We start from the raw sequence: 57115 nt of genomic DNA on the forward strand, positions 1-57115 counted from the left end.
CAGATCGCCTGAGGGCGAACGGAGGGTCGGGTCGTCCGCTCCGCCTAGAATTGCAGGGTTATGGATCCTGCAGCCCTCTCCGCCGCCCTTCTCGCCGTCATCGCTCCGCTCGCCGAGGCGCGACGCGAGGGCTCGTCGGCGGGGCTGACCGCCGCCGATCTGCCGCTGGAGCGGCCGAAGAACCGCGACCACGGCGACTGGGCGTCCAACGCCGCCCTGAAGCTGTCGAAGGTCGTCGGGGCGAACCCGCGCGAGTTCGCGGCCGAGATCGCCGCGGGCCTCGAGGCCGTCGACGGCATCGCGAGCGTCGAGGTGGCCGGCCCCGGCTTCATCAACATCCGCCTCGACGCCGCTGCGGCGGGCGCGCTGGCGAAGCTCATCGTCGAGCAGGGAGCGGCGTTCGGCACGAACGACACCCAGCGCGGCAACACGATCAACCTCGAGTTCGTCAGCGCCAACCCCACCGGGCCGCTGCACATCGGCCACACCCGCTGGGCGGCCCTGGGTGACGCGATCGCCCGCGTGCTGCTGGCCAGCGGCGCGACCCTGGTGCGCGAGTTCTACATCAACGACGCCGGCGCCCAGATGGAGCGCTTCGGTCGCTCCGTCGTCGCGGCCATCGCGGGCGAGCCGACTCCCGAGGACGGGTACGGCGGAGCGTACATCGCGGCTCTCGCGGAGCGCGTGCAGGCCGCCCGCACCGACATCCTCGACCTCGATCGCGCCGAGCAGATCTCCGTCGCCACCGAGCTGGCCTACGGATTCCAGCTCGGCGAGATCCAGGCCTCGCTCGCGCGCTTCAACGTGCACTTCGACGTCTGGTTCTCGGAGCGCGACCTGCACGCGCGGATCGAGGGCCAGCCGAGCCTGGTCGACGAGGCCGTCGACCGCCTGCGCGAGCAGGGGCACGTCTTCGACGAGGACGACGCCGTGTGGGTGCGCACGACCGACTTCGGCGACGACAAGAACCGCGTCATCCGGCGCTCGAACGGCGAGTACACCTACTTCGCCGCCGATGCCGCGTACTACCTCAACAAGGGCGACCGCGGTTTCGCGCACAAGATCTACCTGCTCGGCGCCGACCACCACGGCTACGTCCACCGCCTCAAGGCCCTCGCGGGTGCGGCGGGAGACGACCCCGACAAGGACATCGAGGTGCTCATCGGTCAGCTCGTGTCGATCAACGGCGCGCGCCTGTCGAAGCGAGCGGGGAACATCGTCGAGCTCGACGACCTGCAGGCCTGGCTCGGCACCGACGCCCTGCGGTACTCGCTCGCGCGTTACCCGGCCGATTCGCCGCTGACGCTCGACCCCGAGATCCTGCAGAAGCGCACGAACGACAACCCCGTCTTCTACGTGCAGTACGCGCACGCCCGCACGTACAACGTTGCCCGCAACGCCGCGGATTCGGGTGTCGACCGCTCGGAGTTCGCCCCCGAGCTCCTCGCCCACGAGACCGAATCGGCTCTGCTGGGCGCGCTGCAGGAGTACCCGCGCATCGTCGCCTACGCCGCCGAGGTGCGCGAGCCGCACCGCGTCGCGCGCTACCTCGAGGAGCTCGCGGGTCTCTACCACCGCTGGTACGACAACTGCCGCGTCATCCCGCTCGGCGACGCCCCGGTCGAACCCGTGCACCGCACGCGCCTGTGGCTGAACGACGCCACCGGTCAGGTGCTGCGCAACGGCCTCGACCTGCTCGGCGTCAGCGCTCCGGAGCGGATGTAACGATGACCGACGCCGCGGCCCCCGACCGAGCGCCCCGCCGCCGTCGTGGGCGATGGATCGCGGTGCTCGTCGTGGTCGTGGTGCTGCTGGTCGCCGCGGTCGTGGCGGCGGAGTTCATCGCGCGCTCGGTCGTGACCGGCACGGTCCGCACGCTCGTGGTCGAGCACGTCGGCCTCCCCGCCGATCAGGACGTCGACGTGCAGGTGAGCGGCCTCGTGCTGCCGCAGGTCATCACGGGGCGGCTCGACGACGTCACGGTGTCGTCCGACGACGTCACCCTCGGCCCGATCACCGGGGACGTGCGCGTGGAGCTGCGCGGAGTCCCCGTGTCGGGTGCGTCGGCGGCCGACGGGGGAGTCGCCTCGGTGAGGTTGGACCAGGACCAGTTGCGGTCGCTGCTCGCGCAGATCCCCGACTTCCCCTCGGGCACCGTCACCGTGGCCGCCCCCGACGTGACGTTCGAGACCTCGCTGTCGCTGTTCGGCATCGCCATCCCCATCGGGGCCACGGTGTCTCCCGGTGCGGCCGAGGGCGACCTGACGCTCACGCCCTCCGCCTTCTCGGTGGGCGGCAACGCGATCGATGCCGACACCCTCCGCGGTCAGTTCGGCGGCATCGCCGACCCGCTCGTGCAGACGCAGAGCCTGTGCATCGCCGATCGCCTTCCGGCCGGGCTCACCCTCACCTCGGCGACCGTGCAGGGGCAGGACCTCGTCGCGACCTTCGACGTCGCCGGCGGCATCCTCGACGACCCCGCGCTGCAGGCCGACGGCAGCTGCGGCTGAGACGCTCTCGCGCGCCGCGGGCGCGTCAGGCCTCGACGTGCAGCAGTTCGGCCTCGACGAGCTGATCCAGGATGCCGCGCACCGCGGAACCCGCCGTCTCGTCGCCGAGACCGTGCATCACCGCGTCCTCAAGGGCGTCCAGCGTCGCGCCGTCGGCGGCCTTCCACAGCGAAGGAGCCAGCCCGGCCAGCACGCGCAGGGTGCCCGCCCCCGCGGAGGTGGCGGTGAGCACGGCGAGGCGCCCGTCGTCGAACGACAGGGAGTCCACGGCATCCGCCAGTCGATATCGCGGACCTCCCGTCGCCTCTGCGACCCGCAACGGAACGTCGTTGAGCGGGGGCCGCTCGATCGGCGCGGCCGCGAGGTCGAGGTCGTCGCACAGCGCGAGCAGCTGCTCCGCCTCGGTGTACTCCGCCCGGAGTGCGCCCCCGGTGGCGTCGAGGTGACGCGTGATCGCGTGCAGCGGACGCGGCAGAGAGGTGATGGCGCTCGAGTGCGGGGCGCAGGCGGTGAGGGCCTCGGCCGGTGACACGGGCACCAGTCGGGCTCGCCGCAGGTCGGCGCGGCGGTCGAGCAGCACGATGCGGCCCACCCGCAGACGGGTCGACTCGAGCCCGCGCAGGTCGAGGTCGCCGGGGGCGCGCTGCACTTTGACCTCGTGGCCGTCGGTGATGATCGACAGCGGCTTGCGGTAGGGATGCACGGTGCCGTCGAGGTCGATACCGACCGTCTCGTCCGAGACGTACCCCCACCGACGGGCGAGGGTGCGCGTCGCGGTGGTCTTGCCCGCACCCGAGGCGCCGACCAGCACGATCACGCGTCCGTCGGAGGCCTCAAGGCCCGCCGCGTGCAGCATCCAGCGCTTTCCGCGCCCGGCGACGATCGCGGCCTGCGTGACGGCGCTCGACAGGTCGGAGAGCATGCGTGCGCGGGAGACCGATGGGTCGGCGACGACCGTGGCGTCGGCAGTGACGACGTCACGGCTGCGGGCGTCGCGCCACGCGCTCTCGACCGCGGCCCGGGCGTCGGGGTCGAGCCCTGAATGGTCGATCGCCACGCGTGATCCGACGGCGTCGACGAGGAGCGGGGGCACGGTGGGGCAGGACGACACCGGGCCACCCTAGGTCGCGGTCCACACGCGGTCGTCGCCCGCCCGCAGGGGGGTGCCCGCGCATCGCCCGCGGCCTCACCCGCGGGTGGTGTCGCCTTGGTCCGCGATCGCTGCAGCGTTCCGCGGCGGCGCCGAAGGCGACCGCGGGGCGCGCGGCCGTATGCTGCCCCGCGCCCACCGGACCTCCCGCGACGGGCCGACCCCGATCCGGAGGCCGATCGATGAGCATCCCCCTCACCCGCCGCAGCGTGCTCGCCGCCGGCGCCTGGGCCGTCCCCGCGGTGGCCGCCGTCGCGGCCGCGCCCGCGTCGACCTCGAGCGCCGTGCGCGGCTGGACGGTGACGACCTCTCCCGCGTGGGCCTATCCCGACGAGGTGGTCGCGGTGCGCGTCACGAGCCCCGACGACGACGGCGCGCCGCTCGGGGGACGGCCCGTCGTGCTCGCGCTGGGCGACCCCGGCCAGGGGGTCATCGACCAGCCCACGGGTCTGACCGACGCGACCGGGGTGTACGAAACGACCCTGCGCGTCCGCGGCGACGCCGCGGCGGGCGGGGGCACCCTCTCTGTGGCCGCCGCCTCGGGAACCGCGAGCTGCGCGTTCGAGGTGCGGGCGCCGCGGGCCTCGACGCACGACTCCTCGGGCGCGACCACGCGTGTGATCGCGCTCGCGCACGGGAGCCAAGACGCCGTCGCCGCGGTCGAGAACCGCCAGTTCGCCCACAGCGACCTGCAGCCGACCGGGCGGTACGTCTTCGCAGGCGACGCGCTCGACGTCGTCGTCGCAGCCGACGCGCCCGCCGGCATGTCGCTCGTGATCGGGGTGCGAGGGCCGTGGCGCGCCTTCAACGCGGGACAGCAGCAGGACCTCAGCGTGATCGCCCTGTCGCCGGGTGCCCAGAGCATCACCGCACCCCAGGACGGCCTCGTCTTCGTCCGCAACGGCTCCACCGAACGCTCCGGAGCGCTGACGATCTCCGGTGGAGCCCCGCACCCGGTGTGGGTGAAGGATCAGACCAAGCCCGACGAGTTCGCCGCCCAGCTCGCCGCGTGGGCGGCCGCGCCGGCCGTGACGCTGGTGGGGGAGCGGGCCTTCGCCGACGTGCAGCGACGGGTGATCGACGACCTCGCCTCGCGTGGCGTGGCGTGGGATTCGGCCGACGTCGTCCTGCGCCTGGACCGGGTCGTGGCGTACACCTGCGACGTCTACGGGCTCTCGCGCGCCGCGGTCGGGGTCGCGCGCAAGTACCCGGGTCGCGTGTACTTCGGCGGGCCCGACTCCGGCGGCGGATGGGCGTTCGCCACCAGCCAGTGGGTGTGCTTCCAGGTCGACACCGGGGCCAGCGAGACCCTGCTGACCGACACCGATAGCTGGGGGATCTGGCACGAGGTCGGTCACACCTTCCAGGCGCCCGCGTACCGGTGGAGCGGGCTGATGGAGGTCACTGTCAACATCTCGGCCCTCGCCCTGCAGAACCGGCTGACCGGGCAGAACCGCCTCGACGACGAGGCCGACCGCAAGGACCGCGCCGCGCAGTACCTCGCCCGCCCGCTCGACGAGCGCGACCACGCGCAGCTGACCGCCGACGATCCGTTCCTCGGCCTCTACCTGTTCGAGCAGCTCCGCCGATCCTTCGGCGACGCCTTCTATCCCGCGCTGAACGAGGAGTATCGCGTTCGGCGAATCCGCGGGCTGTCGATGCCCGAGCCCGACCAGGACAAGAAAGACCTCTTCGCCGAGATCGCGTCGCGGGTCGCCGACCGCGACCTGGGTCCGTTCTTCACCGAGTGGGGCGTGCCCCTGTCGGCATCCGTGCTGTCGTCCCTCTCGGCGTACCCCGCGCTGCAGAACCCGATCTGGGCGGCCGTCGACTCCCACGACGCGGTCGTGGAGCGCTCCGTCGGCTACGACCTGCCCGTCGGATCGCTCTCGCTCGTCGACGGGACGATCGACCTGGGCGAGCACGACGGCTCGTCCGGTCGCGTGACCGGCCTGTCCACGCTCGGCGGGGCGACGAGCGCGGTCGTCGCCGCCGAGTCGACGGCGAAGGACGTCGGAACCGACGGCCGCGTCACGGTGGTGCTGCAGAGCGCCGACGGCACGCTCGAGGCGCTGTGGCGTCCCGCACCCGTCAGCGTCACCTCGGGACTGCAGTTCGTCGGCATCATGGACTGGCTCGCCGGGTGGGTCGGGATCAGTCGCGACGGAACCCACCTGACCGCGACCTCCACCGGCATCCGCCCGCACGACTACTACTTCCAGGGGCGGCTCTACTACGAGCTCACCCTGACGGATGCCGACGGCGCCGAGCTCGTGAGCGTGTCGGTGAACGGCGACGAGACGCACGACAAGGTCGTGACCGCCCTCGACGGCTTCCCCGTGGCCGACGGCTTCGTCCTCGTCGTGAACGCCGCGGAGGTCGACCGCGTGCGCGTGTACCGCGACAGCGTCCGGGTCGACGCGGTGACCACGCGGCCGCAGACCCTCGCGATCCGGGGTGGGCGTTTCGTGGTGTGACCGTCGCCCCGGCGTGGGAAAGGTGCGGCATACGACGTGCCCTAGACTGCAAGGACTGCCCGCCGCGTGACTCTCCGCGCGGGTGGGAGCCGTGATCCGCGGCCGCCGCGTCGCCGCAAAACCCGATTGGTCCCCCTGTGTCCGCCTCGCACTCCGCGCTCGTGCCCGCCTGGCTCACCGCCCCGGCCGAAGCGAACGAGCTCGTCGCCTCCGTTTGGCCCTCGTCCGCGCATCGCGTCGCCGACGGCTCCGTCGAGGTCGGCGGGGTGTCGGTGTTCGACCTCCGCGACCGATTCGGCACCCCCCTCTACGTGCTCGACGAGAACGAGGTGCGCGCCCACGCGCGTCGCGCTCGCGCCGCCTTCGACGCCGCGGCTGCGCGCCACGGCATCCGGGCCCGCGTGTACTACGCCGGCAAGGCGTTCCTCTCGACCGAGGTCGTGCGCTGGGTCGTCGACGAAGGACTCGCGGTCGACGTCTGCACGCGCGGTGAGCTCGAAGTCGCGCTCGCCGCCGGTGCCGACCCGGCACGCCTGGGCTTCCACGGCAACAACAAGAGCGTGTCCGAGCTCGAACGCGCCGTCGAAGTGGGGATCGGCTCGGTCGTCGTCGACAGCCCGATCGAGATCGAACGTCTCGCCGCGATCGCCGAGCGTCGTGGCGCCGTGCAGTCGGTGCTCGTGCGCGTGCGCACGGGCGTGCACGCCGAGACCCACGCGTTCCTCGCCACCGCCCACGAAGACCAGAAGTTCGGCTTCTCGCTCGAGGGGGCGGCCGAAGCCGTGGCCCGCATCCGCGAGCTGTCGAGCCTGCGCTTCGTCGGTCTGCACGCCCACATCGGCTCGCAGATCTTCGACTCCTCGGGCTTCCGCGAGTCGGCCGCACGCCTGGTCGACCTGCACGCCGACCTGCTGGCCGGGGGAGAGATCCCCCTGCTCAACGTCGGCGGCGGCTTCGGCATCTCGTACACCTCGGTCGACGACCCGAAGCCCATCGAAGAGATCGCCGACGGCATCGTCGACGCCATCGCCGACGAGTGCGCGGTGCGCGGCATCCCCATGCCCGACGTCGCCACCGAGCCCGGTCGCGTCATCGTCGGTCAGGCCGGCATCACCCTCTACGAGGTCGGCACGGTCAAGACCGTAACGGCGGGTGAGAACCTCGACCGCACCTACGTCAGCGTCGACGGCGGCATGAGCGACAACGCCCGGCCCGCCCTGTACGGCGCCGACTTCTCGGCGCGGCTGGTCTCGCGCACGAGCGGCGCGACCCCGGCGCTCTCGCGCGTCGTCGGCCACCACTGCGAGTCGGGCGACATCGTGGTGGATGCCGAGTACCTCCCCTCCGACGTCACCCCGGGCGACCTGCTGGCCGTGCCCGCCACCGGTGCCTACTGCTTCTCGCTCGCGAGCAACTACAACTACACCCCGCGTCCGCCGGTCGTCGCCGTGCGCGACGGTCGGGCCCGCGTGATCGTCCACGGCGAGAGCATCGACGACCTGCTCGCGCGCGACGCCGGGATCCCGGCATCCGCCCCCACGAAAACACCCCACGGAGACACCGAATGACCGACTACCGCACGCTCCGCGTGGCGCTCCTCGGCGCCGGCGCCGTCGGCTCGCAGGTCGCCGACCTGCTTCTCAGGCACGGCGACGAGCTCGCCGACCGCGCGGGCGCGAAGCTCGAACTCGCCGGTATCGCCGTGCGCGACCTCGACGCCAAGCGCGACGTCGACCTGCCGCGCGAGCTGTTCACCACCGACGCCGACACCCTGATCGTCGGCAGCGACATCGTCATCGAGCTCATGGGCGGCATCGAGCCCGCCCGCACGCAGGTGCTGCACGCGATCGCGTCGGGCGCCGACGTCGTCACCGCCAACAAGGCGCTGCTGGCCACCCACGGCTCCGAGGTGTTCGAGGCCGCCGACCAGGTGGGCGCCGAGGTCTACTACGAAGCCGCCGCCGCGGGTGCCATCCCCATCATCCGACCGCTGCGCGACTCGCTCGCCGGCGACCGGGTCGTGCGCATCATGGGCATCGTCAACGGCACGACGAACTACATCCTCGACCGCATGGACACCGAGGGCGCCGACTTCGGCGACGTGCTCGCCCAGGCGCAGGCCCTCGGGTACGCCGAGGCCGACCCCACCGCCGACGTCGAGGGCTACGACGCCGCGCAGAAGGCCGCGATCCTCGCGAGCCTCGCCTTCCACACCACCGTCCCGCTCGACGCCGTGCACCGCGAGGGCATCACCACGGTCGACGCCGCGATGATCGAGTCGGCCCGGCACGCGGGTTATGTCATCAAGCTCCTCGCCGTGTGCGAGCGCCTGGCCGGCGAGAACGGCCGCGGTGAGTCGATCTCGGTGCGCGTGTACCCCGCGCTCGTCGAGCGCACGCACCCGCTGGCGAGCGTCCACGGTGCGAACAACGCCGTCTTCGTGCAGGCCGAGGCCGCGGGCGACCTGATGTTCTACGGCGCCGGCGCCGGCGGCGTGCAGACCGCCTCGGCCGTGCTCGGCGACGTGGTCTCGGCCGCGCGCCGCCACATCGCCGGCGGCATCGGCGTGGGTGAGTCGACCCGTGCCAACCTGCCCGCCGTGCCGATCGGGCACGTCATCACGCGCTACCAGATCACGCTCGAGGTCGACGACCAGCCGGGCGTGCTGGCCACCGTCGCGGGCATCCTCAGCGAGGGTCGCGTGTCGATCGCGACCGTCGAGCAGACCGTCATCGAGGCATCTTCGGGTGCCGTCGCTTCGACGGGCTCAGCGAACGAAGCGCAAGGCTCAGCGACCGGCGCGGGATCGGCCCGCCTGGTCATCGGAACACACAAGGCCCGCGAGCAGGATTTGAGCGAGACCGTCGAGCGTCTCGCCGCGAGCGGCGTCGTCGAGCGCGTGGTCTCCGTGCTGCGTGTGGAAGGGAACTGACATGGCACACCTCTGGGGCGGAGTCCTCCGCGAATACGCCGACCGTCTGGGTGTCACCGACGCCTCCACCGTCGTCACCCTGGGCGAGGGCGGCACTCCGTTGCTGCCCGCACCCGCGCTGTCGCGTCGCACCGGCGCCGACGTGTGGGTGAAGTACGAGGGCATGAACCCGACGGGCTCCTTCAAGGATCGCGGCATGACCGTGGCCCTCTCGCGCGCCGTCGAGCACGGCGCCAAGGCCGTCATCTGCGCCTCGACCGGCAACACCTCGGCCTCGGCCGCGGCCTACGCCGCCCACGCCGGCATCACCGCCGCGGTGCTCGTGCCCGAGGGCAAGATCGCCATGGGCAAGCTCAGCCAGGCGGTGGCGCACAACGGCCGGCTCATCCAGATCCGCGGCAACTTCGACGACTGCCTCGAGATCGCGCGAGAGCTCGCCGACCACTACCCGGTGCACCTGGTCAACTCGGTGAACCCCGACCGCATCGAGGGGCAGAAGACCGCCGCCTACGAGGTCGTCGAGGTTCTGGGCGACGCCCCCGACTTCCACTTCATCCCCGTCGGCAACGCCGGCAACTACACCGCGTACTCGCGCGGCTACCGCGAAGAGGCCGCCCGCGGCGTCGCCACGCGCGTGCCCCGCATGTTCGGCTTCCAGGCCGAGGGTTCTGCCCCGCTCGTGCGCGGCGAGGTCGTCAGGCAGCCCGAGACGATCGCCAGCGCCATCCGCATCGGCAACCCCGCGTCGTGGGATCTCGCCCTCGAAGCCCGCGAGGCCACCGACGGCTACTTCGGCGCGATCGACGACGCGCGCATCCTCGAAGCGCAGAAGATCCTCGCCGGCGAGGTGGGCATCTTCGTCGAGCCCGCTTCGGCCATCAGCGTCGCGGGTCTGCTCGAGCGCGCCGAGGCCGGCATCGTGCCCGCCGGCGCGAAGGTCGTGCTCACCGTCACCGGCCACGGCTTGAAGGACCCCCAGTGGGCCCTGCGCAAGTCCGACGGCACCGACGTGCAGCCGACCGTCGTCGACGCCGCCACCTCGGAGGTCGCCTCCGTGCTCGACCTGCAGCCGGTGACCGCGTGAGTTCAGGCCCCGGCCGTCGGGTCGCCGTCCGGGTTCCCGCCACCAGCGCGAACCTCGGGCCCGGCTTCGACACCCTCGGCCTCGCACTGAGCGTCTACGACGAACTCGTCGTCGAGCAGCTCGAGGGCGACCGCCTCGAGATCGAGGTCGAGGGCGAAGGGGTCGCCGAGGTGCCGCGCGATGCGTCGCACCTCGTCGTGCGCGCGATGGCGCACACGTACGCCTCGGTCGGCCGCACCCTGCCGGGGCTCCGCCTCACCGCGCACAACGTCATCCCGCACGGGCGGGGCATGGGCTCGTCCGGTGCGGCCGTGGTCGCCGGCATCCTGGCCGCGAAGGGTCTGCTCGAGGGCGAGGTCGCATTCAGCGACGTCGACCTGCTGCGCCTCGCGACCGAGATGGAGGGCCACCCCGACAACGTGGCCCCCGGGCTGTTCGGCGGTCTCACGATCGCGTGGATGGATGCCGCCGGCCCCCAGCACAAGCAGCTGATCGTGCACCGCGGTGTGTCGCCCCTCGTGCTCGTGCCGAGCTTCACGATGTCGACGGCGGTCGCGCGCAGCCTCCAGCCGCTGCAGGTGCCGCGGGAAGACGCGGTGTTCAACGTCTCGCGCTCGGCGCTGCTGATCGCGGCGATGACGCAGAGCCCCGAGCTGCTCATGGCGGCCACCGAAGACAAGCTGCACCAGAACTACCGCGCGCAGGCCATGCCCGAGACCGACCGGCTCGTGCGCGCCCTCCGCGCGGAGGGGTACGCCGCGGTCGTGTCCGGTGCCGGACCGAGCGTGCTCGTCCTCGCCGACGGGCCGGGACAGCGACTCGCGGCCGCGGATCTTATGGCATCCGTCGTCGACACCCCGTGGCAGGCGCTCATGCTCGCCGTCGACGTCAAGGGTGGTACAGTGAAAAACGCAGAGGGTTCCGCGTAAATTCGCGAATCTGAGCCTCTGCACCACCTGCGAAATCCGCAACACATCGCGAACCCGGTATCGGCTGCAGTCTCCCGAACCGCTGGTGTCCGTCGTCTGCGATCTGCACGACGACGCGCGATCTGATCACGTTTCATCCTGAGGAGCACTCGTGGAGTCCATCTCCGAGACCCAGCCCGTCGACGCGCCCGAGGGCGCCGAGACCCCCACCGAAGAGCAGCCCACGGCTGCGGTGGAGGGCACCGACACCGAACAGACCGACGCGCCCGCTGCGGCCGAGGGCGAAGCGGCCCCGGAGGCCGACGAGGCCCCGGCCGACGCCGCCCCCGAGGCACTGTTCACCGATGACGCTCTCGCCGCCGAGGCCCCGGCCGAGACGGTCGCCGACGCGCCCGCCGCTGCGGAGGCGCCCGCCGCCGAGGCCGCCGCAGAGCCCGCCGCAGAAGAGGCAGCGCCGGTCGAGAAGCCCGCGCGCGCCCCGCGCAAGCGTGCTCCGCGTCGTGCCAAGAGCGCGACCGCCGAAGAGACGGCCGCCGCCGAGGCCGCCGCCGCTGAAGAAAAGGCCGCCGCTGAGGCCGCCGCCGCCGAGGCGCCCGCCGCCGAGACCGCTGCCGCCGACGCCGTGACCGACGAGCCCGCGACCACCCCGGTCACCACGGCCGCCGACGTGGCCGCCGACGCCGACGCCAGCACCGAGACCCCCGCGGTCGACGAGGCTGCCACCACCGAGGCTCCCGCGGCCGACGCCGCGACCGCTGACGGCGACGCCGAGCAGGTCGACGCCGAGCAGGCAGACGCCGCGCCCGCCGACGGTGCCGAGCAGGCCGACGAGACCCCGGCCCGTGGCCGTGGCCGCAGCCGCTCGCGCAACCGCAACCGCAACAAGACCGACGCCGACAAGGCCGACGCCGCTCAGCCCGCCGCCGACGAGGCCGAGGCCCCGCAGCAGCAGCAGCAGCAGCAGGGCGGCCAGCGCGAGGGCGGTCGCGACAACGGCGCGCAGCGCGACGGCGGCCAGCGCGACGGCGGCCAGCGCGACGGTGCCCAGCGCGACGGTGCCCAGCGCGACAACGCGCAGAACGGCCAGCAGGCGCAGCAGCAGCAGGGCGGCGCAGCCAACAGCCGCAACCGTCAGCGCAACAAGCGCCGCGGCCAGACCACCACGGGCGACGAGTTCGAGACCGAGATCGGCGAAGACGACGTGCTCGTCCCCATCGCCGGCGTGCTCGACGTGCTCGACAACTACGCGTTCGTGCGCACCACCGGCTACCTGCCCGGCCCGAGCGACGTCTACGTCTCGCTCGGTCAGGTCAAGAAGTACAACCTCCGGAAGGGCGACGCCGTCGTCGGCGCCATCAAGCAGCCCCGCGAGGGCGAGCAGCAGGGCCGTCAGAAGTACAACGCGCTCGTGCAGGTCGACTCGATCAACGGTCTGTCGGTCGACGACGCCGCCACCCGCGTCGAGTTCAACAACCTCACGCCCCTGTACCCCCAGGAGCGCCTGCGCCTCGAGACCGGCCCCGAGAAGCTCACGCAGCGCATCATCGACCTGGTCGCCCCGGTCGGCAAGGGCCAGCGCGGCCTGATCGTCGCGCCCCCCAAGGCCGGTAAGACGATCGTGCTGCAGCAGATCGCCAACGCGATCGCGACGAACAACCCCGAGGTCCACCTCATGGTCGTACTCGTCGACGAGCGTCCCGAAGAGGTCACCGACATGCAGCGCACCGTGCGCGGCGAGGTCATCGCCTCGACGTTCGACCGTCCGGCCGAAGACCACACCACGGTCGCCGAGCTGGCCATCGAGCGCGCGAAGCGTCTCGTCGAGCTCGGCCGCGACGTCGTCGTGCTGCTCGACTCGATCACCCGCCTCGGCCGCGCGTACAACCTCGCCGCCCCCACCTCGGGCCGCGTGCTCTCCGGCGGTGTCGACGCCTCGGCGCTGTACCCACCCAAGCGCTTCTTCGGCGCCGCGCGCAACATCGAGAACGGCGGATCGCTCACGATCCTGGCCACGGCGCTCGTGGAGACCGGGTCCAAGATGGACGACGTGATCTTCGAGGAGTTCAAGGGCACCGGCAACAGCGAACTGCGCCTGAGCCGCCAGCTCGCCGACAAGCGCATCTTCCCGGCGGTCGACGTCAACGCGTCGAGCACCCGTCGCGAAGAGATGCTGCTGTCGAGCGACGAGGTCAAGATCACCTGGAAGCTCCGTCGCGCGCTGGCCGGTCTCGACCCCCAGCAGGCCCTCGAGGTCGTGCTCGGAAAGCTCAAGGAGACGCAGTCCAACGTCGAGTTCCTCGTGCAGATGCAGAAGTCGATCCCGGCGCCCTCGCGCGGCGGTGACGACAACAGCATCCGCTGATCGGGGCGGGAGGCGCGATGTCGGAACCCGCCATGTTCGAGTCGGTCCGCGGACTGCTCGACGAGCACAAGGCCGTCCAGGAGGAACTCTCCGACCCGGCCGTGCACGCGGACGCCGCGCGCGCCAAGCGCGTCAACCGACGCTACGCCGAGCTGTCGCGGATCGTCGCGGCCCACGAAGCGTGGACCGCGGCGTCCGACGACCTCGAGGCGGCTCGCGAGCTCGCCCGTGAGGACTCCGCCTTTGCAGAAGAGGTTCCGGCGCTCGAGGAGCGCGTGGCCGAGACGCAGGAGCGCCTGCGGCGCCTGCTCATCCCGCGCGACCCCGACGACGCCCGTGACGTGATCATGGAGATCAAGGGCGGCGAGGGTGGGGCCGAGAGCGCCCTCTTCGCGGCCGACCTGCTGCGCATGTACCTGCAGTACGCGGCATCCATGGGCTGGAAGACGGAGCTGCTCGAACGCACCGAATCCGATCTCGGCGGCTACAAAGACGTCCAGGTCGCGATCAAGGGATCGTCGAGCGACCCCGCTCAGGGTGTCTGGGCGCACCTGAAATACGAGGGCGGAGTGCACCGCGTGCAGCGCGTGCCCGCCACCGAGTCGCAGGGTCGCATCCACACCTCCACCACGGGCGTGCTGGTCTTCCCCGAGGTCGACGAGCCCGAAGAGGTCGGCATCGACCCGAACGACCTGAAGATCGACGTCTTCCGCTCCTCGGGCCCCGGTGGTCAGTCCGTGAACACGACCGACTCCGCGGTGCGCATCACCCACGTTCCCACCGGAATCGTCGTGTCGATGCAGAACGAGAAGTCGCAGCTGCAGAACCGCGAGGCCGGTATGCGCGTGCTGCGCGCCCGCCTGCTCGCCAAGCAGCAGGAGGAGCGCGACGCGGTCGCCGCCGATGCGCGCAAGTCGCAGATCCGCGGCATGGATCGCTCCGAGCGCATCCGCACCTACAATTTCCCCGAGAACCGCATCGCCGATCACCGCACCGGATACAAGGCGTACAACCTCGATCAGGTCATGGACGGCGCCCTCGGCCCGATCATCGAGTCGGCGATCACGGCCGACGAAGAAGCGCGCCTCGCGGCCCTCGCCGACTCCTAAGCTCGGGTGGTGCTCACCGCCGCTCAGATCGTGTCGTTCGACGACACCCCGCCCCGGCCTGGACTCTCGCCATGGGTCGGCGCCGTGGAGCAGGTGCGGCACATCGAGATCGTGGATCCGGATGCCGCCTGGCCCGAGCTCTTCGAGACGCTCCGCGCGGGCATCGTCGCGGCGCTCGGCGAGCGCGCGTTGCGGATCGACCACGTGGGGTCGACGTCGGTCCCCGGGCTGGCCGCCAAGCCCGTCATCGACATCGACCTGACGGTCGCCGACACCGACGACGAGGATGCCTACGTGCCGGCACTCGAAGCACTCGGCTTCGTGTTGCGCGTGCGCGAGCCGTGGTGGCTCGGCCATCGCTGCCTGGTCTCGGCCGAGCCGGCCGCCAACCTTCACGTGTGGCCGCCCGACAGCCCCGAGGCCGCACGGCACCGCATCTTCCGCGACTGGCTGCGCGCCGACGAGGCCGATCGCGAGCGGTACGCCGCGGTCAAGCGCGCTGTCGCGGCCGACGGCCTGATGAGCGAGTACAACGCCCGCAAAGAGGGTGTGATCCGCGAGATCTACGCCCGAGCCTTCGCCGCGGCCGGCCTGTTGCCCTGACACCATCCCGAGACCACAACGCAGGATCCAGGGACGTCACCCCGTCTACATGCCGAGGCCGGCGCGGGGATGAAGTCGGATCTCCTGCGCTGTGTCGCAGGGAGCGTCACACGTCCCAGGCGGGCGGATGGGGGAGCGGGCCCCGGCGGGCCTCGAGCTGAGCGGCGAGCGACAGCAGCGTCGCCTCACCCCCCGGGCGGCCGACGAGCTGCACCGACACGGGGTGGCCCGCGGCATCCGTCGTCACCGGCACAGTGATCGCGGGCAACCCGGCGACGTTGACGAAGCTGGAGTACGGCGCGTACTCGACCTGCATCGCGAACGTGCGCTCGGGGCCGTGCTCCGCGTACGAGCCGACCGGCTGGGGCGGCTGCGCGAGAGCCGGGGTGAGCACGGCGTCGAAGGCCGAGAAGTCGGTGATGGTGCGACGCTCGAACGCCCGGGCGGCCGCGAGTCCGCCGAGCAGGTCGAGGGCCGACAGGCGACGCCCCTCCTGCACGAGCCAGGCCGTGAGCGGCTCGACGAGCTCGGCATCGGCGTCGCTCAGCGGAATGCGTGCGGCACTCGCCCGCCAGAGCACGTGGAAGAGCTCCGCATAGCCGAACGGATGCCAGTCGGCATCCGCCACCGCGTGCCCAGAGTCGTCGAGCCAGGCGGTGGCCGTGTCGAGGGCCGTGCGAGCGTCGGCGTCGAGGATGATGTCTTCGTCGTCATCCCACGGTGAGACGGTGGTGACGCCGAGGCGCAGGTGGCCGGGGTCGCGTCGGGCGGCGTCGGCGAAGGGCCCGGCTCCGGGGGCGGCCGTCGCGTACGAGAAGGGGGCGAGGCCGACGAGGGCGTCGAGCAGGAGGCCCGCGTCTTCCGCCGTGCGTGCGATCGGTCCCGTGACCGACAGTCCGTCGGGGGAGTCGAAGCCCGAGCCGATTGGAAGCCGCCCGCGCGAGGGTTTCAGGCCCACGACCCCCACGGTCGCCGAGGGGATGCGGATCGAGCCGCCGCCGTCCGAGCCGACGGCCGCAGGGAGGAGTCCCGCGGCGACGGCCACCGCCGCCCCACCGCTCGAGCCGCCCGCGCCCGCGGTGGGGCGCCAGGGATCGCGCGCCGGGTCGTGGATCAGCGGTTCGGTGAACCCGGTGAGACCGAACTCCGAGGTGCTGGTCTTACCGACGTTGATCGCTCCGGCGGCGTCGAGTGCCGCGGCGAGGGGATCGGATGCCGTGGGCACGTGGTCGACCCGCGCGCGCGATCCGTACCGCGTGGGCACGCCGGCGCGGGCGACGAGGTCTTTGTCCGCCAGCGGAATGCCCCACAGCGGTCCGTCGGCCGGTCGGGGGAGGTCGGCCGCCCGTCGGAGCGCGGCATCCGGAGTGACCTCGGCGAAGGCGCCGAGACCGCGGTGGCGGTCGATGCGATCGAGGTAGTGGGTCGTCAGCTCGGCGGGTGAGAGGTCACCGCTGCGGAGTCCGTCGACCTGGGCCACGAGCGAGAGGTCGTGCAGACGGGGCATTGTCCGAGCCTACGGCGATGCCGGCGCAGGCGGTCGCGATCAGATCCAGTACTCGGGCGTGGTCAGCAGCGCGCGGGTGTCTTCGCCCCCGCGGCGCGTGCGGGCCGTGGCCGGCACCCCCACCAGCACGCTGTCGGCCGGTGCATCCCGCGTCACCACGGCGTTCGCTCCGACCACGGAACGCGCGCCCAGAGTGATCGGGCCGAGGATCTTCGCCCCCGCGCCCACGGCGACCCCGTCGTGCAGCGTGGGGTGGCGCTTGCCGCCCTCGCGCTGACGACCGCCGAGAGTGACGCCGTGGTACAGCATGACGTCGTCGCCGACCTCGGCCGTCTCGCCCACGACGACACCCATGCCGTGATCGATGAAGAACCGGCGCCCGATGGTGGCTCCGGGGTGGATCTCGATGCCCGTGAGCCACCGGGTCACCTGCGACAGGGCCCGCGCCGGGAAGCGCAGACCCCGCCGCCACAGGCGGTTCGCGATGCGGTACGACCACACGGCGTGAAGACCCGGGTAGAGCACGGCGATCTCGAGAGCGCCGCGCGCCGCGGGGTCGCGGAGCTTGGCGGAGGAGACGTCTTCGCGGATTCGGGAGAGGACCCCCACGTCAGTCTTCGCGCAGGTGCTCGTACAGAGCGGTCGAGAGGTAGCGCTCGCCGTACGAGGGGATGATGACGACGATGTTCTTGCCCGCGGCCTCGGGGCGACGTGCGACCTCGAGCGCGGCCCAGATGGCGGCACCCGACGACATGCCGACGAGGATGCCGTCTTTCGCCGCGGTCTCGCGGGCCAGGCGGATCGCGTCGTCGAACTCGACGTCGATGACCTCGTCGATGATGTCGCGGTCGAGGATCGCGGGCACGAAGTTGGGGCCGATGCCCTGGATCTTGTGCGGGCCGGGGTGGCCCTTGGTGAGGACGGGGGAGTCGGCGGGCTCGACGGCGACGATCTTGACCCCGGGTACGCGCTCCTTGAGCACCTGACCGACGCCCGTGATGGTGCCGCCCGTGCCGATGCCGGCGACGAAGTAGTCGACCTTGCCCTCGGTGTCGCGCAGGATCTCTTCGGCCGTCGTCTTGCGGTGGATCGCGGGGTTGGCCTCGTTCTCGAACTGACGGGCCCAGACGGCGCCGGGGGTCTCGGCGACGATGCGCTTGGCTTCGTCGACGGCGTGCGACATGCCCTTGGTGGGGTCGGTGAGCACGAGCTCGGCGCCGAACGCCTTCAGCAGGATGCGGCGCTCCTTCGACATCGACGCGGGCATCGTGAGGATGACCTTGTAGCCGCGGGCGGCGCCGACCATGGCCAGCGCGATGCCGGTGTTGCCGCTGGTGGACTCGACCAGGGTGCCGCCGGGCTTGAGCTCGCCCGAGGCCTCGGCCGCATCGACGATCGCGATGCCCAGGCGGTCCTTGACGCTCGAGGCGGGGTTGTAGAACTCCAGCTTCGCCAGGATCTGCGCGTCGGTGCCTTCGGCGACGCGGTTCAGGCGCACCAGCGGAGTGTCGCCGAAAGCTGTCGTGATGTCGGGGTGGATGCCGGGCATGGCTCGCCTTTCGCCGTCGTTCGGGTCGCGATCATCCTAGGTGAGCCCTCCGACACCGACGCCTGTGTGACGCCGTGCGGCAGGATGCGCGCAGGCGCCCCGGCGGGGGCGGGACCCGCACGACTAAACTCGACTCCCGTCATGCCTGAGACAGCTTCCGCGCCCGCGCCCGCCCCCGCCGCCACGAGCGTCGTCGAGACGGTGCGCGCGACCGCCGCCCGACTGGCCGCCGCCGGGATCCCCGACGCGCAGGTCGACGCCGAACTGCTCGTCGGCCACGTGCTCGAGACCTCGCGCGGGGGAGTGCAGGCGGCGGCCATCCGCGGCGACCGGATGCCGGAGTCCGCCGTTCGCGCTCTCGCGCCCCTCGTCGACCGACGCTGCGCCCGCGAGCCGCTGCAGCACCTCACCGGACTCGCGCCCTTCCGCGCCCTGGAGCTCGCCGTCGGGCCGGGGGTGTTCGTTCCGCGCCCCGAGACCGAGATGGTGGCGCAGCTGGCGATCGACGCGCTGCGCGTCGCGGCATCCGATGCCCCCATCGCCGTCGACCTCGGCACCGGGAGCGGAGCGATCGCCCTCGCCCTCGCCACCGAGGTCCCGCACGCCCGGGTCTTCGCCGCCGAGAACTCCGTCGACGCCTTCGTCTGGACCAAGCTCAACCTCGCCCGCATCGGCGCGCAGAATCTGCAGCTCGCCTTCATCGACCTCGCCGAGGCGTTCCCCGAGCTCGACGGCACGGTCTCGGTCGTGGCATCCAACCCCCCGTATGTTCCGGACGACGCCATCCCGCGCGACCCCGAGGTGCGGCTGTACGACCCTCCCGCGGCGCTCTACGGCGGACCGGACGGGCTGGATGCCGTGCGTACTCTCAGTCGTGTGGGTCTGCGCCTCGCGCACCCCGGCGGCACGATCGTCATCGAGCACGGCGAGTGGCAGGGCGAGGCGATCCGCGCGATCCTCTCGGCCGACGGCTGGAGATCGGCCGCGACGCACCCCGACCTGACCACCCGCGACCGCGCGACGACGGCCGTCCGTCCCTGATCGCGGCCGATCACGTCTCCCACGCGGCCCGACTAGACTGTGGCCCGACATGTCTCCCGTCTACGACTGCCGTGACGAGTCGCAACTGCTGTCCGGGATGCGCCATGCGCGTCAGGCGATCGGCAGAGGCGAACTCGTCGTGCTCCCCACCGATACGGTCTACGGAATCGCCGCGGACGCGTTCAACGCGCGCGCCGTCGCGGGTCTGCTCGAGGCGAAGGGCCGCGGTCGCCAGCAGCCGCCGCCCGTGCTCGTTCCGGGCGTCGCCACCCTGCGCGCGCTCGTCGCCGAGATCCCGCCCGCGGTCGACGACCTCGTGCGCGAGTTCTGGCCCGGCGGGCTCACCATCGTCCTGCCCGCGCAGCCCTCGCTGTCGTGGGACCTCGGTGACACGCACGGCACCGTCGCGGTGCGCATGCCCGCCCAGAAGCTCACGCTCGAGCTGCTCGAGGAGACCGGCCCCCTCGCCGTCTCGAGCGCCAATCTGACGGGTCGTCCGGCGGCCGTCGACATCGACTCCGCGCGCGACATGCTGCGCGACAGCGTCGCGGCGTACCTCGACGCTGGTCCCAGCGAGACCGGCGTCGCCTCCACCATCATCGACGCCACGACGCTCGTGGGCGGCGCCGAGCCGCAGGTGCGCGTGCTGCGCGAGGGCGCGATCTCGCGCGATCGCCTGCGTGCCGTGCTGGGCGACCTGCTCGAGCCCGACCCGGTCGACGAGGGCCCGACCCCGTCCGCATCCGCCGCCGCGTCGTCCGACGCTACGCCGATCGCCGACGCGACCCCGGATGCCGAGGCGCCGGGTCCGTGACCCAATACCTCCTCACCATCCTCTTCACGGCCGCGGTGACGCTCGCGCTGTCGTGGGTGGTGTGGAAGCTCGCTCTGCGGTTCAAGCTCTATCCCGGCATCCGGGATCGCGATGTGCACAAGACGCCGACGCCGCGCCTGGGCGGGGTGGCGATGTTCCTCGGTGTCGTCGCGGCGTTCGCGCTGTCGAGCCGCAACCCCTACTTCGCGATCTTCTGGACCGATCCGGTCCCCGTGCTCTCTCTGCTCGGAGCCGTGCTGCTCATCGTGCTGGTCGGAGTGGCCGATGACCTGTGGGACCTCGACTGGATGATCAAGCTCGGCGCGCAGTTCATCGCCGCCGGCGTCATCGCCTGGTTCGGGCAACTGCAGATCCTGTCGTTGCCCATCGGAGCTCTGACGGTGGGCTCGAGCTGGGTGAGCTTCCTGCTGACGGTCTTCGCCCTCGTCGTGGTCATGAACGCCGTCAACTTCATCGACGGGTTGAACGGCCTCGTCGCGGGGGTGTGCCTCATCGCCAACGGGGTGTTCTTCGCCTACTCCTACCTGCTCGTGCGCGACACCGGCGCCAGCACCTACTTCAACCTCGCCTCCTTCATCGCGGCCGTGCTGGTGGGGGCGTGCCTCGGCTTCCTGCCGATGAACTGGACGCCCGCCAAGCTCTTCATGGGCGACGCCGGGGCTCTCATGCTCGGCCTGCTGATGGCCAGCTCCGCCGTCGCCATCACCGGTCAGCTCGACCCCGCGGTGCTCGACCCCGAGAAGATCGGCCGTTCGCAGCTCCTCGGTGCGTTCATCCCGATCCTGCTCCCGGTCGTGATCGTGCTGCTGCCGCTGCTCGACTTCGGCCTGGCCGTCGCCCGCCGCCAATGGGCCGGGCGCTCGCCCTTCTCACCCGACCGCAAGCACCTGCACCACCGCATGCTCGACATGGGTCACTCCGACCGCGACGCCGTGCTGATCTTCTACAGCTGGACCGCCGTGGTGAGCCTGGCGTTCCTGCTGATGTACATCGGCACGCAGCAGAGCTGGCCCGGCGACTACGCGTTCGGCATCGCCTTCGGAGTCGTCGGCGTCGCCGCGTGCGCGGTGCTCACCCTCCTGCCCTCACAGCATCGTCTGCGCCGCCTCGCGCGGCGCCCCCGACCCACCCGACCGGAGTCCCCCTCATGAGCAGCACCGCCCCCGCCCATCGTCGTCCCCTCTCGAGCACTCCCGTGCTGCGCACGGCGCTCGTCTGGGGAGGGTTCGTTACCCTCGCGCTCCTCGTGATCGGCGGTGTCGTCGGCTTCCTGGTCGGGGGAGCGGGCGGCCTCGGCAGCGCGCTCGCCGGCGTCGCGGTCAGCGCGATCTTCCTCGCGGTCACGGCCACCAGCATCCTGATCGCCAACCGCTGGTTCGGCGACCCCCTCTACGTGCCGATCTTCTTCGGCATCGTGCTGGGCGGGTGGCTGCTGAAGCTCGTGCTGTTCATCGTCGCGATCGTCGTGCTGCGCGGACAGGACTGGGTCGACCCGGTCGTCTTCTACGTCGCCCTCGTGGTCAGCGTGATCGCCTCACTGGCCGTCGACGTCGTGGTCCTGCTGCGCATGCGCATCCCGAGCGCGAGCGATGTGACGCTTCCGACCGACCCCGATGCGGGCGACCGACGGGACTGAATCGCCCATAACCCACCTCTTGCCGCAGCCGTGCACGTTAGTCCGGCGGCGAGACGATCGGATGCCCGGACTCATGGATCCGCCGGGAGTTTGATAGGGTTGCATAAGTACCCACCCGCGATGGGAAATCTTCTCCAGGTTCGCACTTCGGGTACTCTCACCGACCATCGTCGCAACGGTTCACACCGATGCCCCGAAGCTGGAGCCAGCGCTGTCCACTCAAGCTGCGACCCTGATCACGAACTTCGCGTCTGCGGGTGCGGAATTCCACCCGCCGTCCATTTCGGAGTTCTTCCCTGACGCGGTCATCACCTTCCCGGGGCTGTTCATCTTCGGTGCGCCGTTCGAGATCACGCGCATCAACCTGGTCCAGTTCCTCGCGACCGCCGTCCTGGTGATCTTCCTCGTGGTCGGCACGCGCCGCATGAAGATCGTCCCCGGCCGCTTCCAGAGCATCGTCGAGATGGGCCTGGACTTCGTCCGCGTCAACATCGCCGAAGACATCCTGGGCCGGAAAGACGGCAAGCGGTTCCTGCCGATCCTCACCACGATCTTCTTCATGGTGCTGTTCATGAACATCACGGGCGTCATCCCAGGTCTGAACATCGCCGGTACCAGCGTCATCGCGGTGCCGATGCTGCTCGCGATCGTCGCCTACGTGACCTTCATCTACGCCGGCATCAAGAAGAGCCCCGGCGGCTTCTTCAAGAACGCGCTGCTGCCCTCGGGCGTGCCGTGGCCGCTGTACATCATCATCGTCCCGCTCGAGTTCCTCTCGACCTTCATCATCCGCCCCGTCACTCTGACGCTGCGACTGCTGATGAACATGGTCGTCGGCCACCTCATGCTGGTGCTGTTCTTCTCGGCCACGCAGTTCTTCGTGTTCGGCCTCAGCGGCGGATGGATCGCGCTCGGCGCCGGCTCCCTCGCCTTCGGTCTCGCTTTCACCCTGTTCGAAATCTTCGTCGCCTTCCTCCAGGCGTACGTCTTCGCGATCCTCACCGCGGTCTACATCCAGCTCGCGGTCGCAGAAGAGCACTGAGCGGCCCGGCGCACGCCGAGCCACCCAACGAAAGGAAAAAACCCGTGGACGCAACTACGGTTCTCGCCCAGGTCACCGGTAACGTCGCCACGATCGGCTACGGCCTCGCCGCCATCGGCCCCGCCATCGGCGTGGGCATCGTCGTCGGCAAGACGATCGAGGGTGTCGCCCGTCAGCCCGAGCTCGCGGGCCGCCTGCAGGTCCTGATGTTCATCGGTATCGCCTTCACCGAGGCGCTCGCCTTCATCGGTATCGCGACCGGCTTCATCTTCACCTGATCCGGCCGCTCTCGACTCACTGTAAGGAGACAGGATGCTGAACGCTCTTGTCACTCTCGCCGCGGAACCCGCGGGCGAGGCGCCGCCGAACCCGCTGATCCCGGCGGTGTACGACATCGTCTGGTCGCTGGTGTGCTTCATCATCATCGTCGTCGTGGTGTGGCGCGTCGCCCTGCCCCGCATGGCGAAGCTGCTCGACGAGCGCAGTGCCGCCATCGAGGGCAACATCGCGAAGGCCGACGAGGCCCAGCGCCAGGCCGAGGCCGCGCTCGAGGAGTACACCGCTCAGCTCGCCGAGGCGCGCAAGCAGGCCGGTGAGATCCGCGAGGGCGCGACTCAGGACGGTCGCAAGATCGTCGCCGAGGCGAAGGAGACCGCCGCCGCAGAGGCTGCGCGCATCACCGCCTCCGCCCACGCGCAGATCGAGGCCGAGCGTCAGTCGACCCTCGTCCAGCTGCGCTCCGAGGTCGGGACCCTCGCGGTCGACCTCGCGGGCAACGTCATCGGTGAGACCCTGACGGACGACGCGCGCGCCAACGCCGTGGTCGACCGCTTCCTCGCCGAGCTCGAGGCTTCCGAAACCCTTCGACAGGCTCAGGGACCGGTGGGTAACTGATGGGCAGCGCGACCACTCAGGCGCGGACCGCGACCGCGGAGGCCCTGGCCTCCACCTCGGGCGTCGATCTCGACGTCGCGCGCGAACTGTTCGCGGCCGTCGGTGCCGTGAGCGGTTCGGCGCAGTTGAGCGGCGCGCTGTCCGACTCGTCGGTGCCGCCCGCGGCGCGTGCAGGGCTCGTCTCGGCGGTCTTCGGACCGTCGTACCGGCCCCAGACCGTGTCGCTGCTCAGCAGTGCCGCGCAGCAGCGCTGGTCGAACGCCGGCGAGTTCATCGAAGGACTCGAGGAGCTCGCCGTCCAGGCGACCTCCGTCGCCGAGTCGGCCGACATCGAGTCCGAGCTGTTCGCGTTCTCGCGCACGGTCGCCTCGAACGGTGAGCTCGAACTCGCCCTCGGCGGTCGCCTCGGCGACGCGTCGGCGAAGAGCGCACTGGTGTCGACGCTGCTCGGCGGACGCACGAGCGCGGGCACCGAGCTCATCGTGTCGTCGCTGGTCGGGCTGGCACGCGGTCGTCGCGTACGCGCCCTGCTGCGCCGTGCCGAACGCATCGTCGCCGACCAGCGTTCGCGCATCGTCGCGACCGTCTACACGGCCGTGGCGCTGAACGCCGACCAGCAGACGCGCCTGCAGAACGCTCTCAGCGCGCGTTACGGTTCGGCGATCACGCTGAACACCGTGATCGACACCTCGGTCCTCGGCGGACTGCGCGTGCAGGTCGCCGACGACGTCATCGACGCGAGCGTGTCCGCACGTCTCGCCGACCTCCGCCAGCGGATCGCAGGCTAAGACTTTCCGCCCGAGTGGGCGTGGATCTGGGGGCCCAGTGCCCCACGAACGAAGGAAGACAATGGCAGATCTCTCTATCAGCCCCGACGTCATTCGTGACGCGCTGAAGGACTTCGTCACCGCCTACGAGCCCACCGGCGCTGCGGCGACCGAGGTCGGCGCCGTCGTCGACGCGGCCGACGGCATCGCTCACGTCGAGGGCCTCCCGGGCGTGATGGCCAACGAGCTCATCCGCTTCGCGAACGGCACGCTGGGCCTCGCCCAGAACCTCGACGAGAACGAGATCGGTGTCGTCGTGCTCGGCGAGTTCTCCGGCATCGAAGAGGGCCAGAGCGTCACCCGTACCGGCGAGGTGCTCTCGGTCGGCGTCGGCGACGGCTTCCTCGGCCGTGTCGTCGACCCGCTCGGCAACCCGATCGACGGTCTCGGCGAGATCGCGATCGAGGGTCGTCGTGCCCTCGAGCTCCAGGCTCCCGGCGTCATGCAGCGCAAGAGCGTGCACGAGCCCCTCCAGACCGGCATCAAGGCCATCGACGCCATGATCCCCGTCGGCCGCGGCCAGCGTCAGCTCATCATCGGCGACCGCCAGACCGGTAAGACGGCCATCGCGATCGACACGATCATCAACCAGAAGGCCAACTGGGAGTCGGGCGACGTCGACAAGCAGGTGCGCTGCATCTACGTCGCCATCGGCCAGAAGGGCTCGACCATCGCTTCGGTGAAGGGCGCGCTCGAGGACGCCGGCGCGATGGAGTACACCACCATCGTCGCGGCCCCCGCCTCCGACCCCGCCGGCTTCAAGTACCTCGCCCCCTACACCGGTTCGGCCATCGGCCAGCACTGGATGTACGGCGGCAAGCACGTCCTCATCATCTTCGACGACCTGTCGAAGCAGGCCGAGGCCTACCGTGCCGTTTCGCTTCTGCTGCGCCGCCCGCCGGGCCGCGAGGCGTACCCCGGCGACGTCTTCTACCTGCACTCGCGTCTGCTCGAGCGTTGCGCGAAGCTGTCCGACGAGCTCGGTGCCGGTTCGATGACGGGCCTGCCCATCATCGAGACCAAGGCCAACGACGTCTCGGCGTACATCCCGACCAACGTGATCTCGATCACCGACGGCCAGATCTTCCTGCAGTCCGACCTCTTCAACGCCAACCAGCGTCCCGCGGTCGACGTGGGTATCTCGGTGTCGCGCGTGGGTGGTGACGCTCAGGTCAAGTCGATCAAGAAGGTCTCCGGAACCCTGAAGCTCGAGCTCGCGCAGTACCGCTCGCTCGAGGCCTTCGCGATGTTCGCGAGCGACCTCGACGCGGCTTCGCGTCGTCAGCTGGCTCGTGGTGCGCGCCTGACGGAGCTGCTCAAGCAGCCCCAGTACTCGCCGTACCCCGTCGAGGAGCAGGTCGTCTCGATCTGGGCCGGAACCAACGGCAAGCTCGACACCGTCGAGGTCTCCGACGTGCTCCGCTTCGAGCGCGAGCTGCTCGACTACCTCCGTCGCAACTCGACCGTGCTCGACACCCTGCGCGAGACCAACGTGCTCGGTGACGACACGCTCGCCGAGCTCGAGAAGCACGTCGATGCCTTCTCGAAGGAGTTCCAGCCGGGTCAGGACACCAGCGTCGTCGGTGCCGAGAAGGTCGACGCCGCCGAGGCCGAAGACGTCAATCAGGAGCGAATCGTCAAGGGCCGTCGCTGAATAGCGACGACACGAGGACGTAAATCATGGGCGCACAACTGCGGGTCTACAAGCAGAAGATCTCTTCTGCTCAGACGACCAAGAAGATCACGAAGGCGATGGAGCTCATCGCGGCGTCGCGCATCCAGAAGGCGATGGCGCGTGTGCGTGCGGCATCTCCCTTCGCGCGAGCCGTCACGAGCGCCGTCTCCGCGGTGGCCACGCACTCCTCGGTCGATCACCCGCTGACGACCGAGCGCGAGAACATCCGCCGTTCGGCCCTCGTGGTCTTCACCTCCGATCGCGGCCTCGCCGGCGCGTTCAACTCGCAGATCCTCCGTGAGGCTCTCGAGCTGGCCGAGCTGCTGCGGTCGCAGGGCAAAGAGGTCGTCTTCTACCTGGTCGGTCGCAAGGCCGTCGGGTACTTCCAGTTCCGTCGCATGCCGAGCATCGAGCAGTGGGTCGGCGACACCGACACGCCGCAGTTCTCGACGGCGGAGGAGATCTCGGATGCCGTGCTGAAGGCCTACCGGGCCGGCGGCGACAACGACGGTGTCGACGAGATCCACCTCGTGTACAACCGCTTCGTGAGCATGATGACGCAGTCGCCCGAATCGGTGCGCCTGCTCCCGCTCGAGGTCCTCGAGGCGGACGAGGCTCCGGCTCAGGCCGAGGTCTACCCGCTCTACGAGTTCGAGCCGGATGCCGAGACCGTGCTCGATGCGCTCCTGCCGGTGTACGTGCAGAGCCGTATCTTCAACGCCCTCCTGCAGTCGTCGGCGGCCAAGCACGCCGCGACGCAGAAGGCGATGAAGTCGGCCAGCGACAACGCCGACAAGCTCATCACCGACTACACCCGCCTGCGCAACAACGCGCGTCAGGCGGAGATCACGCAGCAGATCGCCGAGATCGTCGGCGGCGCCGATGCCCTGGCATCCGGCAAGTAAGTTCCCAAGGAGAGAAGAAGCCATGAGCCTCACCGCCGAGAAGACCGACGCGGCCGTCGTCGGACGCGTCGCGCGCGTCACCGGCCCGGTCGTCGACATCGAGTTCCCGCATGACGCGATCCCCGAGATCTACAACGCGCTGAAGACCACGATCACCATCGGTGACCAGTCGACCGAGATCACCCTCGAGGTCGCACAGCACCTCGGTGACGACCTCGTCCGCGCCATCTCGCTCAAGCCCACCGACGGCATGGTCCGCGGTCAGGAAGTGCGCGACACCGGCGGCCCCATCTCGGTGCCCGTCGGCGACGTCACCAAGGGCAAGGTCTTCGACGTGACCGGCGAGGTGCTCAACGGCGCCCCCGGCGAGACGATCGAGGTCACCGAGCGCTGGGGTATCCACCGCAAGGCGCCGAGCTTCGACCAGCTCGAGTCGAAGACCGAGATGTTCGAGACCGGCATCAAGTCGATCGACCTCCTGACCCCCTACGTGCAGGGTGGAAAGATCGGTCTGTTCGGTGGCGCCGGTGTCGGCAAGACCGTCCTCATCCAGGAGATGATCCAGCGCGTCGCGCAGGACCACGGTGGTGTGTCGGTGTTCGCCGGTGTCGGCGAGCGCACCCGTGAGGGCAACGACCTCATCGGCGAGATGGAAGAGGCGGGTGTCTTCGACAAGACGGCCCTCGTGTTCGGCCAGATGGACGAGCCGCCGGGAACGCGTCTGCGCGTGGCCCTCTCGGCCCTGACGATGGCGGAGTACTTCCGCGACGTGCAGAAGCAGGACGTGCTGTTGTTCATCGACAACATCTTCCGCTTCACGCAGGCCGGTTCCGAGGTCTCGACGCTGCTCGGCCGCATGCCGTCCGCCGTGGGTTACCAGCCGAACCTCGCCGACGAGATGGGTGTGCTCCAGGAGCGCATCACCTCGACGCGTGGCCACTCCATCACCTCGCTGCAGGCGATCTACGTGCCCGCCGACGACTACACCGACCCGGCCCCCGCGACCACGTTCGCGCACCTCGACGCCACCACCGAGCTCTCGCGTGAGATCGCTTCGAAGGGTCTGTACCCGGCCATCGACCCGCTGACCTCGACGAGCCGCATCCTCGACCCGCGTTACATCGGTGCCGACCACTACCGCGTCGCCACCGACGTGAAGCAGATCCTGCAGAAGAACAAGGAACTGCAGGAGATCATCGCGATCCTCGGTGTCGACGAGCTCTCGGAAGAGGACAAGATCGTCGTGTCGCGCGCACGTCGCATCCAGCAGTTCCTCTCGCAGAACACCTACATGGCCAAGAAGTTCACCGGCGTCGAGGGCTCCACCGTCCCGATCAAGGAGACCATCGAGTCGTTCGACGCGATCGTCAAGGGCGACTTCGACCACGTCGCCGAGCAGGCGTTCTTCAACGTCGGCGGTATCAACGACGTCGAGGCCAAGTGGGCGCAGATCCAGAAGGAGAACGGCTGACATGTCGTTGCGCGTGAGCCTGGTGTCGGCAGACGCCGAGGTGTGGACGGGGGAGGCGACGCTGGTCGTCGCCAAGACCGTCGAGGGTGAGATCGGCTTCATGCAGGGGCATGAGCCGGTGCTGGCGATCCTCGCCCAGGGCGAGGTGCGCATCACCCGCACCGACGGCACGAAGATCCTGGCCAACGCCGAGGACGGCTTCCTGTCGATGGCCGACGACGAACTCACCATCGTCGCCGGAAACGCCGCTCTCGTCTCCTGACGCCGCTTCATCGCTGACGCGCGTCGCCCGGTTCTCCGGGCGGCGCGCGTCGCTGTTTCTCCGGAGTACCCATGCTCGTCCTGCTTCCCCCGTCCGAGACGAAGCGCCCCGGCGGTGAGGGCCCGCCTCTCGACCTCGAGGGGCTGGCGCTGACCCTGCTGCGCGAGCCTCGCGACGCGGTGGTCGACGCGCTCGTGGCCCTGGCGGCCGACGAGGACCTCGCCGCGCGCGTGCTGAAGCTCAGCGAGAAGCGTCGGCACGAGATCGCCGACAACGCAGCGCTGCGGACCGCCGCGACCATGCCGGCGATCGATCGGTACACGGGCGTGCTCTTCGACGCCCTGGATGCCGCCGGCCTCGACGCCGACGCCCGCGCGTGGCTGGGGGAGCACATCATGATCCACTCGGCGCCGTTCGGTCCGGTGGGTGCGCTCGATGGGATCCCGGCGTATCGACTGGCCGCCGGAACGTCGATCCCGGGGCTCCCCGCGCTGCGGCGGGTATGGGCGCATGCGGTGACCGACGCCCTCGCGGAGCTGCGGCCCGGCTTCGTGCTCGACCTGCGGTCGGAGGCCTATGCCGCCCTCGGGCCAGTGCCGACCGGGGTCTCCTCGGTGTACGTGCGCGTGGTCACCCCCGGCGAGGGTGGCGCCGTGCGAGCGCTCAACCACTTCAACAAGCACGCGAAGGGCGACCTCGTGCGGTCCCTGGCGCTGACGCGGCCCCGGATCGAGAGTCTGGGGGAGTTCCGGGAGTGGGCTCGAGCGGCAGGGTGGGCGCTGCAGGACGCGAATGCCGGAGAGATCGCGCTGATTGTATGACATCGCCCGGCCCCTGTCAGGAAAGTCACAGCTTCGCTACCATGTGAGTCGCGGGAGAGCCCCGCCGGTGCCGCGCGACGCGCACGACTCCGTACGAGAGGAACCTCGTGAACACTTCTTATCTCGCCTACAGCGACTACGGGACGACGAGTGGAGCCGAAGCCGCTCTGGTCGGCATCGTCTACCTGTTCATCTTCTTGTTCTCCATCGCCGGGTACGTCATCAGCGCATTCCTTCTGATGCGCATCTTCGACAAGGCCGGCGTCCAGGGCAAGTGGCGCGCCTGGGTCCCGATCTACAACTACATGGTCTTCGCCAAGCTGGGCGACCTCTCGCCGTGGGTCATCCTGGCCCTGGTCGTGGCGACCGCGATTCCGATCCTCAACTTCCTGGCCGGCATCGCGATCGTGGTCGCGCTGATCATGGTGTCGTACCGCGTCAACGCGAAGTTCGGTCGGGAGTGGCCGATCCTGTTGCTGTTCATCCTCGGCCCCCTGGGGCAGTGGATCTTCCTCGCGATCCTCGCGTTCGGCAACAACCCGTGGAACCCCGCCATTCGCCCCGCCCCGTGGGCCAACTCCTTCCTCGCCGACAAGACGGTGTGGAACGGCATCCCCGTGCAGCCCTCCCAGCAGGTTTCCGGCAACGGCGGCCCGGGTGTCGGCGGCTCCGGCTACGGCGCTCCCGGTTACGGCAGCACGCCCCCGCCCCCGGCCCCGCAGTCGTACAACCCGCCGGCCACCGGCACGACTCCGCCGCCGCCGGCGACGGGCACCACGCCCCCGCCGCCGCCGGCCGGACCCGTGGTCTGACACACGGACTGGTTCACGAAGGGCTCCTCGCACTCGCGGGGAGCCCTTCGCCGTTCCCGCCGCTAGCGTGGAGGGATGACCCCCGCAGACCTGCCTCTCCGTCCCGTCGGCCGCTCCGGACTCCGCGTCTCGGCGATCGGACTCGGGTGCAACAACTTCGGGCGAGCGGGAACCGCCACCGAAACGCTCGACGGAACGCGCGCGGTGCTCGACGCGGCGATCGAGGCGGGAGTCACCTTCCTCGACACGGCCGACATGTACGGCCGCGAGTTCGGGTTGTCGGAGACGTTGATGGGGGAGGCGCTCGAGGGGCGCCGTGACGAGGTCGTCCTCGCGACGAAGTTCGGCCACGCGGACTTCGCCCCGCCCGTCCGCGGCGGCGCGAAGGGCTCGCGCACGCACGTCCGCCGGGCGGTGGAGGACTCCCTGCGGCGGCTGCGCACAGACTGGATCGACCTGTACCAGCTGCACACGCCCGATCCCTCCACGCCCGTCGACGAGACGCTCGACGCCCTGGCGGATCTCGTCCGCGAGGGGAAGGTGCGCTACGTCGGTCACTCGAACTTCGCGGGATGGCAGATCGCCGAGGCCGAGTACGCGGCATCCGGAGTGCGCTTCGTCTCGGCGCAGAACCAGTACAGCCTGCTGGCGCGCGCGGCGGAGCGCGAGGTGCTCCCGGCCGCCGAGCGATGGGGGCTCGGGTTCTTCCCCTTCTTCCCCCTGCACAACGGTCTGCTGACCGGAAAGTTCACGCGCGAGGGCGGACCCGAGGGCAGCCGCATCATGCGTCAGCGCCCGCACCTGTGGCGCGACGCCCCGTGGGACGCGCTCGAGCGATACCAGGCGTTCTGCGACGCGCGCGAGATCAGCATGCTCGAGGCCACGTTCGGATGGTTCCTCGCGCACCCGGTCGTCTCGAGCGTCATCGCGGGCGCGACGAGCCCCGAGCAGGTCCGCGCGAACGCCGCCGCAGCGACCGCGTGGACCCCGAGCGCGGCCGACATCGCCGAGCTCGACGGGATCCTGCCCCTGCGCGCCGACCCCGCAGCCGGGTGAACCTCGACGGTGGATGCCGCATCCGTCATGCAACGCGCCCGCGTATCCGCGGTTCGCGTGCCCTCGTCGACTAAGATGACAGGGCCGTGCGTTTCCGCCGGCGAAGCTGTCGGCCAACCGGAGGATCGTTCGTGCCCGAGGTGACCACCCACACGCGTACCGTCGCTCTCGACGACGCGACGCTCGATCTGTCGTGGGCGGCCAGCACCGACACCGGCCGTCGCCGCGAAGTCAATCAGGACGCGGTCCTCGCGGAGTACCCCCTGTTCGTCGTCGCCGACGGCATGGGCGGGCATCTCGGCGGCGAGATCGCCAGCGCCAGCACGGTCGACCGCCTCCGCGCCGTCGTCGACAATCAGACCGTCTCGACGAAGAACATCGAGAAGGCCCTCTCGCGCGCCGTCAAAGACATCATCGCCCACCCCGAGACCACCGACGAGGGCACCGGCACGACCCTCACCGGTCTCTATCTCGAGACGCACACCGACGAGCCGCACTGGGTCACGCTGAACATCGGCGACTCCCGGGTGTACCTGCTCCGCGACGGCGAGATCGTGCAGGTCACGACGGATCACTCGGTCGTGCAGGAGCTGATCGCCGCCGGGCGTCTGAGCCCCGAAGAGGCCGAGAACCACCCGTACGGCAACGTCATCACGCGCGCGGTGGGCCCGAGCGACAGCGTCAAGCCCGACTACCTCCGCCTCGACGTGCTCGACGGCGACCGCTTCGTCATCTGCTCCGACGGGCTGACGAAAGAGCTCACCGACTTCGGCATCCGCCACTTCCTCGACAACAACGCCGACCCCGCCGCGGCCGTCGAAGCGATGATGGCCGCCGCGCTCGAGAACGGCGGCCGCGACAACATCACCATCGTCGTGCTCGACGTCGCGCGCCGCTCTTCCTGAGAATCCGCTCTTGACCGCGGCTGGCCGCGGATTCTACGTTCGGCATATGACCTCCGCACCCGAACGGACGGCCGGCAAGGGCCTGGCCACCGGCACCCTGGGCCTGTGGGGCTCGACCGTGATCGGTCTGGCATCCACCGCCCCCGTGTATTCGCTCGTCGCCACCCTCGGATTCGTCGTGCTGGCCGTGGGCGCTCAAGCGCCGATCGCCTTCGTCGTCGCCTTCGTGCCGATGTTGTTCATCGCCTTCGCCTATCGCGAGCTGAACAACGAGATCCCCGACTGCGGCACCACGTTCACGTGGGGGACCAAGGCGTTCGGTCCGTGGGTCGGCTGGATGGGCGGCTGGGGCGTCGCCGTGGCCGGCATGGTCGTGCTCGCCAACCTCTCGCAGATCGCCGGCATCTACCTCTGGTCGCTGATCGGCGACGGCTCGCTCGCCGAGAACGTGCCGCTGGTGACCGCCACCGGAGTCGCCTTCATCGCGGCGATGACCTACGTCAGCTACCGCGGCGTCGAGATCGGCGAAAAGCTGCAGAACGTGCTGCTCGCGGTGCAGTACCTCGTGCTCGCCCTGTTCGTGGTGCTGGCGCTGTGGAAGTTCTTCGACGGCACGGCTCCGAACCCCACCCCCTTCGACCTGGCCTGGTTCAACCCGCTCGGGTTCACCGATTGGAGCGGCTTCACCGAGGCCGTGCTGCTCGCGCTGTTCATCTACTGGGGCTGGGACACGTGCCTGGCGCTGAACGAAGAGACCAAAGACCCCAAGCGCATCCCCGGTCGGGCGGCCCTCCTGACGACGGTGATCCTGCTCGGCACCTACGTCACCGTCACCGTCGCCGCGATGATGTACGCCGGGGTCGGCGAGGACGGGGCGGGCCTGGCCAACCCCGACAACGCCGACGACGTCTTTCTCGCCCTCAAGGACGGACTCTTCGGCCCGTTCGGGTGGCTGCTGATCGTCGCCGTGCTCATCTCGGCCGTCTCGTCGACGCAGACCACGATCCTCCCCACCGCACGCGGCACCCTCGCGATGGCGGCGTACAAGGCGCTGCCCGAGCGGTTCAAGACGGTGCACCCGCAGTACAAGACGCCGTCGTTCTCGACGCTCGTGATGGGCATCGTGGCGAGCCTGTACTACATCGGCATGACGCTCATCAGCGACAACATCCTGCAGGACTCGATCCTGTCGCTCGGGCTCGCGATCGCGTTCTATTACGCGATGACCGGGTACGCGTGCGTCTGGTACTACCGCCGCGAGCTGTTCTCGTCGGCGAAGAGCCTGTTCTACCGCGGCATCCTGCCGCTGCTGGGTGCGCTCATGCTGACCTACGCGTTCATCCAGTCGGCGATCGACATGTACGACCCCGAGTACGGCAACACCGTGCTGCTCGGAATCGGCGGCACGTTCGTGGTGGGCATCGGCGCCCTCGCGATCGGCGTGGTGCTCATGCTCGTGTGGTTCGCGTTCCCCGGGTCGAAGCCCTTCTTCCGCGGCGAGAGCCTGAACCGCGAGACCGAGGTGCTCGTGCCCGACGAGCCGATCGCCTACCCGCGGTCGGTCGACGGCGGAATCTGAGGCGTCACGGCATCCGCTCTCGAAGAGGGCGGGCGGATGCCGTGCGGTGGACGTGCGTGTGTTCGCGGTCGTGCCGCGAAGCGCGGTGCGGCAGGGCTCAGACGACGGCGCGGATCGAGCCGACCACGCCTCCGCCGCCCGACACCGTCAGGGGCAGCAGCGCGAGGGTGTCGGAGACCGCCTCGGGGGTGAGAGAACCGGCGCGCTCGAGGAGGCGGAGCGCCACGGCGTGCGCGGCGCGGTTGGAGCCGTCGAACATCTTCAACGCGACGGTCGTGCCGTCGGGCGCGGTCATGACCTGAACGCCTTCGGCGCCCATCTTCGAGAACACCCCGAGGCGCTCGATGACGATCGTGTCGGGGCGGCCCGGACCGTCGATGGTCCACGGGTGCTCCTTGACCGCGCGCACGAGAGCGCCGGCGCTGCGGTGCAGGGCGAAGGGCGAGCGCTCCGACGAGGTCGCGATGCGCTGGATCGCCCGGGCGAGGCCGACCATGCTCATCGCGTAGACGGGGGCGCCGCAGCCGTCGATCGCGGTGGTCGTCATGCGCTCGCCCACGAGACGCTCGAGCACCTCGCGGATGTGCACCTGCAGCGGGTGCTGCGGGTCGAGGTAGTCGGTCGTCGACCAGCCGTTGGCGACGCACGTGAGCAGCATCGCGGCGTGCTTACCCGAGCAGTTCATGCGCAGGGGGGAGGGGGCGCCGTGATCGCGCACGAGCTCGTCGCGCGAGGCGGTGTCGGTGGGCCACGCCGCGGGGCAGCCGAGGTCGTCTTCGGTGAGACCGGCCGACTGCAGGATGTCGCGGGCGAGCTCGGCGTGGCGGTCGGTGCCGCAGTGGCTCGCCATCGAGATCGCGAGCCGCTCGTCGGCGAGATCGGCTCCGGCCGACAGGCACGCCAGCGCTTGCAGGGGCTTCATGCTCGATCGCGGGAGGAACGGCGCCGACGCGTCGCCGAGGGTGATCTTCTCGGTGCCGTCGGGAGCGAGCACGACGGCGACGCCGAAGTGGCGTGATTCGACGAATCCGTTGCGATCGACGACGGCGAGTTCGACGGAGGCGGGGGGCGTGGCGGGCATCCGTTCATCGTATCGCGCAGGGTCGCTCCGCCCCCGGGTGGACCCCGGCGCGCGTCTCGCGGATCCGTCGCTCCCGGTGCCTTTGAGGCGAAGGATTCCGGCGACACACGCGACGGAGAGGGGCAGACTGGAGGCATGAACGGAGAGCACCACTACCGCCTGCGCTCGACCTGGACCGGCGACCGGGGCACCGGCACGAGCGGATACCGCGAGTACGACCGCGCCGTGTCCCTCGAGGTCGACGGCAAGCCCGCCATCTCGGCATCCGCCGACAAACCCTTCCGCGGCGACCCCGCCAAGTGGAACCCCGAGGAGCTGCTGCTGGGCGCCCTCAGCGAATGCCACCTGCTGTCGTACCTGCACGCGTGCGTGACCACGGGGGTCGTCGTGACCGGGTACGAGGACGACGCCTCGGGGACCCTGCAGGAGGACGGCAACAGCGGGGGAGCCTTCACCGAGGTGACGCTGCGCCCGCGCGTGCGCGTCGCCGACGAGTCGATGGTCGAGGCGGCTCTCGCCGCACACAAGCAGGCGCGGGAGTGGTGCTTCATCGCCAACTCCGTCAACTTCCCGGTGCACCACGAGCCCGAGGTCACCGTCGGCTGATCGTAGAGTGAGCGGATGCAGCTCGAACCGACCCTGCGCCGACTCGACCGCCTGGCCGGCGGGCGGCAGGCCGACCACCGCGTCGACGTCTCGGACGACCCGAAGGTGCGCCGTGCGTTCCGAGCCATCACGCTGCTGCTGGCCGCGGGATCCGTGCTCGGCGTCGCGACGGTCGTCATCGCGCTGGTGATGACGCTGAACGGCGACGATGTCGGCTTCGCGGTGTGGATGCGGTGCCTGGTGGTGCTGGCGATCACGACGACGCTGTTCTACTTCCTCTGGCGCGCTCATGCCGGGTGGTACTGGGCGTTCCGGCGCCTGCAGCTGTTCAGTCGCATCTTCCCGATCGTCGCCCTCGTGCTCGCCGCGATCCCGGGGCTGTATCCCTTCTGGGTCGTGACCGAGCAGATTCTGTTCGCGATCCTGCTCATCGGCGTCTCGGACTACCTGCAGTCGGATCCCGTGCGTGCGGCGTTCCCCAAGCCGCAGCGCTGAGGGCGCGGCATCCGCCCTTCGACAGGCTCAGGGACCCCCTTCGACAGGCTCAGGGACCCCCTTCGACAGGCTCAGGGACCCCCTTCGACAGGCTCAGGGACCCCCTTCGACGGGCTCAGGGACCCCCTTCGGCGGGCTCAGCCCCCCACGAAGAACGACGGAACCCCGCCGGCGCGATGCCGACGGGGTTCCGTGTCGTTCGGTGGCGCTTACTGCACGTCGTCGTCGACCCAGTCCATCGACTTGGTGACGGCCTTCTTCCACAGGCGTAGCTCGCGGTCGCGCTCGCCGCCGTCCATGTTCGGCTCCCAGCGCTTGTCTTCCTGCCAGTTGGCACGCAGGTCGTCGAGGTTGTCCCAGAAGCCGACCGCGAGGCCCGCGGCGTACGCGGCGCCCAGGGCGGTGGTCTCGGCGACGACCGGACGCACGACCGGCACGCCCAGGATGTCGGCCTGGAACTGCATCAGCGCGTCGTTGGCGGTCATGCCGCCGTCGACCTTGAGCTCGGCCAGGTCGACACCGGAGTCGGCGTTGACGGCGTCGAGCACCTCGCGCGTCTGGAAGGCCGTCGCTTCGAGCGCAGCGCGCGCGATGTGGCCCTTGTTGACGTAGCGGGTCATGCCGACGATCGCGCCGCGGGCGTCGGGACGCCAGTACGGGGCGAACAGGCCCGAGAACGCCGGCACGAAGTACACGCCGCCGTTGTCGTCGACCGAGCTGGCCAGCGCCTCGACCTCGGGGGCCGAGGAGATGATGCCGAGCTGGTCGCGCAGCCACTGGATCAGCGAACCGGTCACCGCGATCGAGCCCTCGAGCGCGTACCGGGCGGGCTGGTCGCCGAGCTTGTAGCCGAGGGTGGTGAGCAGACCGTTCTTCGAGTGGACGATCTCTTCGCCCGTCTGGAAGATGAGGAAGTTACCCGTGCCGTAGGTGTTCTTGCTCTCGCCCGGATCGAAGGCGGCCTGGCCGAAGGTCGCGGCCTGCTGGTCGCCCAGGATGCCGGCGATCGGCGTCTCGCGAAGCAGCGACGACGACTCGACCGTGCCGTACACCTCGGAGGAGGAGCGGATCTCGGGCATCATCGAGCGCGGAACACCGAAGTCGGCGAGGATGTCGTCGCGCCACTCGAGGGTCTCGAGGTCCATGAACAGCGTGCGGCTGGCGTTGGTGACGTCGGTGGCGTGCACGCCGCCGTCGATGCCGCCGGTGAGGTTCCACAGCACCCAGGAGTCGGTGGTGCCGAAGATGAGGTCGCCGGCCTCGGCCTTCTCGCGGGCTCCCTCGACGTTTTCGAGGATCCACACGATCTTGGTGCCCGAGAAGTAGGTCGCCAGCGGCAGGCCGACGATGCTCTTGTAACGCTCGGGGTCGCCATCGGCGAGACGGTCGACGATCGACTGCGTGCGCGTGTCCTGCCAGACGATGGCGTTGTACGCGGGCTTACCGGTGTTCTTGTCCCAGACCACCGCGGTCTCGCGCTGGTTGGTGATGCCGACGGCGGCGATGTCGTGACGGGTGATGTCGGCGCGGCTGAGGGCCAGGCCGATCACCTCCTGGGTGTTGCGCCAGATCTCGGCGGGGTCGTGCTCGACCCATCCCGCGCGCGGGAAGATCTGCTCGTGCTCCTTCTGCCCGACGGAGACGACGCTCCCGGACTTGTCGAAGATCATCGCGCGCGTCGAGGTCGTGCCCTGGTCGATGGCGAGGACGTAGTCAGCCATGGATGGACTCCTTTGTCTGAATCAGTGAGAGGTGAAGAGGTGGAGAAGGGAGGCGGGGGCGCCGCGTGACGCCCCCGCGGAGGTATTACTTGCCGAGGCCGAGCAGCACGGGGGCCAGCAGACCCGCGAGCAGACCACCGACGAGGGGGCCAGCGACCGGGACCCAGGCGTAGCCCCAGTCGCTGGAGCCCTTGCCCTTGATCGGGAGGATGGCGTGGGCGATACGCGGGCCGAGGTCACGGGCCGGGTTGATCGCGTAGCCGGTGGGGCCACCGAGGCTCGCACCGATACCGACCACGAGCAGGGCGACGGGCACGGCCGCGAGGCCGCCGATTCCGCCCGGGACGCCGATGTCGGCCACGCCGTAGTCGCCGAAGCCGAAGATCACGAAGACCAGCACGAAGGTGGCGATGACCTCGGTGAGGAAGTTGAAGCCGTACGAACGGATCGCGGGGCCCGTCGAGAACACGCCCAGCTTGGCGGCGGGGTCGGGCTCGTCGTCGAAGTGCTGCTTGTACGAGGCCCAGGCGAGTACGGCACCGATGATGGCACCGACCATCTGCGCGGCCACGGCCACGAAGAACTGCGCGATGCCGATCTTGCCGGCCACCAGCAGACCGATCGACACGGCGGGGTTCAGCTGTGCTCCGGAGTACGCGGAGACGATGACACCGGCGAACACCGCCAGGCCCCAGCCCCAGTTGACCATCAGGGTTCCGCCGCCGTTGCCCTTGGTCTTGGCGAGGGCCACGTTGGCCACCACACCACAGCCCAAGAGGATGAGCATCGCGGTTCCGACCACCTCCGAGAGGAAGTACAGCCCCAGGTTCACATCTTGCATGTCGTCATCGACCTTTCTCCTACTGCTCGGCCTCCATCGGCTCGAGCGTGATGTGGCTCGGTGATCCGAACCTATGGGTCACGTGCGGGCGCGCAATAGTCGGCGCGCCCGCACGTTCTCTCAGATTCGAGCGACCCCGGCCTGTGCCAGATCCACGCGGTGCGCGGAGCGCAGGATCTCCGTCGAGCGGGCGACCTCGTCGTCGACGCGGGCGGAGTCCCATCCGAGCGGCTCGGCGACGGCCTCGGCGACCTCGCGGAGGGTCCGCTCGGTCATGCCGCCGACGAAGGCGAGGTGCGTACGGCGCAGCAGCACGTCGATGAGGTGCACGACCTGCTCGTTCGCGGCGATCCAGGCGAGCTCCTCGCGGTAGTAGCCGGGCGCGTCGGGGACGGGCGTCGGCTCCGTGGGGAGGGCGGCGAGGATGGCGTCGGCGCGCGTGCCGTAGCGCTCGAGCATGGCCTCGACGATCTCGCCGGAGTGCGCATTCGTGCGTGCGGACACCCAGCGGCGTCGCTGCTCGGGCGTGGCGGGGAAGCCGGCGCCGCCGCCGATCGCGAGACCCTGGGTGCTCACACGGTGCGGGCGACGCAGCTTCTGCAGCGTCTTCATGCTGAGGTGCTCGGCGAGGGCGCGGAAGGTGGTCCACTTGCCGCCGACCAGGCTCATCGCGGGAACGCCGGCGACCTCGTCCTCGACGATGCGGTAGTCGCGCGAGACGAAGCCGGGCGCGGTGTCGTCGTGGCGGGGGAGGGGGCGGATGCCGCTGAACGTGTAGACGATCTGCGAGCGGTCGACGCCCACCTTCGGGAAGACGTGTCCGATGAGGTCGAAGAAGTACTCGATCTCGTCGTCGGTGCACACCACGGGCTTCGAGGGGTCGGCGTCGATGTCGGTGGTGCCGACGAGGACGCGGTCCTTGAGCGGGTAGATGAGCACGATACGGCCGTCGGAGTGCTCGAAGAAGATCTCGCGCCCGCCGGTGGCGGCCAGCAGCTCGGGGTTGTCGAGCACGATGTGCGAGCCCTTGGTGCCGCCCATGAACTTCGTGTCGAGGCCCATCGCGGAGTTGGCCAGGTCGGTCCAGGGCCCGGCCGTGTTGAGCACGACCTTCGCTTTCACGCTGAACTCCTCGCCGGAGACCTCGTCGCGCACGCGGACGCCGTTCGCGTCGGCGCCGACGGCCGAGACGTAGTTGACGGCCTGAGTACGGCCGCCGCCGGCCTCGATGCCGTCGCGCAGCACGTCGAGGGCGATGCGCTCGGGGTCGTGCATCGACGCGTCGAAGTAGGTCGCGGTGTAGCGCAGGTCGTGGTTGAGCTGCGGGAGGGCCTGCAGCGACTTCTTCTTGCCGAGGAACGTGTGGCGGGGAACCGAGCCACCGTCGCGCGAGAAGGTGTCGTACATGATCAGGCCGACCTTGATCAGCAGGGCGCCGCGCTCGTTGGGCTTGCCGCGGCCGTGTGTGACGAGCAGGCGGAAGGGCGCCGAGAGGATGCCCGAGAACGTCTTGTAGATCGGGATGGTCGTCTCGAGCGGCTTGACGTAGTGCGGGGCCGTCTTGAGCAGGTCGTTGCGCTCGGTGACCGCCTCTTTCACGAGACGGAACTCGCCGTTCTCGAGGTAGCGGATGCCGCCGTGCACCATGTGGCTGGAGGCCGAGGAGGCGCCCGACACGAAGTCGCCGCGCTCCACGAGGGCGACGCTGACGCCCTGGAGCGCGAGGTCGCGGAGGGTGGCGAGGCCGTTGATGCCCCCACCGATGATCAGGACGTCGAGGTCTTCGGCGTCACGGAGCGCCTGGACGTCGGCGCGGAGCGAAGAAGTAGGGGACGACATGTCGACTGCGACCTTTCGTAGTTGGTACGTCGACCACATTGCGCTCGTCTGCACGTTGTTGCAAGCCCCTTGAACAAACGTGCACAATGGTGTTCATGCGGGTGAGAAGACCATGACCACACAGGCCGAAGAGCGCTCCCGCGACGCGCTGCGCGCGGCGCAGCTCTACTACATGCAAGACCTCACGATGGACGCCATCGCGCACGAGATGCGGGTGTCGCGTTCCTCGGTGTCGCGGTTGCTGCAGCACGCGCGCGACGTGGGGCTGGTGACCATTTCGATCAGCCCGCCCGACGACGCGCGCGGACAGATGGCGCAGCGCATCGCCGACCGGTTCGGCATCACGGCGCACATCGTGCCCACGCCCGCGCGCACCTCCGAGGCCGAGCGCCTGGAGCGAACCGCTCTGACGGCAGCGCGCATCCTCGCCGAGCGGGTGGAATCGTCGATGACGGTCGGCGTCGCGTGGGGCTCGACCCTGTCGGCGATGGCGCGCCACGTGCCGCAGAAAGACGTGCACGACACGCACATCGTGCAGATGAACGGCGCCGCCAACGTGCGCACCTCCGGCATCCCCTACGCGGGCGAGATCCTGTCGAAGTTCGGTGCGGCGTGGTCGTCGTCGGTGCACCAATTCCCGGTGCCGGCCCTCTTCGACGATCCCCGCACGAAGCAGGCCATGTGGCGCGAACGGTCGGTGCGCTCGGTGCTCGAGATCCAGCAGCGCGTCGGTCTGTTCGTGTTCGGACTCGGCTCGCCCCACGCCGACGTCCCCTCGCACGTCTACAGCGGCGACTACTTCGACGAGCGCGACCGCGCGGTCATCGAGCGCGAAGGCGTGGTCGGCGACTGCGCGACGGTGTTCTACCGCGCCGACGGGTCGAGCGACATCCCCGAGTTGAACGCGCGTTCCAGCGGACCCGACCTCGACACGGTGCGGCGCATCCCGCGACGCTTCTGCGTCGTGTCGAGCCTGTCGAAGCTCGACGGGCTGCGCGGGGCGCTCGCCGCGGGACTGATCACCGAGCTCGTCGTCGAGGAGTCCCTCGCGCGCCGACTCCTCGCCGTCACGCGCTGACGAGCGGGCGTCCGGGGAGCCGGAACGCCCGGATCAGCGCTCGCCGAAGCCGTCGTCGATCAGCGCCCGCAGCTCGTCGAGCGCCTGCTGCGCCTGCGGCCCCGAGGCGCTGACGCGCACGCGCGAACCCTGACGCACCCCGAGGGCCATGAGCGCGAGCAGGCTGTGCCCCGACACCTCGGCGCTCCCCGTGTCGAGGTCGGCGATGCGCACCTCCGCGCCGAAGCGCGACGCGGCTTTGACGAACGTCGCGGCCGGCCGGGCGTGTAGCCCCGAGGGGTTCGACACGACCGCCTCGAACGACAGCGAGTCGCCGGCGGTGCTATCGGCGGATGCCGGGGGCGCGGCATCCGGAACCGTCGACGCCCCGTCGCCGAGCTGACGGCGCTTCGCCTCGCCCGCGGTGGCGCACTCCGCCGCCACCGCGGCGAGATCGGCCCCACCCGCGGCCGTGACCACTGCGGCGACGAGGCCCTCCACGAACGGCGCGGGACTCAGCCGAACCCGCTCCGGCGCCGTGACGAACTCCACCGCCGTCTCGGCGCTGAGGATCGCCGAGCCGAGGTCCATCAGCACGAGCACCCCGTCTCCGGAGTCGGCCTCGTCGATGGCCGCGGCGATCGCCACGGCATCCGTGCCCAGATCGTCGTCGGGCCCGCCCGCGGCCACGCGCACCGCGGGCGGCTGCTCCCCGCCCATCTGCAGGGCCAGATGCACGGCGGCCTCCGCGAGCGCGAGCGAGTGCGAGACCGCGACGATGCCGATCACTCCGCGCCCGCCAGTGTGTCGCGCAATGCCTCGAGCAGCAGGGTCGCCGAGGTCGCGCCCGGGTCGATGTGTCCGGCGCTGCGCTCGCCGAGGTAGCTCGCGCGGCCCTTGCGCGCCACGAGCGGTTCGGTGGCGTCGCGCCCGCGCGCTGCGGCGTCGGCGGCGGCGCGCGCGGCGGCGGCCGGTCCGTCGGCGACGGCGGCGTCCCACGCGTCGAGCGCGGGGGAGAGGGCGTCGATCATGGTCTTGTCGCCGAGCTCGGCCTTGCCGCGGGCGACGACGCCCTCGACGCCCGCGCGCAGTGCGGCGCCGAGCGCGGCGGCATCCGCCTCTCCGTCACCCGCGAGGGGCGGACCCATGCGCAGGAAGAGCGTGCCGTAGAGGGGCCCGCTCGCCCCGCCCACCGACGAGACGAGCGTCATCCCGACCGTCTTGAACAGGTCGGACGCGGTGGCCGGCACGGGGTCGAGCTTGGCGACGACCGCGTCGAGACCGCGCGCCATGTTCGAGCCGTGGTCGGCGTCGCCGATCTCGGAGTCGAGCTGCGTCAGCTCGTCTTTGTGCGCGTGCACGGCGTCGCGGAACGCGCGGATCCACGCGACGAGGTCGTCGGTCGAGACGGCGTCGCTCATGCGCCCCACCGCAGGCCGGGGGTGACGACCGGCGCGTCCCACAGGCGGATCATCTCGTCGTCGGCCTTCACCACGGTGAGCGAGGCGCCCGCCATGTCGAGGCTCGTGATGTAGTCGCCGATCAGCACGCGCTGCACGTCGACGCCCGCCTCGGCCAGCAGCGGGGCGATCTCGCCGTAGAGCAGGTACTGCTCGATGAGCGGGGTGCCGCCCAGACCCGACAGCAGAACGATCGCCGGGCCCACGGCCTCGCCGAAGTCGTGCACGATCGGATCGACCATGAGCTTCGCGATCTCGTGAGCGGATGCCAACTTCACCCGCGAACGGCCGGGCTCGCCGTGGATGCCGACGCCGACCTCCATCTCGTCGTCGGGCAGTTCGAAGGTGGGCCGCCCCGCGGCGGGGACCGTGCAGCTGGTGAGCGCGACGCCCATCGACCGACCGGCCTCGGACACGCGGCGCGCGAGGGCGGCGACGGCGGCGAGGTCGGCGCCCTCTTCGGCGAGGGCTCCGACGACCTTCTCGAGGATGACGGTGGTGCCGGTGCCGCGGCGACCCGCGGTCCAGGTGGAGTCGGTGACCGCGACGTCGTCGGCCACGACGACGGATTCGACCTGCACGCCCTCACCGGCGGCGAGTTCGGCGGCCATCTCGAAGTTCAGCACGTCGCCGGTGTAATTCTTCACGATGTGGAGCACGCCCGCACCCGAGTCGACGGCCTGCGTCGCCGCGAGCACCTGGTCGGGAGTGGGGGAGGTGAACACCTCTCCGGCGGCGGCGGCGTCGAGCATGCCGCGACCGACGAACCCGCCGTGCATCGGCTCGTGGCCGGAGCCTCCGCCCGAAACGAGGGCGACCTTGCCGGCGCGGGTCGGTTCGGCCCGCAGGATGACCCGATTCTCGGCATCCACCCGCAGATCCGGGTGCGCTGCCTCGATGCCGCGCAGGGCCTCTGCCAGCACGTTCGCGGGGTCGTTGACGAACTTCTTCACGCTGCCTCCTCGTTGTGGCGTCGACGGTTCGGGCCGTCAGTCACGACCCTGGTCGCCGCGCGGCGTCACGTCAAGGGTCGGTGCGCGAGAGGAGCGGGTTCGTCAGAGACGCTCGTGCGGGAGCACCTGCTTGATGCGCTCGAGAGGGTTCTGCGCGGGGGCCTCGTTGTACGCGTTCGCGAGTTCCTGCCCGCTGAGGGCGTGGATGGCCGCCATGATCTCGTCGGTGGCGCCGCGGCGCGCGCGCCCCGAGGTGGCGGGGCCGTGCGGTGAGAGATCGAGCGGCTTGCCGAAGCGCACCGTGATGCGCTCGGAGGTGCTCGGGAACTTCGCCCCCACGGGCATGGCCTTGTCGGTGCCGATCAGCCCGACCGGCACGACCGGGGCTCCCGTCTGCAGGGCGAGGAAGGCGACGCCGGTGCGGCCCTTGTAGAGGCGGCCATCGAGCGAGCGCGTGCCCTCGGGATAGAGCGCCACGGCGCGCCCGTCATCGAGGAACGCACGCTGCTGATCGAGGGCGTCGAGCGCCTTCTGGCCGGCGCCGCGCTCGACAGGGATCGCCCCGATGGCGGTGAAGAACTGCCGCGAGGCCCACTTCTCGAAGTACGCCGACTTCGCCATGAAGTGCACCGGGCGGGGAGCGGCCACGGGAATGGCGATCGAGTCGATGAACGACAGGTGGTTGCTCGCGAAGATCACCGGCCCCGTGCGGGGGACGTTCTCGCGCCCCTCGATGCGGGGCCGATAGACGGCGCGGGCAAGGGGGGCGATGAAGAACCGCCCCAGGCCGTAGGCCGCGCCCATCTGCTGCGGCGGTGCGGCGGGGGTCTCGGCGGGCACGTCGGAACTCACTCGACGAGGCTACTCGCCGCAGCATGCCACCACGTGCATGGGGGCGATCGGCACCGCTCTCTCAGCCCCGCCAAAGCCGGATACGCGAGGATGGGGCTTCCCCGTCTTCTTCGAGAGGTCACCTGTGCGCTTCCGCCCGATCGCTTCCCTGTCCGTCGCCGCCGCTGCGGCGTTGCTACTGGCCGGGTGCGCCGGCTCGCCCGACGCCGCGGAGACTCCGGATGCCACGGCCTCCGCCGACGCCGGCCAGTGCCAGAGCGCTCTGACGGACGCTCCTGCGCCCGACGGCCTCGTCGTCTCCGGCGACTTCCAGGGCAAGGTGAACGTGACCCTCCCCTCGGGGTACGCCCCCACCGAGCTGCAGCGCACGACCCTCGTCGAGGGCTCCGGCCAGCAGGTCAAGGCCGGCGACGTCCTGAAGGCGAACTACACGCTCATCGACGCGGCTTCCGGCCAGGTGCAGCTGCAGTCGCTCGACACCGCGCCCGCCGGCATGGACACGCTGATCAACTCGCAGCAGATCTTCGGAGCCGCCCTCGAGTGCGAGAACATCGGCGCGCGCACGGTCTCGTCGTTCCCCGCCGGAACGCTCGGCGAGGGCTCGCCCGCCTTCGTGCTGGTCGCCGACGCGATCTCGGAGTTGCCCACCCGCGCCGACGGTGCCGAGGTCGCCCCCGTCGACGGCATGCCCACCGTCACCTTCGACGACTCGGGCGCCCCCACCATCACCATGCCCGACGCTCCGGCCCCCACCGACGTGCGCATCGAGAACCTCCGCCAGGGCACCGGCGACGTCGTCAACCCCGGCGACCAGGTCATCGTGCAGTACACCGGTGCGCTGTACGACGGCGGCACCGTGTTCGACTCGAGCTGGCAGCGCGGCGAGCCCGCCCAGTTCGTCACCAACCAGGTGGTCGACGGCTTCCGCCAGGCGCTCGAGGGACAGACCGTCGGCTCGCAGGTCGTCGTCGTGATCCCGCCCGCTTCGGGCTACGGCGATCAGGCGCAGGGCGAGATCCCCGCGAACTCGACGCTCGTCTTCGTCGTCGACATCCTCGGCGTCCAGCACGCGACCGCCGCCGGATAAGGAGGCCGCGTCCGGCGCCCGGCACCCGACGGGCACCGGCTCGGTAGGCTGACGGGATGCGCCGCGTCCTCATCCTCGGGTCCACCGGTTCGATCGGCACGCAGGCGCTCGACGTCATCCGGGCCAACCCCGAACGCTTCGAGGTCGTGGGCCTCGCCGCCGGCAGCGACCGTGCCGGCGTCGAGGCGCAGGCGCGCGAGTTCGGCGTCGAGCACCTCGCCCTCGGCGCGGTCGAGGCCGAGCAGCTGGTCCGCGACGTCGAGGCCGACGTGGTGCTCAACGGGATCACCGGCTCGGTCGGGCTCGGCCCCACCATCGCCGCGCTCGAAGAAGGGCGCACTCTCGCCCTCGCCAACAAGGAGTCGTTGATCGTCGGCGGCGACCTCGTCACCGCGCTCGCTGCCCCGGGACAGATCGTCCCCGTCGACTCCGAGCACTCAGCCATCGCGCAGGCGTTGCGCTCGGGCGAGGCGTCGGAGGTGCGCCGGCTCGTGCTCACGGCATCCGGAGGCCCCTTCCGTGGACGCTCGCGCGATCAGCTCGTCGACGTCACCCCCGCCGAGGCGCTCGCCCACCCGACGTGGGACATGGGCCGCGTCGTCACGACGAACTCCGCGACCCTCGTCAACAAGGGCCTCGAGGTGATCGAGGCGCATCTGCTGTTCGACGTCGACTACGACCGCATCGACGTCACCGTGCACCCGCAGTCGATCGTGCACTCGATGGTCGAGTTCGTCGACGGCTCGACGATCGCGCAGGCATCGCCGCCCGACATGCGCCTGCCCATCTCGCTCGGCCTCGACTGGCCGCACCGCGTCGGCGGCGTCGGAGTGCCCCTGGACTGGACCCGCGCCTCGCAGTGGACCTTCGAGCCGCTCGACGAGGAGGCCTTCGGCTCGGTCGCGCTCGCCAAGCGCGTCGGACGCGCGGGGGCGACCTACCCGGCCGTGTTCAACGCCGCGAACGAGCAGGCCGTCGACGCGTTCCACGAGGGGCGCCTCGGCTTCCTCGACATCGTCGAGCTCATCGAGCGCGTCGTCGACCGCCACGAGGCCCCGGCGCAGCTCACGCGCGCGTCGCTCGCCGAGGCCGAGACCTGGGCGCGCCGCACCGCCGACGAGATCATCGCCGCGCGCTGACCCCGGGGGTAGGAGGTCTCTGAGCTTGTCGAAGGGACCGGGCGTGCGTTGGACCCTCGCGTTCGGGAGGTCCCTGAACTTGTCGAAGGGACCGGGCGTGCGCTGGACCCTCGTGTTCGGGAGGTCCCTGAGCTTGTCGAAGGGACCGGGCGTGCGTTGGACCTTCGCGTTCGGGAGGTCCCTGAGCTTGTCGAAGGGACCGGGCGTGCGTTGGACCTTCGCGTTCGGGAGGTCCCTGAGCTTGTCGAAGGGGCCAGGCCCCACGGTGGCCTGGGTGGCTTCGACAGGCTCAGCCACCTTGCGTTCGCGCGTGCGCCGGCCCTTCGCGTTCGTGAGGTCCCTGAGCTTGTCGAAGGGACCGGGCGTGCGTTGGCCCCGGTGGCTTCGACAGGCTCAGCCACCTTGCGTTCGCGCGTGCGTTGGACCTTCGCGTTCGGGAGGTCCCTGAGCTTGTCGAAGGGACCGGGCGTGCGTTGGCCCCGGTGGCTTCGACCGGCTCAGCCACCTTGCGTTCGCGCGTGCGCCGGCCCTTCGCGTTCGTGAGGTCCCTGAGCTTGTCGAAGGGACCGGGCGTGCGTTGGCCCCGGTGGCTTCGACAGGCTCAGCCACCTTGCGTTCGCGCGTGCGTTGGACCTTCGCGTTCGGGAGGTCCCTGAGCTTGTCGAAGGGGCCGGGCGTACATGGGTCCCGGTGGCTTCGACAGGCTCAGCCACCTTGCGTTCGGGCGTGCGTTGGACCTTCGCGTTTGGGAGGTCCCTGAGCTTGTCGAAGGGACCGGGCGTACATGGGTCCCGGTGGCTTCGACAGGCTCAGCCACCTTGCGTTCGCGCGTGCGTTGGACCTTCGCGTTCGGGAGGTCCCTGAGCTTGTCGAAGGGACCGGGCGTGCGTTGGCCCCGGTGGCTTCGACAGGCTCAGCCACCTTGCGTTCGCGCGTGCGCCGGCCACGGTGGCTTCGACCGGCTCAGCCACCTTGCGTTCGCACGCGCGCCGGCCCCGGTGGCTTCGACGGGCTCAGCCACCTTGCGTTCGGGCGTGCGTTTGCTCCGGTGGCTTCGACGGGCTCAGCCACCTTGCGTTCGCGCGTGCGTCGGCCACGGTGGCTTCGACGGGCTCAGCCACCTTGCGTTCGCGCGTGCGCCGGCCACGGTGGCTTCGACAGGCTCAGCCACCTTGCGTTCGGGCGTGCGCCGGCCCCGGTGGCTTCGACGGGCTCAGCCACCTTGCGTTCGCGCGTGCGCAGTCCCGGTGCCTTCGACAGGCTCAGCCACCTTGCGTTCGCGCGCGCGTCGGCCCCGGGGCCTTCGACAGGCTCAGCGACCTCGCGTGCGAAGGGGCGCGGCCCTCGCGTTCTCAAGCGGGGAAGTCAACCGGGCGCTCGGGGTCGGACGACGGCGTGCTGTCGGCCGGGTACGGCACGGGCCACTGGGGGTCGGGCACGGCCCAGCCGGCGGCCCGCAGGGCACGGCGGGACAGCTCGCGCGCCGAGTAGGGCGTGCGCACTCCGCGGATGTCGCGGTAGTCCTGGTGCCCGGGGCCGGCCCAGAGGATCGCGTCGCCCTCGCCGACGAGTTTCACGGCCTCGAGGATCGCACGCTCGGGCGGGGTGAACTCGTGGATCTCGGCATCCGGACGCGCACGACGAGCGCCTTCGACGAGCACCTCGCGGATCGTGTCGGGATTCTCGTGACGCGGGTGGTGATCGGTCACGATGAGGATGTCGCTGCCCTCGACCGCGGTGCGCCCCATGTCGTGGCGCTTCGTGGCGTCGCGGTCGCCGTCGGCACCGAAGAGCATGACGACCCGGCCCGGCGTGACGCGGCGCACGGCGGCGAGCGTCTTCTCGAAGGCGTCGGGGGAGTGACCGAAGTCGACGTAGACCGCGGGACCCTCGGGGCACGAAACCAGCTGCGTGCGACCCGGCAGTGACGCGTCGATGCGCTCGCCGTCGAGGGTGCTGAACACGTGCTCCCAGGTGTAGCCGACCTCGAGCAGCATGACGATCGCGAGGCCCGCGTTGGCGGCCATGTGCCGGCCGATCACGGGCACGACGGTGGTCAACGAGCGACCCTTGCCGTTGCTGAGGATGAACTCGGTGCCCTCCTGGCGCTCGTCGACGATCTCGACGGTCCAATCGGCGGATGCCGCGGAGGCGGCGTCTTCGGCGATGGCCGGGGTCGCGATGGTCACGACGGGGATCTCGGCCCGCGCGGCGATCTCGGCGCCCGAGGCGGAGTCGAGGCACACCACACCGCGGCGCGCGCGGTCGGGGCGGAAGAGGGGGAGCTTCGCCTCGAAGTACTCGCGCATGTCGGCGTAGTCGTCGAGGTGGTCGTGGGTGAGGTTAGTGAAGCCCGCGACGTCGAAGACGAGGCCGTCGACGCGGTGTCGGGTGAGGGCCTGGGCGCTGACCTCGACGGCGACGGCCTCGACGCCACGTTCGCGCATGAGGGCGAGCAGGGCGTGGAACTCCGAGGCCTCGGGCGTGGTCAGTCGAGAGACGATGACCTCACCCGCGATGTGGCGCTCGGCGGTCGACGACAGTCCGGTCACGACGCCGAGCTGGCCGAGGATGCCCTCGAGCAGGTGCGAGACGCTCGTCTTGCCATTGGTGCCGGTGGTCGCCAGCAGTTGAGGAAGCCGGTCGTCGGGGCCGGTGCCGTAGACCCAGGCCGACAGGTCGCCGAGCAGCGCGCGCGGGTCGTCGACCACGACGATGGGAAGCCCCGTGGGGGCGGCGATCTCGGCGCCCGCGTCGTCGGTGATCACGGCGACGGCGCCGCGCTCGGCGGCGGTGGCGGCGAACTCCGCACCGTGGCGGTTGACGCCGCGGATCGCCACGAAGGCCTCGCCCGCGCGCAGATCAGCGGTGGCCAGCGTGATGCCGGTCAGGGTCGTACCCTCGACCTCTCCCACGGTGCGCACGCCGTAGCGGCGGGCGAGCTCGGCGAGGTCACGGCGGGGCGGACGCTCCGGTCGGAGGACGGGCGGCAGGTTCGAGGGGGCGTCGGAGGACATCCCCACCATTGTCTCATCCGGGGTCGCACAGACACCGCATCGCGGCCGCACGGGCGGTTCAAAGGCCCGCGGCGGTATCGTCGGCGGGTGACTGCGATCGCGTTCCTCATCGGCGTCGTCGTGCTCGTCGTCGGACTCGCCGTTTCGATCGCGCTGCACGAGATCGGACATCTGCTGCCCGCCAAGCTCTTCGGCGTGCGCGTGGGCCAGTACATGATCGGCTTCGGACCGACGCTGTGGTCCAAGCGCATCGGCGAGACCGAGTACGGCTTCAAGCTGCTTCCCCTGGGGGGATTCATCTCGATGGCGGGCATGTACCCGCCGGCCCCCGACGACGGCACCCCCGAGAAGAAGCGCTCGCGCTTCTTCGCCACGATGGTGCAGGACGCCCGCGACGCGAACGCCGAGACGTTGATCGCCGCCGACGACCGCGTCTTCTACAAGCTGCCGGTCTACAAGCGCATCATCGTCATGCTCGGCGGACCGATCATGAACCTCATCCTGGCGTTCGTGCTCTCTGCCATCGCGCTCAGCGGTATCGGCGTGGCCACGGCCACCACGACCGTCGCGGCGGTGTCGCAGTGCGTGATCCCGGCCAGCGACAATCGCACCGACTGCACCTCGACCGACCCCGTCGCCCCGGCCGCCGCGGCCGGCATCCAGCCCGGCGACAAGATCGTGTCGGTCGACGGGACCCCGGTGTCGACGTTCGCAGAAGCCGCGGCGATCATCCAGAAGTCGCCGGGCCAGGCGCTGTCGGTCGTCATCGACCGCGACGGCACGCAGCGGACGGTCAGCGTGACGCCGGCGCAGACCGATCGCGCCGTCACCGACGCGCAGGGCAAGGCCGTCACCGACGCCTCCGGCGCGCCCGAGTACGAGACCCTCGGCTTCGCCGGGCTCACCGCGCAGCAGACTTTGGTTCCGCAGCCGATCTGGGCCGGCCCCGAGGCGACCATCCAGCAGGTGGGCAGCGTCGCGCAGATCATGACGCAGCTCCCGGTGCGCGTCTACGACACGGCCGTCGACCTGTTCACCGGTCAGCCGCGCGACCCGAACGGTCCGCTGAGCGTCGTCGGCGCCGGGCGCCTGGCCGGCGAGTTCGCCGCCATCGACGCGCCGATCCTCGATCGCGTGGGCGCGATCATCGGTCTGCTCGCGGCGCTGAACATCGCGCTGTTCGTGTTCAACCTCATCCCGCTGCTGCCCCTCGACGGCGGTCACGTCGTCGTCGCGCTGTGGGACGGCATCAAGCGCTGGTTCGCGCGGCTGCGCGGCACGGTCGCCCGGCCGGTCGACGCGACGAAGCTGGTGCCCCTGACCTTCGTGGTGGTCGTGCTGCTGGTGGGCATGGGCGGGGTGCTGTTCCTCGCCGACGTCTTCAACCCGGTGCAGCTGCTCTAGCGCCCCGCGCCGCGGGTGGCGGGGGCTTCGACGGGCTCAGCCACCCTGGGAACAGAGGTCCCTGAGCTTGTCGAAGGGCCCGGGAGTTCGCGGGTGGCGGGGGCTTCGACGGGCTCAGCCACCTTGAATCAGAGGTCCCTGAGCTTGTCGGAGGGCCCGCGAGTTCGCGGGTGGCGGGGGCTTCGACGGGCTCAGCCGCCCTGGGAACAGAGGTCTCTGAGCTTGTCGAAGGGCCCGGGAGTTCGCGGGTGGCGGGGGCTTCGACAGGCTCAGCCACCTTGGTACGCGGGTGGCGGGGGCTTCGACAGGCTCAGCCACCTTGGTACGCGGGTGGCGGGGGCTTCGACAGGCTCAGCCACCTTGGTTCGCGGGTGGCGGGGGCTTCGACAGGCTCAGCCACCTTGGTACGCGGGTGGCGGGGGCTTCGACAGGCTCAGCCACCTTGGTACGCGGGTGGCGGGGGCTTCGACAGGCTCAGCCACCTCGGCGCGCGTCAGAGCGCGTGGGCGATGAGACGCTCGAGGGTGCGCATGCCGTCGCGCGACAGGATCGACTCCAGGTGGCCCTGCACGCTCGCGAAGCCGGGGCCCCGCAGCGCGTAGACGTCGCCCGTCTCGGCATCCGCGGCGATGTCGACGCCCGGGGCCGCGGCATCCGTCGCCCGTGCCGTGAAGGTGTTGTAGAACCCGATCGAGGCGGGCTCGCCGAACACGTCGACGCTCTTCTGCAGACCCTGGTGGGGCTGCGCGAGCGGGGCGAGGTCGAGGCCGAGCCGGTCGGCGAGGATCTGGTGGCTGAGGCACACCGCGAGCAGCGGGGCGTCGTTCGTCAGCCGCCGCGAGACCACGTGGCGCATCGCGCTCATCCGCGCGCTGTCGTCGCGCGGGTCGCCGGGCCCGGGGCCCGACACGACGAGGTCGGCGCCGTCGACGTCGGCATCCGACGCCTCCGCCCAGTGGACGATGCGGGTGTCGAGGCCGAGGTGACGCAGCTGGTGCGCGAGCATCGTGGTGAAGCGGTCCTCGGCGTCGACCACGAGGGCGGTGCGACCGGCGAAGGGACCCGATCCGTCGGGGTCCTGCGGGTTCATCCAGAACGGCGCGAGGCGTTCGTTGCGGGATGCCAGCAACTCGGCGATCGCGGGATCCTCGGCCAGCGGCCGACGTGCGGTGGCCGGGGCGTCGGGATCGGCGTCGGCGGGGGCCACGGGCACGTCGCGGGGGATGGCGCCGATCGCACCGAGCACGCCGGCGGCCTTGCCGTGGGTCTCGCCGACCTCGCCGTAGGGGTCGGAGTGGCGCACGAGGGTGGCTCCCACCGGCACGCGCAGGCGGCCGTCGACCAGATAGGCCGTGCGGATGAGGATCGGGGCGTCGAGGTCGTGCGTGGGCCCCTCGGCGTTGCCGTTCGGGGTGAAGAGCGCGGCGACGCCGGAGTAGTACCCGCGCGGCGTCGTCTCGTGGCGCGCGATCACCGTGCACGCGTTCTGCATGGGCGAGCCGGTCACGGTGGGGGCGAACATCGTCTCGCGCAGGATGTCGCGCGGGTCGAGGTCGCTGCGGCCGCGCAGCATGTACTCGGTGTGGGTCAGGCGCGACATCTCTTTGAGGTGCGGGCCCGTGATGCGTCCGCCGTCGCTGCAGACGGCGCTCATCATCTTCAGCTCCTCGTCGACGACCATGAAGAGCTCTTCGGTCTCTTTGGTCGAGCGCAGGAATTCCGCGAGGGTCTCGGCGGTCGCCCCGCCGGCGGGGTGACGGAAGGTGCCCGAGATGGGGTTCATCGTGACGATGCCGTCTTTGGCGCTCACGTGCGCCTCGGGGCTCGCGCCCACGGCGATGTGCCCCTCGGTCACGACCGCGAAGGTCCAGTAGGCGCCCTTCTCGTGCTCGAGCAGAGCGCGGAACCACGTGAGGGCGGCGACGCGCGGATCGACGTCGACGCCGGCGACGAAGTCGCGACGGATCACGAAGTTCGCCCCCTCGCCGCGACCGATCTCGTCGGCGATCACCCGGCGCACGATGTCGGCGTAGTCCTCGTCGGCGAGGTCGAAGCCGGCGTCGTCGAGCGGCACGGGGGAGGAGGGCAGGACGGCCATGGCCTCGGCGCGCGGCAGGGCCACCCGCTCGTCGATCACGAGGCACCGCAGCGGCGCGCCGTCGTCGTGACAGACGAACCCGCGCTCGCGCACCTGGCGGTACGGCACGAGGGCGAGCACCTCGCGCGGCGCGCCCGAGGCGTCGATCAGCGGGATGTCGGCGAGCAGCTCGACGTCGACGACATCGCCGGTGAGCACCTCGACCGACTCGCCGTCACGGGCGATGAGGGCGAAGGGGGCGGATCCCGCCGCGAGGTCGGCGAGCAGGGTGGAGGGGTCGGGCCCGGTCATCGAGGTACTTCCGTCTGTGATCGTGGGTCCAAAGCGGCCGCCGGAAACAACAAGACCGCCCGGATCTCCAGGGGAGGGGCGGTCTGCGCATGCGTGCTCACCGCCTAGACGGTGGGCCACCAAGACAGGGGTGCATGCATGGCGCCGAACCTACCACAGGGGGCTCTCGGCGGCGGTTCAGGCCCCGTGCGGTGCGGGCGGCGTAGGCTGAGCCCGTGCCTGCTGTGAACCTCGGAATGCCCCGCGTGCCGGAGACCCTCGCGCCTCGTCGCAAGACCCGTCAGATCCGGGTCGGCAAGGTGCTCGTCGGTGGCGACGCCCCCGTCAGCGTCCAGTCGATGACCACGACGCCCACCACCAACATCAACGCCACGCTGCAGCAGATCGCCGAGCTCACGGCATCCGGATGCGAGATCGTGCGCGTGGCGGTGCCGTCGCAGGACGATGCCGACGTGCTGCACATCATCGCCAAGAAGAGCCAGATCCCGGTCATCGCCGACATCCACTTCCAGCCGAAGTACGTGTTCCAGGCGATCGACGCCGGATGCGGCGCGGTGCGCGTGAACCCGGGCAACATCCGCAAGTTCGACGACCAGGTCGGCGCGATCGCCAAGGCCGCGAAAGACGCCGGCGTCTCGCTGCGCATCGGCGTCAACGCCGGATCGCTCGACCGTCGCCTGCTCGAGAAGTACGGCAAGGCCACGCCCGAAGCCCTCGTCGAGAGCGCCGTGTGGGAGGCCTCGCTGTTCGAAGAGCACGACTTCCACGACTTCAAGATCTCGGTCAAGCACAACGACCCCGTCGTGATGGTGAAGGCGTATCGCATGCTCGCCGAGCGGGGCGACTGGCCCCTGCACCTCGGTGTGACCGAGGCCGGCCCCGCGTTCCAGGGCACGATCAAGAGCGCCACGGCGTTCGGCATCCTGCTGTCCGAGGGCATCGGCGACACGATCCGCGTCTCGCTGTCGGCCCCGCCGGCCGAAGAGGTCAAGGTCGGCCACCAGATCCTGCAGTCGCTGAACCTGCGCGAGCGCAAGCTCGAGATCGTCTCGTGCCCCTCGTGCGGTCGCGCCCAGGTCGACGTGTACACGCTCGCCGACGACGTGACCGAGGGCCTCAAGGACATGACTGTTCCGCTGCGCGTGGCCGTCATGGGCTGCGTCGTCAACGGACCCGGCGAGGCGCGCGACGCCGACCTGGGCGTGGCCTCGGGCAACGGCAAGGGCCAGATCTTCGTCAAGGGAGAGGTCGTCAAGACCGTTCCCGAGAGCGAGATCGTGGCGACCCTCATCGCCGAGGCGAACCGCCTCGCTGCCGAGATGGGTCCGGATGCCGCGACCGGGACGGCCCAGGTCATCACGGCCTGATTCACCCGGGCGCGACGCCCGGCCGCCGAACGCACCCGCGTCCGGGAGCGACCCCCGCGGTCCGATAGCGTCGGGATTCTCATGACCGAGACTCCCACCGCCTCCCTCGCTCGTCCCCTTGTCGCCGGGGTCGTCACCGCCCTGGTCGGTTTCACCAGCACCTTCGCCGTCGTGCTGACGGGTCTTCGCTCGGTGGGCGCCTCGCCCGCGCAGGCGGCGAGCGGTCTGCTCGCGATCACCCTCGTGGTCGGCATCGGCTGCGTGATCCTCGCGTCGCGGTATCGCATCCCGATCACCGTGGCGTGGTCGACGCCGGGTGTCGCGCTGCTCGCGGCCACCGGCACGGTCGACGGCGGCTGGTCGGCCGTGGTGGGCGGGTTCTTCGTGTGCGCGGCGCTGATCCTGTGCACGGCGCTGTTCCCGCCGTTGGGGGCGCTCATCGCGCGCATCCCGCCCTCGATCGCGCAGGCGATGCTCGCGGGGGTGCTGCTGCCGCTGTGCGTCGCGCCTTTCGTCGGCCTCGTCGACGACCCGTGGGGTGTCGCGCCGGTGCTGATCGTGTGGCTGGTCGCCTCGCGGGTTCTTCCCCGATGGGCCGTGCCGCTGGCGTTCGTCGCCGCGATCGTCGTGGTGGCGATCGAGCTGGCGCGCACGGGCGTGAACGCGGATGCCGCCTCGCTCCTGCCGCATCTGGAGTTCGCCGCCCCGACCCTCACCCTCGGCGCCGTGGTGGGCGTCGGGCTACCCCTGTTCGTGGTGACGATGGCGTCGCAGAACGTGCCCGGCGTCGCGGTCATGCGCAGCCTCGGGTTCACGATCCCGTGGCGCCCCGCGATGCTCGTCACCGGCCTCGGCTCGGCCGCGGCCGCGGGCTTCGGCGGGCACGTGATGAACCTCGGCGCGATCAGCGCGGCGATCGCCGCCGGCCCCGACTCGCACCCCGACCCGAAGAGACGCTGGGTCGCCGGAGTCTCGGCCGGGGGCACCTACCTCGTGCTCGGCGCGCTGTCGGCCGCGTTCGCCGCGATCGTGCTTCTCGCCCCGGCGGGGGTCATCCCCGCGGTGGCCGGCGTGGCCCTGTTCGGTGCGTTCGGCTCGGCCGTGCAGCAGGCCATCGACGACCCCGGCGAGCGGGTTCCCGCCGTGGTGACGTTCCTCGTCGCGGCATCCGGGATCGCCGTCTTCGGGGTCAGCGCGGCGTTCTGGGCCCTGCTGGCGGGGCTCGTCATGCGCACCGTGCTGCACGTGGGGCGGCGTCGCGCCGTGTGACCAGGTTGACCAAGTGCGGTTGACCGATGTCGGAGGTGGGTGCGAGTCTGCTCTCATGAAGACGTCGCGAGTGAAGGTGCAATACGCCAAGACGCATCTGTCCGCCCTCATCGCCTCCGTGCAACGCGGCGACGAGGTCGTCATCGCGCGGGGCGATACCCCGGCCGCGCGGCTGGTCGCCGTCGAGCCGCCGGCGGAGCGGGAGTTGGGCTTCGTGGCCTACGCGATCCCGGAGTCGTTCTCCGACCCCCTGCCCGAAGAGGAGCTCTCGGCCTGGGAGGCCGGTGCGTGAGGTATCTGCTCGATACGCACACGCTTCTCTGGGCGCTGACCGCCCCGGATCGCCTCGGCCCGGCCTCCTCGACGATCCTTGCCGACCCGTCGTCGACGATCGTCGTGTCCGCCGCCTCTGCGTGGGAGATCTCGACGAAGCAGCGGATCGGCAAACTCCCGCACGCCGACGCGCTCGTCGGGGGCTACGCACGCCATCTCGATCGCCTCGGCGCGGAGAGGCTCCCGATCGACGAGACGCATGCGCTCCTCGCCGGAGCCCTGCAGTGGGATC

General features: G+C 70.6%; 52 protein-coding genes (2 of these 52 only partly in view). 38 read left to right on the forward strand and 14 right to left on the reverse strand.

All coding sequences use genetic code 11. From position 1 onward, the window contains the following. The 3 genes in view from LPW41_RS06170 to LPW41_RS06180 are tightly spaced (at most 48 nt apart) and all read left to right on the forward strand, a layout consistent with a single transcriptional unit that may run on beyond the window. Positions 1–12 carry the final stretch of a transglutaminase family protein gene (locus LPW41_RS06170; RefSeq protein WP_144828612.1) on the forward strand. 792 nt of this gene lie to the left of the window's left edge, so only the last 12 of its 804 coding nucleotides appear in the window; its start codon lies beyond the left edge, outside the window; its stop codon occupies positions 10–12. Between the two features lie 48 nt (positions 13–60). Beyond that, positions 61–1725 (forward strand): arginine--tRNA ligase, encoded by a 1665-nt coding sequence (locus LPW41_RS06175; protein WP_230704352.1) that lies wholly within the window; start codon positions 61–63, stop codon positions 1723–1725. 2 nt (positions 1726–1727) lie between these two features. Beyond that, positions 1728–2510 carry a DUF2993 domain-containing protein gene (locus LPW41_RS06180; RefSeq protein WP_230704353.1) on the forward strand — a complete coding sequence of 261 codons (783 nt, stop codon included), beginning with the start codon at positions 1728–1730 and terminating at the stop codon, positions 2508–2510. A 25-nt stretch (positions 2511–2535) separates the two neighbouring features. On the opposite strand, the gene LPW41_RS06185 is transcribed toward LPW41_RS06180, so the two are convergent. Continuing rightward, complete coding sequence (locus LPW41_RS06185) at positions 2536–3621, reverse strand: hypothetical protein (RefSeq protein WP_230704354.1); 1086 nt, start codon at positions 3619–3621, stop codon at positions 2536–2538. Between the two features lie 221 nt (positions 3622–3842). Between LPW41_RS06185 and LPW41_RS06190 the strand changes: the two genes are divergently transcribed. From LPW41_RS06190 to LPW41_RS06225, 8 genes are all read left to right on the forward strand, one after another. After that, on the forward strand, positions 3843–6137 hold the full coding sequence (locus LPW41_RS06190) for a M60 family metallopeptidase (protein ID WP_230704355.1): 2295 nt from the start codon (positions 3843–3845) through the stop codon (positions 6135–6137). 137 nt (positions 6138–6274) lie between these two features. After that, positions 6275–7705, forward strand: a complete 1431-nt coding sequence (lysA, locus tag LPW41_RS06195; RefSeq protein ID WP_187358350.1) for a diaminopimelate decarboxylase — start codon at positions 6275–6277, stop codon at positions 7703–7705. Beyond that, positions 7702–9069, forward strand: coding sequence for a homoserine dehydrogenase (locus LPW41_RS06200; RefSeq protein ID WP_230704356.1), 1368 nt, complete (start codon positions 7702–7704; stop codon positions 9067–9069). The genes lysA and LPW41_RS06200 overlap by 4 nt, the downstream gene beginning before the upstream one ends. Position 9070: 1 nt before the next feature. Further along, positions 9071–10153: a threonine synthase gene (gene thrC / locus LPW41_RS06205; RefSeq protein WP_144828591.1), complete on the forward strand. Its 1083-nt coding sequence runs from the start codon at positions 9071–9073 to the stop codon at positions 10151–10153. After that, positions 10150–11082 (forward strand): homoserine kinase, encoded by a 933-nt coding sequence (gene thrB, locus LPW41_RS06210; protein ID WP_144828588.1) that lies wholly within the window; start codon positions 10150–10152, stop codon positions 11080–11082. Before thrC ends, thrB begins: the two co-directional genes overlap by 4 nt. A 151-nt stretch (positions 11083–11233) precedes the next feature. Continuing rightward, a complete protein-coding gene (rho, locus tag LPW41_RS06215; RefSeq protein ID WP_230704357.1) occupies positions 11234–13444 on the forward strand; it encodes a transcription termination factor Rho in 2211 nt (736 codons plus the stop codon). Between the two features lie 32 nt (positions 13445–13476). Next, positions 13477–14553, forward strand: a complete 1077-nt coding sequence (gene prfA, locus LPW41_RS06220; RefSeq protein WP_144828583.1) for a peptide chain release factor 1 — start codon at positions 13477–13479, stop codon at positions 14551–14553. A 9-nt stretch (positions 14554–14562) separates the two neighbouring features. Next, positions 14563–15156 (forward strand): GrpB family protein, encoded by a 594-nt coding sequence (locus LPW41_RS06225; RefSeq protein ID WP_230704358.1) that lies wholly within the window; start codon positions 14563–14565, stop codon positions 15154–15156. A 106-nt stretch (positions 15157–15262) separates the two neighbouring features. Here LPW41_RS06225 and LPW41_RS06230 read toward each other — a convergent pair whose 3' ends face one another. From LPW41_RS06230 to cysK, 3 genes are read right to left on the reverse strand one after another with little or no spacing between them, the layout of a single operon-like run. Further along, a complete protein-coding gene (locus LPW41_RS06230) occupies positions 15263–16663 on the reverse strand; it encodes an amidase (RefSeq protein ID WP_230704359.1) in 1401 nt (466 codons plus the stop codon). Between the two features lie 39 nt (positions 16664–16702). Continuing rightward, positions 16703–17272, reverse strand: a complete 570-nt coding sequence (epsC, locus tag LPW41_RS06235) for a serine O-acetyltransferase EpsC (protein ID WP_144828574.1) — start codon at positions 17270–17272, stop codon at positions 16703–16705. 1 nt (position 17273) lies between these two features. Next, complete coding sequence (gene cysK, locus LPW41_RS06240; protein WP_144828571.1) at positions 17274–18212, reverse strand: cysteine synthase A; 939 nt, start codon at positions 18210–18212, stop codon at positions 17274–17276. A 141-nt stretch (positions 18213–18353) separates the two neighbouring features. Between cysK and prmC the strand changes: the two genes are divergently transcribed. From prmC to LPW41_RS06325, 17 genes are all read left to right on the forward strand, one after another. Further along, a complete protein-coding gene (gene prmC, locus LPW41_RS06245) occupies positions 18354–19253 on the forward strand; it encodes a peptide chain release factor N(5)-glutamine methyltransferase (RefSeq protein ID WP_230704360.1) in 900 nt (299 codons plus the stop codon). Positions 19254–19302: 49 nt separating this feature from the next. Continuing rightward, positions 19303–20067 carry an L-threonylcarbamoyladenylate synthase gene (locus LPW41_RS06250; protein WP_230704361.1) on the forward strand — a complete coding sequence of 255 codons (765 nt, stop codon included), beginning with the start codon at positions 19303–19305 and terminating at the stop codon, positions 20065–20067. Continuing rightward, entirely contained in the window at positions 20064–21239 is a 1176-nt protein-coding gene (locus LPW41_RS06255; protein ID WP_144828563.1) for an MraY family glycosyltransferase, read from the forward strand. Before LPW41_RS06250 ends, LPW41_RS06255 begins: the two co-directional genes overlap by 4 nt. Next, on the forward strand, positions 21236–21724 hold the full coding sequence (locus tag LPW41_RS06260) for a hypothetical protein (protein ID WP_144828560.1): 489 nt from the start codon (positions 21236–21238) through the stop codon (positions 21722–21724). The genes LPW41_RS06255 and LPW41_RS06260 overlap by 4 nt, the downstream gene beginning before the upstream one ends. 307 nt (positions 21725–22031) lie before the next feature. Then, on the forward strand, positions 22032–22766 hold the full coding sequence (gene atpB, locus LPW41_RS06265) for a F0F1 ATP synthase subunit A (protein WP_230704529.1): 735 nt from the start codon (positions 22032–22034) through the stop codon (positions 22764–22766). A gap of 44 nt (positions 22767–22810) precedes the next feature. Beyond that, entirely contained in the window at positions 22811–23044 is a 234-nt protein-coding gene (gene atpE, locus LPW41_RS06270; protein WP_043360904.1) for a F0F1 ATP synthase subunit C, read from the forward strand. A 34-nt stretch (positions 23045–23078) separates the two neighbouring features. After that, entirely contained in the window at positions 23079–23660 is a 582-nt protein-coding gene (locus LPW41_RS06275; RefSeq protein WP_144828554.1) for a F0F1 ATP synthase subunit B, read from the forward strand. Further along, entirely contained in the window at positions 23660–24448 is a 789-nt protein-coding gene (locus tag LPW41_RS06280) for a F0F1 ATP synthase subunit delta (protein ID WP_144828551.1), read from the forward strand. The genes LPW41_RS06275 and LPW41_RS06280 overlap by 1 nt, the downstream gene beginning before the upstream one ends. A 61-nt stretch (positions 24449–24509) precedes the next feature. Then, positions 24510–26141: a F0F1 ATP synthase subunit alpha gene (gene atpA, locus LPW41_RS06285; protein WP_144828548.1), complete on the forward strand. Its 1632-nt coding sequence runs from the start codon at positions 24510–24512 to the stop codon at positions 26139–26141. Positions 26142–26167: 26 nt separating this feature from the next. Beyond that, entirely contained in the window at positions 26168–27067 is a 900-nt protein-coding gene (locus tag LPW41_RS06290) for a F0F1 ATP synthase subunit gamma (protein ID WP_144828545.1), read from the forward strand. Positions 27068–27089: 22 nt separating this feature from the next. Further along, on the forward strand, positions 27090–28538 hold the full coding sequence (gene atpD / locus LPW41_RS06295) for a F0F1 ATP synthase subunit beta (protein ID WP_144828542.1): 1449 nt from the start codon (positions 27090–27092) through the stop codon (positions 28536–28538). Position 28539: 1 nt separating this feature from the next. Then, entirely contained in the window at positions 28540–28800 is a 261-nt protein-coding gene (locus LPW41_RS06300; protein ID WP_056227136.1) for a F0F1 ATP synthase subunit epsilon, read from the forward strand. 71 nt (positions 28801–28871) lie between these two features. Beyond that, positions 28872–29621: a YaaA family protein gene (locus LPW41_RS06305; RefSeq protein ID WP_230704362.1), complete on the forward strand. Its 750-nt coding sequence runs from the start codon at positions 28872–28874 to the stop codon at positions 29619–29621. 107 nt (positions 29622–29728) lie between these two features. Then, positions 29729–30433 (forward strand): DUF5684 domain-containing protein, encoded by a 705-nt coding sequence (locus LPW41_RS06310; RefSeq protein ID WP_230704363.1) that lies wholly within the window; start codon positions 29729–29731, stop codon positions 30431–30433. Between the two features lie 75 nt (positions 30434–30508). Then, a complete protein-coding gene (locus tag LPW41_RS06315; protein ID WP_230704364.1) occupies positions 30509–31489 on the forward strand; it encodes an aldo/keto reductase in 981 nt (326 codons plus the stop codon). A 131-nt stretch (positions 31490–31620) separates the two neighbouring features. Beyond that, positions 31621–32394 carry a PP2C family serine/threonine-protein phosphatase gene (locus tag LPW41_RS06320; RefSeq protein WP_144828534.1) on the forward strand — a complete coding sequence of 258 codons (774 nt, stop codon included), beginning with the start codon at positions 31621–31623 and terminating at the stop codon, positions 32392–32394. A 46-nt stretch (positions 32395–32440) separates the two neighbouring features. After that, positions 32441–33973 carry an APC family permease gene (locus tag LPW41_RS06325; RefSeq protein ID WP_144828531.1) on the forward strand — a complete coding sequence of 511 codons (1533 nt, stop codon included), beginning with the start codon at positions 32441–32443 and terminating at the stop codon, positions 33971–33973. 97 nt (positions 33974–34070) lie between these two features. Here LPW41_RS06325 and LPW41_RS06330 read toward each other — a convergent pair whose 3' ends face one another. Beyond that, positions 34071–35054, reverse strand: a complete 984-nt coding sequence (locus LPW41_RS06330) for an asparaginase (RefSeq protein ID WP_144828528.1) — start codon at positions 35052–35054, stop codon at positions 34071–34073. 135 nt (positions 35055–35189) lie between these two features. Between LPW41_RS06330 and LPW41_RS06335 the strand changes: the two genes are divergently transcribed. After that, a complete protein-coding gene (locus LPW41_RS06335) occupies positions 35190–35660 on the forward strand; it encodes an OsmC family protein (protein WP_230704365.1) in 471 nt (156 codons plus the stop codon). A 15-nt stretch (positions 35661–35675) separates the two neighbouring features. Further along, positions 35676–36155 carry a hypothetical protein gene (locus LPW41_RS06340; protein ID WP_230704366.1) on the forward strand — a complete coding sequence of 160 codons (480 nt, stop codon included), beginning with the start codon at positions 35676–35678 and terminating at the stop codon, positions 36153–36155. Between the two features lie 209 nt (positions 36156–36364). Here the strand turns inward: LPW41_RS06340 and glpK are convergent, their stop codons facing one another. From glpK to LPW41_RS06355, 3 genes are all read right to left on the reverse strand, one after another. Continuing rightward, positions 36365–37876 (reverse strand): glycerol kinase GlpK, encoded by a 1512-nt coding sequence (gene glpK / locus LPW41_RS06345; RefSeq protein WP_230704367.1) that lies wholly within the window; start codon positions 37874–37876, stop codon positions 36365–36367. Between the two features lie 85 nt (positions 37877–37961). Beyond that, positions 37962–38717: an MIP/aquaporin family protein gene (locus tag LPW41_RS06350; protein ID WP_144828517.1), complete on the reverse strand. Its 756-nt coding sequence runs from the start codon at positions 38715–38717 to the stop codon at positions 37962–37964. A 120-nt stretch (positions 38718–38837) separates the two neighbouring features. Continuing rightward, on the reverse strand, positions 38838–40556 hold the full coding sequence (locus LPW41_RS06355) for a glycerol-3-phosphate dehydrogenase/oxidase (RefSeq protein ID WP_144828514.1): 1719 nt from the start codon (positions 40554–40556) through the stop codon (positions 38838–38840). A gap of 112 nt (positions 40557–40668) precedes the next feature. Between LPW41_RS06355 and LPW41_RS06360 the strand changes: the two genes are divergently transcribed. After that, positions 40669–41634 carry a sugar-binding transcriptional regulator gene (locus tag LPW41_RS06360; RefSeq protein ID WP_144828511.1) on the forward strand — a complete coding sequence of 322 codons (966 nt, stop codon included), beginning with the start codon at positions 40669–40671 and terminating at the stop codon, positions 41632–41634. Positions 41635–41667: 33 nt separating this feature from the next. Here the strand turns inward: LPW41_RS06360 and dhaM are convergent, their stop codons facing one another. The 4 genes from dhaM to LPW41_RS06380 all read right to left on the reverse strand — a co-directional run bounded on the left by dhaM (position 41668) and on the right by LPW41_RS06380 (position 44830). Then, positions 41668–42402 (reverse strand): dihydroxyacetone kinase phosphoryl donor subunit DhaM, encoded by a 735-nt coding sequence (gene dhaM, locus LPW41_RS06365; protein WP_154095958.1) that lies wholly within the window; start codon positions 42400–42402, stop codon positions 41668–41670. Continuing rightward, positions 42399–43034 carry a dihydroxyacetone kinase subunit DhaL gene (gene dhaL / locus LPW41_RS06370; protein ID WP_144828505.1) on the reverse strand — a complete coding sequence of 212 codons (636 nt, stop codon included), beginning with the start codon at positions 43032–43034 and terminating at the stop codon, positions 42399–42401. Before dhaL ends, dhaM begins: the two co-directional genes overlap by 4 nt. Next, positions 43031–44026 (reverse strand): dihydroxyacetone kinase subunit DhaK, encoded by a 996-nt coding sequence (gene dhaK, locus LPW41_RS06375; protein ID WP_144828502.1) that lies wholly within the window; start codon positions 44024–44026, stop codon positions 43031–43033. Before dhaK ends, dhaL begins: the two co-directional genes overlap by 4 nt. A 102-nt stretch (positions 44027–44128) precedes the next feature. Next, complete coding sequence (locus LPW41_RS06380; RefSeq protein ID WP_230704530.1) at positions 44129–44830, reverse strand: 1-acyl-sn-glycerol-3-phosphate acyltransferase; 702 nt, start codon at positions 44828–44830, stop codon at positions 44129–44131. 172 nt (positions 44831–45002) lie between these two features. On the opposite strand from LPW41_RS06380, the gene LPW41_RS17045 reads away from it, so the two are divergent. After that, the gene (locus LPW41_RS17045; protein ID WP_308071696.1) at positions 45003–45965 is read left to right on the forward strand and encodes an FKBP-type peptidyl-prolyl cis-trans isomerase; all 963 of its coding nucleotides are present in this window, start codon (positions 45003–45005) and stop codon (positions 45963–45965) included. A 56-nt stretch (positions 45966–46021) separates the two neighbouring features. Then, positions 46022–47104, forward strand: coding sequence for a 1-deoxy-D-xylulose-5-phosphate reductoisomerase (dxr, locus tag LPW41_RS06390; RefSeq protein WP_154095956.1), 1083 nt, complete (start codon positions 46022–46024; stop codon positions 47102–47104). 1352 nt (positions 47105–48456) lie between these two features. Here the strand turns inward: dxr and LPW41_RS06395 are convergent. Next, entirely contained in the window at positions 48457–50121 is a 1665-nt protein-coding gene (locus LPW41_RS06395) for a Mur ligase family protein (protein WP_230704368.1), read from the reverse strand. Between the two features lie 87 nt (positions 50122–50208). Here LPW41_RS06395 and LPW41_RS06400 point away from each other — a divergent pair, with 87 nt between their 5' ends. Then, positions 50209–51525 carry an RIP metalloprotease gene (locus tag LPW41_RS06400; RefSeq protein WP_144828487.1) on the forward strand — a complete coding sequence of 439 codons (1317 nt, stop codon included), beginning with the start codon at positions 50209–50211 and terminating at the stop codon, positions 51523–51525. A gap of 493 nt (positions 51526–52018) precedes the next feature. On the opposite strand, the gene LPW41_RS06405 is transcribed toward LPW41_RS06400, so the two are convergent. Further along, on the reverse strand, positions 52019–53914 hold the full coding sequence (locus LPW41_RS06405) for an anthranilate synthase family protein (RefSeq protein ID WP_230704369.1): 1896 nt from the start codon (positions 53912–53914) through the stop codon (positions 52019–52021). A 236-nt stretch (positions 53915–54150) separates the two neighbouring features. Between LPW41_RS06405 and ispG the strand changes: the two genes are divergently transcribed. From ispG to LPW41_RS06425, 4 genes are all read left to right on the forward strand, one after another. After that, positions 54151–55281, forward strand: coding sequence for a flavodoxin-dependent (E)-4-hydroxy-3-methylbut-2-enyl-diphosphate synthase (gene ispG / locus LPW41_RS06410; protein WP_144831737.1), 1131 nt, complete (start codon positions 54151–54153; stop codon positions 55279–55281). Positions 55282–55362: 81 nt separating this feature from the next. Then, positions 55363–56550, forward strand: coding sequence for a benzoate/H(+) symporter BenE family transporter (locus tag LPW41_RS06415; protein ID WP_230704370.1), 1188 nt, complete (start codon positions 55363–55365; stop codon positions 56548–56550). A 55-nt stretch (positions 56551–56605) separates the two neighbouring features. Further along, positions 56606–56842, forward strand: a complete 237-nt coding sequence (locus LPW41_RS06420) for a type II toxin-antitoxin system Phd/YefM family antitoxin (RefSeq protein ID WP_144828478.1) — start codon at positions 56606–56608, stop codon at positions 56840–56842. Then, positions 56839–57115: the 5' portion of a type II toxin-antitoxin system VapC family toxin gene (locus LPW41_RS06425; protein WP_230704371.1), read on the forward strand. 113 nt of this gene lie beyond the right edge of the window; only the first 277 of its 390 coding nucleotides appear in the window; its start codon is at positions 56839–56841; its stop codon lies off the right edge, out of view. Before LPW41_RS06420 ends, LPW41_RS06425 begins: the two co-directional genes overlap by 4 nt.

The organism is Microbacterium sp. JC 701, from assembly GCF_021026215.1.
In the GTDB taxonomy this organism is placed as follows: domain Bacteria; phylum Actinomycetota; class Actinomycetes; order Actinomycetales; family Microbacteriaceae; genus Microbacterium; species Microbacterium algihabitans.

Excerpts from the sequence above, each read along its gene's own strand:
- glpK (WP_230704367.1), bottom strand. The coding sequence starts at position 37,876 with ATGGCTGACTACGTCCTCGCCATCGACCAGGGCACGACCTCGACGCGC.
- LPW41_RS06300 (WP_056227136.1), top strand. The coding sequence starts at position 28,540 with ATGTCGTTGCGCGTGAGCCTGGTGTCGGCAGACGCCGAGGTGTGGACG.
- LPW41_RS06350 (WP_144828517.1), bottom strand. The coding sequence starts at position 38,717 with ATGCAAGATGTGAACCTGGGGCTGTACTTCCTCTCGGAGGTGGTCGGA.
- LPW41_RS06360 (WP_144828511.1), top strand. The coding sequence starts at position 40,669 with ATGACCACACAGGCCGAAGAGCGCTCCCGCGACGCGCTGCGCGCGGCG.
- LPW41_RS06395 (WP_230704368.1), bottom strand. The coding sequence starts at position 50,121 with ATGTCCTCCGACGCCCCCTCGAACCTGCCGCCCGTCCTCCGACCGGAG.
- LPW41_RS06180 (WP_230704353.1), top strand. The coding sequence starts at position 1,728 with ATGACCGACGCCGCGGCCCCCGACCGAGCGCCCCGCCGCCGTCGTGGG.
- LPW41_RS06275 (WP_144828554.1), top strand. The coding sequence starts at position 23,079 with ATGCTGAACGCTCTTGTCACTCTCGCCGCGGAACCCGCGGGCGAGGCG.
- LPW41_RS06315 (WP_230704364.1), top strand. The coding sequence starts at position 30,509 with ATGACCCCCGCAGACCTGCCTCTCCGTCCCGTCGGCCGCTCCGGACTC.
- LPW41_RS06420 (WP_144828478.1), top strand. The coding sequence starts at position 56,606 with ATGAAGACGTCGCGAGTGAAGGTGCAATACGCCAAGACGCATCTGTCC.
- atpD (WP_144828542.1), top strand. The coding sequence starts at position 27,090 with ATGAGCCTCACCGCCGAGAAGACCGACGCGGCCGTCGTCGGACGCGTC.
- LPW41_RS06260 (WP_144828560.1), top strand. The coding sequence starts at position 21,236 with ATGAGCAGCACCGCCCCCGCCCATCGTCGTCCCCTCTCGAGCACTCCC.
- cysK (WP_144828571.1), bottom strand. The coding sequence starts at position 18,212 with ATGCCCGGCATCCACCCCGACATCACGACAGCTTTCGGCGACACTCCG.
- LPW41_RS06175 (WP_230704352.1), top strand. The coding sequence starts at position 61 with ATGGATCCTGCAGCCCTCTCCGCCGCCCTTCTCGCCGTCATCGCTCCG.
- LPW41_RS06305 (WP_230704362.1), top strand. The coding sequence starts at position 28,872 with ATGCTCGTCCTGCTTCCCCCGTCCGAGACGAAGCGCCCCGGCGGTGAG.
- LPW41_RS06380 (WP_230704530.1), bottom strand. The coding sequence starts at position 44,830 with ATGGGCGCGGCCTACGGCCTGGGGCGGTTCTTCATCGCCCCCCTTGCC.
- LPW41_RS06280 (WP_144828551.1), top strand. The coding sequence starts at position 23,660 with ATGGGCAGCGCGACCACTCAGGCGCGGACCGCGACCGCGGAGGCCCTG.
- LPW41_RS06330 (WP_144828528.1), bottom strand. The coding sequence starts at position 35,054 with ATGCCCGCCACGCCCCCCGCCTCCGTCGAACTCGCCGTCGTCGATCGC.
- LPW41_RS06405 (WP_230704369.1), bottom strand. The coding sequence starts at position 53,914 with ATGACCGGGCCCGACCCCTCCACCCTGCTCGCCGACCTCGCGGCGGGA.
- dxr (WP_154095956.1), top strand. The coding sequence starts at position 46,022 with ATGCGCCGCGTCCTCATCCTCGGGTCCACCGGTTCGATCGGCACGCAG.
- thrC (WP_144828591.1), top strand. The coding sequence starts at position 9,071 with ATGGCACACCTCTGGGGCGGAGTCCTCCGCGAATACGCCGACCGTCTG.
- LPW41_RS06355 (WP_144828514.1), bottom strand. The coding sequence starts at position 40,556 with ATGTCGTCCCCTACTTCTTCGCTCCGCGCCGACGTCCAGGCGCTCCGT.
- LPW41_RS06325 (WP_144828531.1), top strand. The coding sequence starts at position 32,441 with ATGACCTCCGCACCCGAACGGACGGCCGGCAAGGGCCTGGCCACCGGC.
- LPW41_RS06290 (WP_144828545.1), top strand. The coding sequence starts at position 26,168 with ATGGGCGCACAACTGCGGGTCTACAAGCAGAAGATCTCTTCTGCTCAG.
- LPW41_RS06230 (WP_230704359.1), bottom strand. The coding sequence starts at position 16,663 with ATGCCCCGTCTGCACGACCTCTCGCTCGTGGCCCAGGTCGACGGACTC.
- prfA (WP_144828583.1), top strand. The coding sequence starts at position 13,477 with ATGTTCGAGTCGGTCCGCGGACTGCTCGACGAGCACAAGGCCGTCCAG.
- prmC (WP_230704360.1), top strand. The coding sequence starts at position 18,354 with ATGCCTGAGACAGCTTCCGCGCCCGCGCCCGCCCCCGCCGCCACGAGC.
- LPW41_RS06200 (WP_230704356.1), top strand. The coding sequence starts at position 7,702 with ATGACCGACTACCGCACGCTCCGCGTGGCGCTCCTCGGCGCCGGCGCC.
- dhaL (WP_144828505.1), bottom strand. The coding sequence starts at position 43,034 with ATGAGCGACGCCGTCTCGACCGACGACCTCGTCGCGTGGATCCGCGCG.
- LPW41_RS06335 (WP_230704365.1), top strand. The coding sequence starts at position 35,190 with ATGAACGGAGAGCACCACTACCGCCTGCGCTCGACCTGGACCGGCGAC.
- atpA (WP_144828548.1), top strand. The coding sequence starts at position 24,510 with ATGGCAGATCTCTCTATCAGCCCCGACGTCATTCGTGACGCGCTGAAG.
- LPW41_RS06340 (WP_230704366.1), top strand. The coding sequence starts at position 35,676 with ATGCAGCTCGAACCGACCCTGCGCCGACTCGACCGCCTGGCCGGCGGG.
- ispG (WP_144831737.1), top strand. The coding sequence starts at position 54,151 with ATGCCCCGCGTGCCGGAGACCCTCGCGCCTCGTCGCAAGACCCGTCAG.
- LPW41_RS06415 (WP_230704370.1), top strand. The coding sequence starts at position 55,363 with ATGACCGAGACTCCCACCGCCTCCCTCGCTCGTCCCCTTGTCGCCGGG.
- LPW41_RS06250 (WP_230704361.1), top strand. The coding sequence starts at position 19,303 with ATGTCTCCCGTCTACGACTGCCGTGACGAGTCGCAACTGCTGTCCGGG.
- LPW41_RS06190 (WP_230704355.1), top strand. The coding sequence starts at position 3,843 with ATGAGCATCCCCCTCACCCGCCGCAGCGTGCTCGCCGCCGGCGCCTGG.